The 57,671-nt window shown below is 35.9% G+C and carries 47 protein-coding genes (1 of these 47 running past the window's edge); 33 read left to right on the forward strand and 14 right to left on the reverse strand.

Annotated elements, in window-relative coordinates; all coding sequences use genetic code 11:
* Together H4K33_RS13295 and H4K33_RS13300 are read right to left on the reverse strand one after the other, a co-directional pair.
* Nucleotides 1-207, reverse strand: a 207-nt coding sequence (locus H4K33_RS13295; protein WP_182649777.1) for a hypothetical protein, incomplete at its 3' end; no start/stop codon positions are given.
* Between the two features lie 24 nt (nt 208-231).
* Nucleotides 232-669 (reverse strand): helix-turn-helix transcriptional regulator, encoded by a 438-nt coding sequence (locus tag H4K33_RS13300; protein WP_182649779.1) that lies wholly within the window; start codon nt 667-669, stop codon nt 232-234.
* 303 nt (nt 670-972) lie between these two features.
* Here H4K33_RS13300 and H4K33_RS13305 point away from each other — a divergent pair, with 303 nt between their 5' ends.
* The 12 genes from H4K33_RS13305 to sucD all read left to right on the forward strand — a co-directional run bounded on the left by H4K33_RS13305 (nt 973) and on the right by sucD (nt 13,307).
* Nucleotides 973-2,124, forward strand: coding sequence for a M14 metallopeptidase family protein (locus H4K33_RS13305; protein WP_182649781.1), 1,152 nt, complete (start codon nt 973-975; stop codon nt 2,122-2,124).
* A gap of 90 nt (nt 2,125-2,214) precedes the next feature.
* The gene (locus tag H4K33_RS13310; protein ID WP_002985664.1) at nt 2,215-2,694 is read left to right on the forward strand and encodes an Lrp/AsnC family transcriptional regulator; all 480 of its coding nucleotides are present in this window, start codon (nt 2,215-2,217) and stop codon (nt 2,692-2,694) included.
* Nucleotides 2,695-2,778: 84 nt separating this feature from the next.
* Nucleotides 2,779-3,792 (forward strand): metal-dependent hydrolase, encoded by a 1,014-nt coding sequence (locus H4K33_RS13315; RefSeq protein ID WP_182649783.1) that lies wholly within the window; start codon nt 2,779-2,781, stop codon nt 3,790-3,792.
* Nucleotides 3,793-3,825: 33 nt separating this feature from the next.
* The gene (gene yaaA / locus H4K33_RS13320; RefSeq protein WP_182649785.1) at nt 3,826-4,593 is read left to right on the forward strand and encodes a peroxide stress protein YaaA; all 768 of its coding nucleotides are present in this window, start codon (nt 3,826-3,828) and stop codon (nt 4,591-4,593) included.
* A gap of 28 nt (nt 4,594-4,621) precedes the next feature.
* Complete coding sequence (gene hutH / locus H4K33_RS13325; protein ID WP_182649787.1) at nt 4,622-6,124, forward strand: histidine ammonia-lyase; 1,503 nt, start codon at nt 4,622-4,624, stop codon at nt 6,122-6,124.
* A 114-nt stretch (nt 6,125-6,238) separates the two neighbouring features.
* Complete coding sequence (locus H4K33_RS13330; protein WP_182649789.1) at nt 6,239-7,477, forward strand: HD domain-containing protein; 1,239 nt, start codon at nt 6,239-6,241, stop codon at nt 7,475-7,477.
* A gap of 30 nt (nt 7,478-7,507) precedes the next feature.
* Nucleotides 7,508-8,524: a UDP-3-O-(3-hydroxymyristoyl)glucosamine N-acyltransferase gene (gene lpxD / locus H4K33_RS13335; protein ID WP_182649791.1), complete on the forward strand. Its 1,017-nt coding sequence runs from the start codon at nt 7,508-7,510 to the stop codon at nt 8,522-8,524.
* 31 nt (nt 8,525-8,555) lie between these two features.
* On the forward strand, nt 8,556-9,947 hold the full coding sequence (locus tag H4K33_RS13340; RefSeq protein WP_182649798.1) for a bifunctional UDP-3-O-[3-hydroxymyristoyl] N-acetylglucosamine deacetylase/3-hydroxyacyl-ACP dehydratase: 1,392 nt from the start codon (nt 8,556-8,558) through the stop codon (nt 9,945-9,947).
* A gap of 10 nt (nt 9,948-9,957) precedes the next feature.
* Nucleotides 9,958-10,743, forward strand: a complete 786-nt coding sequence (gene lpxA / locus H4K33_RS13345) for an acyl-ACP--UDP-N-acetylglucosamine O-acyltransferase (protein WP_182649800.1) — start codon at nt 9,958-9,960, stop codon at nt 10,741-10,743.
* Between the two features lie 23 nt (nt 10,744-10,766).
* Nucleotides 10,767-11,333, forward strand: a complete 567-nt coding sequence (gene efp / locus H4K33_RS13350) for an elongation factor P (RefSeq protein WP_182649802.1) — start codon at nt 10,767-10,769, stop codon at nt 11,331-11,333.
* A 14-nt stretch (nt 11,334-11,347) separates the two neighbouring features.
* Complete coding sequence (locus H4K33_RS13355; RefSeq protein WP_182649804.1) at nt 11,348-12,292, forward strand: UDP-3-O-(3-hydroxymyristoyl)glucosamine N-acyltransferase; 945 nt, start codon at nt 11,348-11,350, stop codon at nt 12,290-12,292.
* A 142-nt stretch (nt 12,293-12,434) separates the two neighbouring features.
* Nucleotides 12,435-13,307, forward strand: a complete 873-nt coding sequence (sucD, locus tag H4K33_RS13360; protein ID WP_182649807.1) for a succinate--CoA ligase subunit alpha — start codon at nt 12,435-12,437, stop codon at nt 13,305-13,307.
* A 192-nt stretch (nt 13,308-13,499) separates the two neighbouring features.
* On the opposite strand, the gene pheT is transcribed toward sucD, so the two are convergent.
* The 3 genes from pheT to H4K33_RS13375 form a co-directional block, all read right to left on the reverse strand.
* On the reverse strand, nt 13,500-15,935 hold the full coding sequence (gene pheT, locus H4K33_RS13365; RefSeq protein WP_182649809.1) for a phenylalanine--tRNA ligase subunit beta: 2,436 nt from the start codon (nt 15,933-15,935) through the stop codon (nt 13,500-13,502).
* A 94-nt stretch (nt 15,936-16,029) separates the two neighbouring features.
* A complete protein-coding gene (locus H4K33_RS13370; RefSeq protein WP_182649811.1) occupies nt 16,030-16,446 on the reverse strand; it encodes a thiol-disulfide oxidoreductase DCC family protein in 417 nt (138 codons plus the stop codon).
* On the reverse strand, nt 16,443-18,617 hold the full coding sequence (locus tag H4K33_RS13375; RefSeq protein WP_182649813.1) for a DNA mismatch repair protein MutS: 2,175 nt from the start codon (nt 18,615-18,617) through the stop codon (nt 16,443-16,445). Before H4K33_RS13375 ends, H4K33_RS13370 begins: the two co-directional genes overlap by 4 nt.
* 151 nt (nt 18,618-18,768) lie before the next feature.
* On the opposite strand from H4K33_RS13375, the gene H4K33_RS13380 reads away from it, so the two are divergent.
* The 10 genes from H4K33_RS13380 to nagB all read left to right on the forward strand — a co-directional run bounded on the left by H4K33_RS13380 (nt 18,769) and on the right by nagB (nt 34,650).
* The gene (locus tag H4K33_RS13380; protein WP_182649814.1) at nt 18,769-19,164 is read left to right on the forward strand and encodes a DUF3995 domain-containing protein; all 396 of its coding nucleotides are present in this window, start codon (nt 18,769-18,771) and stop codon (nt 19,162-19,164) included.
* A gap of 115 nt (nt 19,165-19,279) precedes the next feature.
* Nucleotides 19,280-20,548, forward strand: coding sequence for an acetyl-CoA hydrolase/transferase family protein (locus H4K33_RS13385; protein ID WP_182649816.1), 1,269 nt, complete (start codon nt 19,280-19,282; stop codon nt 20,546-20,548).
* A gap of 347 nt (nt 20,549-20,895) precedes the next feature.
* Entirely contained in the window at nt 20,896-21,405 is a 510-nt protein-coding gene (locus H4K33_RS13390) for a hypothetical protein (protein WP_182649818.1), read from the forward strand.
* 192 nt (nt 21,406-21,597) lie between these two features.
* Nucleotides 21,598-24,621, forward strand: coding sequence for a tetratricopeptide repeat protein (locus H4K33_RS13395; RefSeq protein ID WP_182649820.1), 3,024 nt, complete (start codon nt 21,598-21,600; stop codon nt 24,619-24,621).
* A 25-nt stretch (nt 24,622-24,646) separates the two neighbouring features.
* Complete coding sequence (locus H4K33_RS13400) at nt 24,647-26,449, forward strand: TonB-dependent receptor (protein WP_182649822.1); 1,803 nt, start codon at nt 24,647-24,649, stop codon at nt 26,447-26,449.
* Nucleotides 26,450-26,602: 153 nt separating this feature from the next.
* Nucleotides 26,603-27,052, forward strand: coding sequence for a hypothetical protein (locus H4K33_RS13405; protein ID WP_182649824.1), 450 nt, complete (start codon nt 26,603-26,605; stop codon nt 27,050-27,052).
* 255 nt (nt 27,053-27,307) lie between these two features.
* On the forward strand, nt 27,308-29,248 hold the full coding sequence (gene gyrB, locus H4K33_RS13410) for a DNA topoisomerase (ATP-hydrolyzing) subunit B (protein WP_182649826.1): 1,941 nt from the start codon (nt 27,308-27,310) through the stop codon (nt 29,246-29,248).
* 79 nt (nt 29,249-29,327) lie between these two features.
* Nucleotides 29,328-30,263: a malate dehydrogenase gene (locus tag H4K33_RS13415; protein WP_182649828.1), complete on the forward strand. Its 936-nt coding sequence runs from the start codon at nt 29,328-29,330 to the stop codon at nt 30,261-30,263.
* A 140-nt stretch (nt 30,264-30,403) separates the two neighbouring features.
* Nucleotides 30,404-33,397 (forward strand): protein translocase subunit SecDF, encoded by a 2,994-nt coding sequence (gene secDF, locus H4K33_RS13420; protein ID WP_182649830.1) that lies wholly within the window; start codon nt 30,404-30,406, stop codon nt 33,395-33,397.
* Between the two features lie 473 nt (nt 33,398-33,870).
* Nucleotides 33,871-34,650 (forward strand): glucosamine-6-phosphate deaminase, encoded by a 780-nt coding sequence (gene nagB / locus H4K33_RS13425; RefSeq protein ID WP_182649832.1) that lies wholly within the window; start codon nt 33,871-33,873, stop codon nt 34,648-34,650.
* A gap of 427 nt (nt 34,651-35,077) precedes the next feature.
* On the opposite strand, the gene H4K33_RS13430 is transcribed toward nagB, so the two are convergent.
* Nucleotides 35,078-35,803: a hypothetical protein gene (locus tag H4K33_RS13430; protein WP_182649834.1), complete on the reverse strand. Its 726-nt coding sequence runs from the start codon at nt 35,801-35,803 to the stop codon at nt 35,078-35,080.
* 252 nt (nt 35,804-36,055) lie between these two features.
* Between H4K33_RS13430 and H4K33_RS13435 the strand changes: the two genes are divergently transcribed.
* A complete protein-coding gene (locus H4K33_RS13435) occupies nt 36,056-37,060 on the forward strand; it encodes an OmpA family protein (protein ID WP_182649836.1) in 1,005 nt (334 codons plus the stop codon).
* A gap of 40 nt (nt 37,061-37,100) precedes the next feature.
* Here the strand turns inward: H4K33_RS13435 and H4K33_RS13440 are convergent, their stop codons facing one another.
* A complete protein-coding gene (locus tag H4K33_RS13440) occupies nt 37,101-37,910 on the reverse strand; it encodes a tetratricopeptide repeat protein (protein ID WP_182649838.1) in 810 nt (269 codons plus the stop codon).
* Between the two features lie 231 nt (nt 37,911-38,141).
* Here H4K33_RS13440 and H4K33_RS13445 point away from each other — a divergent pair, with 231 nt between their 5' ends.
* From H4K33_RS13445 to H4K33_RS13460, 4 genes are all read left to right on the forward strand, one after another.
* A complete protein-coding gene (locus H4K33_RS13445) occupies nt 38,142-39,320 on the forward strand; it encodes a calcium:proton antiporter (RefSeq protein WP_182649840.1) in 1,179 nt (392 codons plus the stop codon).
* 14 nt (nt 39,321-39,334) lie between these two features.
* Entirely contained in the window at nt 39,335-40,315 is a 981-nt protein-coding gene (locus H4K33_RS13450; RefSeq protein WP_182649842.1) for a deoxyhypusine synthase family protein, read from the forward strand.
* Nucleotides 40,316-40,457: 142 nt separating this feature from the next.
* Complete coding sequence (locus H4K33_RS13455) at nt 40,458-42,203, forward strand: nuclease-related domain-containing DEAD/DEAH box helicase (protein WP_182649844.1); 1,746 nt, start codon at nt 40,458-40,460, stop codon at nt 42,201-42,203.
* 49 nt (nt 42,204-42,252) lie between these two features.
* The gene (locus tag H4K33_RS13460) at nt 42,253-42,690 is read left to right on the forward strand and encodes an FKBP-type peptidyl-prolyl cis-trans isomerase (RefSeq protein ID WP_182649846.1); all 438 of its coding nucleotides are present in this window, start codon (nt 42,253-42,255) and stop codon (nt 42,688-42,690) included.
* Nucleotides 42,691-42,729: 39 nt separating this feature from the next.
* Here H4K33_RS13460 and H4K33_RS13465 read toward each other — a convergent pair whose 3' ends face one another.
* Nucleotides 42,730-42,966, reverse strand: coding sequence for a VF530 family DNA-binding protein (locus H4K33_RS13465; RefSeq protein WP_182649848.1), 237 nt, complete (start codon nt 42,964-42,966; stop codon nt 42,730-42,732).
* A 212-nt stretch (nt 42,967-43,178) separates the two neighbouring features.
* On the opposite strand from H4K33_RS13465, the gene H4K33_RS13470 reads away from it, so the two are divergent.
* The 5 genes from H4K33_RS13470 (at nt 43,179) to H4K33_RS13490 (ending at nt 47,036) form a co-directional block, all read left to right on the forward strand.
* Nucleotides 43,179-44,294: an MBL fold metallo-hydrolase gene (locus H4K33_RS13470; protein WP_182649850.1), complete on the forward strand. Its 1,116-nt coding sequence runs from the start codon at nt 43,179-43,181 to the stop codon at nt 44,292-44,294.
* A 5-nt stretch (nt 44,295-44,299) separates the two neighbouring features.
* A complete protein-coding gene (locus H4K33_RS13475; protein ID WP_182649852.1) occupies nt 44,300-45,097 on the forward strand; it encodes an AraC family transcriptional regulator in 798 nt (265 codons plus the stop codon).
* A gap of 133 nt (nt 45,098-45,230) precedes the next feature.
* Nucleotides 45,231-45,647, forward strand: coding sequence for a CBS domain-containing protein (locus H4K33_RS13480; RefSeq protein ID WP_182649854.1), 417 nt, complete (start codon nt 45,231-45,233; stop codon nt 45,645-45,647).
* Nucleotides 45,648-45,846: 199 nt separating this feature from the next.
* A complete protein-coding gene (locus H4K33_RS13485; RefSeq protein ID WP_182649856.1) occupies nt 45,847-46,344 on the forward strand; it encodes a 3'-5' exonuclease in 498 nt (165 codons plus the stop codon).
* A gap of 8 nt (nt 46,345-46,352) precedes the next feature.
* Entirely contained in the window at nt 46,353-47,036 is a 684-nt protein-coding gene (locus H4K33_RS13490; protein WP_255493731.1) for a metallophosphoesterase family protein, read from the forward strand.
* Here H4K33_RS13490 and H4K33_RS13495 read toward each other — a convergent pair.
* The 5 genes from H4K33_RS13495 to H4K33_RS13515 all read right to left on the reverse strand — a co-directional run bounded on the left by H4K33_RS13495 (nt 47,022) and on the right by H4K33_RS13515 (nt 53,228).
* Entirely contained in the window at nt 47,022-49,052 is a 2,031-nt protein-coding gene (locus H4K33_RS13495; protein WP_182649861.1) for a sensor histidine kinase, read from the reverse strand. The two genes, H4K33_RS13490 and H4K33_RS13495, sit on opposite strands and share 15 nt — an antisense overlap.
* A 66-nt stretch (nt 49,053-49,118) precedes the next feature.
* Nucleotides 49,119-50,474 (reverse strand): cell wall metabolism sensor histidine kinase WalK, encoded by a 1,356-nt coding sequence (locus H4K33_RS13500; RefSeq protein ID WP_182649863.1) that lies wholly within the window; start codon nt 50,472-50,474, stop codon nt 49,119-49,121.
* Between the two features lie 219 nt (nt 50,475-50,693).
* Entirely contained in the window at nt 50,694-51,173 is a 480-nt protein-coding gene (locus H4K33_RS13505) for an ecotin (RefSeq protein ID WP_182649865.1), read from the reverse strand.
* 85 nt (nt 51,174-51,258) lie between these two features.
* Nucleotides 51,259-52,557, reverse strand: coding sequence for a HAMP domain-containing sensor histidine kinase (locus H4K33_RS13510; RefSeq protein WP_182649867.1), 1,299 nt, complete (start codon nt 52,555-52,557; stop codon nt 51,259-51,261).
* A complete protein-coding gene (locus tag H4K33_RS13515) occupies nt 52,554-53,228 on the reverse strand; it encodes a response regulator transcription factor (protein ID WP_182649869.1) in 675 nt (224 codons plus the stop codon). Before H4K33_RS13515 ends, H4K33_RS13510 begins: the two co-directional genes overlap by 4 nt.
* 196 nt (nt 53,229-53,424) lie before the next feature.
* Between H4K33_RS13515 and H4K33_RS13520 the strand changes: the two genes are divergently transcribed.
* A complete protein-coding gene (locus H4K33_RS13520; protein WP_182649871.1) occupies nt 53,425-55,506 on the forward strand; it encodes an LTA synthase family protein in 2,082 nt (693 codons plus the stop codon).
* Nucleotides 55,507-55,944: 438 nt separating this feature from the next.
* Here the strand turns inward: H4K33_RS13520 and recG are convergent, their stop codons facing one another.
* Nucleotides 55,945-57,671 carry the 3' portion of an ATP-dependent DNA helicase RecG gene (gene recG / locus H4K33_RS13525; RefSeq protein WP_182649873.1) on the reverse strand. 376 nt of this gene lie beyond the right edge of the window, so only the last 1,727 of its 2,103 coding nucleotides appear in the window; the start codon falls outside the window, past its right edge — the gene reads right to left on this strand; its stop codon occupies nt 55,945-55,947.

Consider the following 57,671-nt stretch of genomic DNA (forward strand, 5'->3'; position numbering starts at 1 on the left):
GTCATCACCTAAAAAGTCATCACCTAAAAAGTCATCACCTAAAAAGTCATCACCTAAAAAGTCATCACCTAAAAAGTCATCACCTAAAAAGTCATCACCTAAAAAGTCATCACCTAAAAAGTCATCACCTAAAAAGTCATCACCTAAAAAGTCATCACCTAAAAAGTCATCACCTAAAAAGTCATCACCTAAAAAGTCATCAGACAAAAAAGCAAAAAAAAAAAACGCTCCTTAAGAACGTGGTTTGTATGTCATAAAAGTTCCGTCTTTATAAAAAACAACAATTTGTTCCATGTCAGAAGAAGTAAAAAAATCGGGAATATTTTTAGTTGGAGTTATGTCCTTTTTTACTTCTTCATGGAAGGAAGGAGCAGAGGTGATTTGAACTTCTTTTTGTGGTTCTTCAGAAAATAGATCCCTGGATTTTGATGTGTTTTTTTCCTGATTTTGAGTCCCAGAATAGGTGCCAATTCCCTTGATTAACCACTCGATATTTAGCTCCGGAAAAGTGTCGTTTATTTTCAAAATAAAGTCTAAACTCGCTTTGTTTCTCCCTGATAAAATATGGGATAAACTAGAGCGTTGTACCCCAATTTTATCTGCAAAAGCAGAAGCAGATAGTTCAAAATGTCCAAGTAAAAATTCCAATCGGTTTACAAAATCTTCCATGACTACAAATGTATATTTTTTGCTCTAATAATTTACAAATGTAACTAAATTATTGAATTAACAAATGTATACAAGAATAAAAAGATAAAAATAATATAGAGTATTACTTTAATTAGAGGTGAGTAATATATTGAATATTAGTGTTTAATAAGTTTAAAAAATTATTTGTTAATTCTTACACTAACCGTTTGAACATAGGACAAGCACTTTGTTGACAAATGTAAAAACAAAAAAAGAATTGCATGTTTACATTTGTAAAAAACTAATTGTTTACATTTGTAATATTGTAAACAGGCTTAGGAAATGAAAGAAAAACAAAAGGCAGAAGCCTATCAAGTAGAGGCGATAAAAGGAAGATACATCACCAATGAAAAAATAGCTAATTTTATCAACAACTTAAAGTATTACTTTAATGTTCGAGAAATTGGGAAATCGGTTGAAGATCGGTCTATTTACGCTGTTGAATATGGACGTGGAAAAACGAAAATTTTGATGTGGTCTCAGATGCATGGAAATGAATCGACAACCACAAAAGCGGTATTAGATTTACTTCATTATTTGAATGAAACGACAGATGAAAATAGCACTAAATGGCAAGAACAATTCACCCTTACTATTGTGCCTATTTTAAATCCTGATGGTGCTTTTTACTACACAAGAGTTAATGCGAATCAAATTGATTTAAATCGTGATTCGATCGATTTGAGTCAACCCGAAAGTAAAATCTTGCGTCAACTCTTAGAAGAAATTCAACCCGATTTTGCATTTAATTTACACGATCAACGTAGTATATTTGGAGTGGGTGAAACTGGAAAGTCAGCGGCTATTTCTTTTTTAGCTCCTGCTTATAATGAAGAAAGAGCGATCAACGAGAATCGAAAAAGAGCAATTCAAGTCATCGAAGCGATGAATGAGGTAGTACAAAAAGTAACGCCAGGGCATGTTGGTCGATTCGACGATTCCTTTAATATTAATTGTATAGGCGACTATGCGCAGTCAAAAGGTATTCCTACTATATTAATAGAAGCGGGGCATTTAGGTGTGGATTATCAACGAGAAAACACTCGAACCTTAGTTTGCATGAGCCTTCTACGTGCATTAGAGGTAATTGCTACAAACAGTTATTTAAAGTATGATATGGAATCGTACTTCTCACTTCCTGAGAATACTAAATGCTTTAATGACGTCGAATTGAGAAGTGTGAAATTAGCTCATGAGAACAAAAAAATTATAGCGAAAATTCAATATAAAGAGGTTTTAGTAGAGGGAAGTGTTAAATTTTGTCCTATTATTGTGGATATTGATGAAAAAGAGAGTAAATTTGTACATACTTTAATAGAAAAGGAGTGTGAATTAAGATCTTTTATTGAGAAACCAAGCGATATTTTGGAACGAAATTTTGAGGATGTTGTATCGTTATCAGTTCAAGAGGTTAATTATTTATTAAAAAAATAGGTAAAATTGCTATTTTTTGAATAAATAAGATTTTTTTTTATTATTATTGTACTGAAATATAGATTTAGAATTAACATAAATAATTGATTTATGAGTAAGTTTCGTTTAGATGAAATCGACCACCAGATCTTAGATATGCTGATCGATAATACGAGAGTGCCTTTTACAGATATCGCTAAGAAATTATTAATTTCAGCAGGTACGGTTCACGTACGTGTGAAAAAAATGGAAGACGCAGGAATTATCCAAGGTTCTTCATTAACGTTAGATTATGAAAAATTAGGATATGCATTTATTGCATATATCGGAATATTTTTACATAATACTTCGCAAACTAAGTTTGTTTTGGAGAGAATTAATGAAATTCCATATGTGACAGTGGCTCACGTAACTACTGGTAAATTTAATGTGTTCTGTAAGATTAGAGCTAAAAACACGCGTCACGCCAAAGAAGTTATCTACATGATTGATGATATCGATGGAGTGTACAGAACAGAGTCGATGATCTCTTTAGAGGAAAGTATCAACGATAAAAAACGATTAATGCATACAATTTTCAAAGAATTGTAATCAATTTTTTTTAAAATGTAAATGAATAAAAAACTGCCTTTGTGCAGTTTTTTTTTATATTCGTTGCAGATATATTTAAAAAAAATGGATTCGTTAACTCAAATTGTCTTAGGGGGCGCAATTGGGAACGCTTTATTGGGACGGAAGCTTAAAAACAAAGCCGTATTATATGGCGCTATAGCTGGGACCGTACCTGATTTAGATGTCTTAGCAACATTCTTTACTGATCCAATTACTGCATTGGAATTCCATCGTGGAATAACACACTCAATTTTATTTGCTATTTTCGGTGCTTTCTTTTTTGGTTACCTGTTACATTGGTTTGAAAGGAAAAAGGGAGTTACCTATGAGGAAGGTTGTTGGTTCTTTTTTTGGGGACTTTTTACGCATGCCTTGCTTGATGTGTTCACCACTTGGGGAACGCGCGTATTATGGCCAATGGATTATCCTTTTGCTTTTAAATCGATCTTCGTTATCGATCCGCTATATACGATACCTTTTTTATTTTTCTTGATTCGCTCCATGATGGAGCAAACGAATATTGAAAAAAGGCTATACTTTAATAAGGTAGGGCTTTATGTGAGTACAGTGTATTTGTTGCTTACGCTACTGCTTAAAGCAATGGCATTCTATAGCTTTACAGCTGTGTTAGATCAAAAACACATCGCTTATAAATCCATGTCTGTAAAGCCTACAGCTATGAATACAATCTTGTGGACAGCAATTGTTGAAACGCAAGATGCTTTTCTCATTGGTGAATATTCATTCTTTAGCGATGAACCCGTTACTTTTCAATCGTATCCCAAAAATCACGCCTTAATCGGTGGATTGGAAAATCATCAGCTTATTACTCGACTCGTAAAACTCTCTGAAGGGTGTTATACATTTACAGAAAAAAATAACGAAATCTATTTTAACGATCTGCGCTTTGGTGTATTGCGTGAGCAAGGAGGTGAGGTGCAATTTGCTTTTAGCTATAAATTTGATTTAGATGACAAAGGGGAGTTAAGAGCAAAAGAAGTAAAAAAAGATAGGGGTGATGGCGTGAAATTGTTGAAATCTATTTGGCGAAAGATTTGGGGATTGAAAGAAGATTAAGGGAAGAATGGTTATATTTGAAAAAAAAAGAAGATGAAGATTGTGGTGTCTCCGGCTAAGAGCTTGGATTATAAAACTAAAGTACCTTTTACGGCTGTCTCAACACCTTTGTTTGTGAAAGAAAGTAAGAGGATTAACGAGGTGTTAAAAGAGAAAACACCCGTTGAATTAATGGAGTTGATGAAGGTTTCTGCTAATCTTGCAGATTTGAACTGGCAAAGAAATCAAGAGAGAAGCTATAAGAAAAATAAAAAAAACGAAGCGGATTTTAAACAGGCTGTATTCGCTTTTAGCGGTGATGTTTATGTTGGCTTAGATGCTTATACGTTAGAAGAAAGTAAAATGGAGCGCCTGCAAGATACTTTGCGTATTTTGTCAGGTCTATATGGGATCTTGAGACCTTTTGATGAGATTGAGCCTTATAGACTTGAAATGGGAACTAAAATGAAGGTAGGTGAGCAAGCGAATTTATACGCTTTTTGGAAGCCTATTCTTGTGGAATATTTAAACAAAGAAATGAAAGAAGGGGAGTTGTTGGTTAATTTAGCCAGTAACGAATACTTTAGTGCTATTGATTACAAGAAATTAAAAGCCTCTTTGGTTGTGCCTGAGTTTAAAGAATTGAGAGACGGAAAGCTTAAGACGATTAGTTTTTTTGCAAAAAAAGCCAGAGGAATGATGGTGCGTTATATTATAGATAACGATATTAAGGACATTGAAGGCTTGAGAAAGTTTAACTTAGATGGTTATGCTTGGAGTGAAGCAGAGTCAACAGCAACTAATTTGATATTTACCCGATAATAAATAAAAGTATATAGCCAATAAAATTATGGAAACAGTACATTATATAAGTTCAGATGTATTTACAATTGAGAAATTAAACGAGATTATTACCCAAAATCAAAAGTTAGATATCTCAGAAGAAGCGCGTGCAAATATTGTAAACTGTCGTGCTTATCTGGACAATAAAATGGAAATACATAAGGATCCTATTTACGGAATTAATACAGGATTTGGATCTTTGTGTAATGTAAAAATTAACGACAGTGATTTAACGAAATTACAAGAAAATTTAATGAAGTCTCATGCTTGTGGTACAGGAGAAATTGTTCCAAATGAGATCGTTAAAATTATGTTGTTGTTGAAAGTAAAATCGTTGAGTTATGGGAATTCAGGGGTTCAATTGGAAACAGTGGAGCGTTTGGTTGATTTCTTTAATCACGATATTCTTCCTGTGGTATACACACAAGGATCACTTGGTGCTTCTGGAGATTTAGCTCCTTTGGCACATTTAACATTGCCTTTGATTGGAGAAGGAGAGGTGGTGTATGAAGGATATAGACAACCAGCAAGTAAAGTACTTGAGAAGATGGGGTGGAAGCCTATTCAATTAAAATCTAAAGAAGGATTAGCGTTGTTGAATGGTACGCAGTTTATGAGTGCTTATGGGTGTTATGTTCTCATCAAATCGAAAAAAATGTCGTATTTGGCTGACTTGATTGGAGCGGTGTCTTTAGAGGGATTTGATGGAAGAATTGAGCCGTTTAACGAATTGATTCACCACGTAAGACCACACCGCGGACAAATTGAAACAGCTTCTTTCTTTAATGAGGTTTTAGAGGGATCGGAATTGATCGCTCGTCATAAAGAACACGTACAAGATCCGTATTCGTTTAGATGTATTCCACAAGTTCACGGAGCGTCAAAAGATGCAATCGAATATGTGAGTAAAGTGTTTAAAACAGAAATTAACTCTGTAACAGATAATCCAAATGTATTTTATAAAGATGATTTAGTTGTTTCTGGAGGAAATTTCCACGGACAGCCTTTGGCATTGGCATTTGACTTCTTAGGAATAGCGTTGGCTGAATTAGGGAATATCTCAGAAAGACGTACGTATCAATTGATTTCAGGATTAAGAGGATTACCTGCGTTCTTGGTTTCAAATCCAGGATTAAACTCAGGTTTCATGATTCCACAATATACTGCAGCAAGTATTGTTAGTCAAAATAAACACTTGGCAAACCCAACAAGTACAGATAGTATCGTGTCGAGTAATGGACAAGAGGATCACGTGAGTATGGGGGCAAATGGAGCAACAAAAACACTGCGTATTATCGATAATTTAGAGCGCATTTTAGCAATTGAATTATTAAATGCAGCACAGGCGTTGGAATTTAGACGTCCGGCAAAATCAAGTGACTTTATCGAGTCTTTTGTTAAGTCTTATCGCGAAGAAGTGCCTTTTGTTTCTCAAGATCGTATTTTACATTATGATATTGAAAAAACAATTGCGTTTTTAGGAAGTTTTCAAATTGAATTAGAAGAATAATCGCGTTTTTTTAAAACCGTTTATACAAAAGCTACATCTTTTTGTAAAAAAGAGATGTAGCTTTTTATTATATTGTTATCTTTGTTTCGTATAGTACAAAATAATTTATCATCGTTGATTACAAGCAATAAATTAAAAATACTGAATGATCCGATTTACGGATTTATATCTATTCCCAATTCATTCGTTTATGATTTGATTGAGCATCCTTTTTTTCAAAGATTGAGAAGGATCTCTCAGATGGGGGTGTCTTATTTGGTCTATCCTGGGGCACATCATACCCGTTTTCACCACGCGCTAGGCTGTATGCACTTGATGCAAAAAGCAGTTCAGGTACTTCGATTTAAAAATATCGCTATTTCAGATGAGGAAGAAACTGCGCTTTATGTAGCAATTTTATTGCATGACATAGGGCATGGGCCTTTTTCGCATGCAATGGAAGAAAGTATTGTGGAAGGAGTGCACCATGAGGCTATTTCGCTTTATTTTATGCATCAACTCAACAAAGAATTCGCAGGTAAACTAGATTTAGCTATTCAAATTTTTAAAGGTGAATACCATCGCCAATTTATGTTGCAATTGATCTCAAGTCAATTGGATATGGATCGAATGGATTATCTAAAACGCGATAGCTTTTACAGCGGAGTAGCTGAAGGAGATATCAATTCGGAACGATTGATTCAGATGTTGAATGTAGTCGATGATAAATTAGTCGTAGAAGAAAAGGGAATTTATTCAGTAGAAATGTTCTTGGTAGGTCGTCGCTTAATGTATTGGCAGGCGTATTTACACAAAACAAGTGTTTGTGCAGAGTTGATTTTAGTGCGTATATTGAAACGAGCAAAAGAATTAGTACACAAAGGCGAAAAACTTTGGGGTAGTAGTGCGCTGTTGTTTTTCTTAGAACATCAAGGTGTTTTTGAAGATTTTGAGCAAACTGCCTTGGAACAATTTGCCTTGTTGGATGATTCTGATATTGTTAGTGCTTTAAAAGCGTGGCAGTTTCACAGTGATTTTGTCTTGTCTCAGTTGAGCAAGATGATTGTCAATCGAAAATTGTTGCGCATAGAAATAATAGAAGACAAGAAATTAGTTAAAGAAAAACTGAAAAAACGATTAGAAGACGTGCAAACCAAAAATAAGCTTTCTGCTGAATTAGCGAGCTATTTTGTTTTTAAAGGAAAGGTTAAGAATCAAGCGTATAGCAAGGATAAAGAACCGATCATGATTGTGCGAAAAGATGGTCAGGTTGCAGATGTTTTGTCTGTTTCGGATCAATTAAATCTTAAAGCATTAACCAAGCCGGTAACCAAGCATTTTGTTTGTTACCCAAAAAGCGTTTTTGAAAGTTAATTTTCAATTATATTTTATATTTTTGCGGTGATGAAAATAACAGCAGAACAAATAGCGTCAGTATTAGAAGGAGAAGTAGTTGGGAATCCTCAAGAAGAGGTGTCTACGTTGGCCAAAATTGAAGAAGGAGCAAAAGGCTCAATCTCCTTTTTAGCTAACCCAAAGTACGTTCACCATATCTATACTACTAAGGCATCGGTTGTCATTGTGAATAAAACATTTGAACCGGAGTATGAAGTGGGAGCAACATTGATTAAAGTTGATGATGCCTATAAAGCGTTTTCCAAACTTTTGGAATACTACAATCAAGTGAAATTAATGAAGTCCGGGATCGAACAACCAAGTGTGATCTCAGAAGGAGCTACTTATGGTACAGATTTGTACTTAGGGAGCTTTTGCTATGTAGGAAAAAACACCAAGATCGGAAATAATGTAAAAATTTATCCCAATACTTTCATTGGAGACAATGTGGTTATTGGAGATAACACAGTGCTATTTGCAGGTGTGCGCGTTTATTCGGAATCTGTTATTGGTTCAGGATGTACTTTACATGCTGGAACAATCATTGGTTCAGATGGATTCGGATTCGCTCCAAATGGAGATGGAACCTACAGTAAAGTGCCGCAAATTGGAAATGTAATTATCGAAGATAACGTTGAAATTGGTGCCGCTACAACAATTGATCGCGCAACATTAGGATCAACTGTGATTAGAAAAGGAGTTAAATTAGATAACCAAATTCAAATCGCACATAATGTCGAAATCGGTGAAAATACAGTTATTGCTTCTCAAACAGGAGTAGCAGGGTCAACAAAAATTGGCAAAAACTGTATGATCGGTGGACAAGTAGGAATCGTCGGACACTTGACTATTGGTGACAATGTTAAGATTCAAGCGCAATCAGGTGTGACCAAGAATTTGGAATCAAATATTGCAGTTCAAGGATCACCAGCCATTGGACATACGGATTTCTTGAAATCGTATAGCCATTTTAGAAATCTACCTAAAATTGTAGATGACTTAGAAGAACTAAAGAACGGAAAATAGTAACCTTATCGAAATACAAAAAGATTTTATTATGGTTAAGCAAAAAACCATCCAAAGTGAAGTTACCCTTGAAGGAGTAGGTCTACACACAGGACAGAATGTTGTAATGACATTGAAACCTGCACCGATTAACAATGGGTTTACTTTTGTTAGAGTGGATTTAGAAGGGCATCCTGTTATCGAAGCAGATGCAAATTATGTTGTTAATACACAACGCGGTACAAACTTAGAGAAAAAAGGAGTTCGTGTTCAAACGACAGAACATGTTCTGGCAGCTTTTGTCGGATGCGATCTTGATAACGTGATTGTTGAGTTAAATGCATCTGAACCACCAATCATGGATGGATCATCCAAGTATTTTGTTGAAGCTGTTGAAAAAGCAGGGATTGTAGAGCAAGATGCCGAAAGAGAAGAGTACATCGTGAAAGAAGTAATCTCTTATGTGGATGAAGCAACAGGAAGTGAGATTATTGTTATGCCAGCAGATAGCTACCAAGTAACAACAATGGTCGACTTTGGTACGAAAGTTTTAGGAACACAAAATGCTACATTAAAGGATATGAATGACTTTAAGGTGGAAATTTCTGAAGCGCGTACGTTTAGTTTCCTACACGAATTAGAAGCGTTGTTAGCTAATGGATTAATCAAAGGAGGCGATTTAAATAATGCTATTGTTTATGTGGATAAAGAAATATCACCGGAAACAATGGGGCATTTGAAAAAAGCATTCGGTAAAGAAGAAATCAGTGTAAAACCAAATGGAGTTTTAGACAATCTTACTTTACACTATCCAAACGAAGCAGCAAGACATAAATTATTAGATGTTATTGGTGATTTGGCGTTAATTGGAACTCGTATCCGAGGAAAAGTAATCGCAAATAAACCAGGACATTCCGTAAATACGAATTTCGCTAAGAAAATGTCGAAAATTATTCGCAACGATAAGCGTAATCAAGTACCTACGTATGATTTAAATCAAGAACCTTTAATGGATGTGAATAAAATCATGTCCCTACTACCACATAGACCTCCTTTCTTATTAGTAGATAAGATTTTAGAGATGACTGATAAACAAGTGGTAGGATTGAAAAATGTTACGATGAACGAACCGTTTTTCGTAGGACATTTTCCAGGAGCTCCAGTTATGCCAGGTGTACTTATTGTTGAAGCAATGGCTCAAACAGGGGGGATCTTGATTTTAAGTTCAGTACCAGATCCAGAAAATTATATTACGTTGTTTATGAAAATAGATAACGTTCGATTTAGAAATCAAGTGCTTCCAGGAGATACTTTAGTTTTTAAATTAGAGCTTTTAACGCCAATTAGAAGAGGCATCTGTCATATGCAAGCTACAGCTTATGCAAATGGTAAAATTACCACTGAGGCTGAGTTAATGGCACAAATAGTAAAAAAACCAAATTAAAAGAACAAGTATGAATCAGCCTTTAGCATATGTACATCCAGGTGCGAAAATTGCACGTAATGTTGTAATTGAACCTTTTACTACGATTCACAATAATGTAGAAATTGGTGAGGGAACTTGGATTGGATCTAACGTAACGATCATGGAAGGGGCTCGTATTGGGAAAAATTGTAAGATTTTTCCTGGTGCTGTAATCTCTGCTGAACCACAAGATTTAAAATTTGAAGGTGAAGTGACTACTGTTGAAATAGGGGATAACACTACAATTCGTGAGTGTGTAACAATCAACAGAGGAACAAAAGATAGATATAAAACAGTAATTGGAAAAAATTGCTTGATTCAAGCATATAGCCATATTGCACACGATTGTATTATTGGAGATAACTGTATCTTCTCTAACTCAAGTACTTTAGCAGGACACGTAACCGTAGGTGACTTCGTTGTCTTAGCTGGTTTAGTGGCTGTACATCAATTCTGTACAATCGGATCGCACTCTTTTGTAACCGGAGGTACTTTAGTTCGTAAAGATGTACCACCATACATCAAGGCGGCGAGAGAACCTATCTCTTATGCAGGTATCAACTCTGTTGGTTTACGTAGAAGAGGGTATGAACCTGAGAAAATCAGAGAAATACAAGAAATTTACAGAATTTTATTTCAAAAGAACTATAATACAAGTCAAGCACTGGAAATTATAGAAACAGAAATGGAAGCAACTCCAGAAAGAGATGAAATTTTGATGTTTGTTCGCAATAGTTCAAGAGGAATTATGCGTGGATATTCAGGAATGTATTAATAATAAAATAAAGATTTATAAAAATGGCAACAACTTCAGATATCAGAAATGGTTTGTGTATTCGTCATAACAACGATATTTACAAAATCACAGAATTTTTACACGTTAAACCAGGAAAAGGACCTGCATTTGTTAGAACAAAAATGAAAAGTTTGACGAATGGAAAAGTATTAGAAAACACATTTTCTGCTGGTCATAAAATTGATCCTGTTCGCGTTGAAACACATAAATTCCAATACTTATACCCAGAAGGAGATCAATTCCACTTCATGAACGTTGAATCATACGAGCAAATTACTTTATTGAAAGATATTTTAGATGCTCCAGATTTATTAAAAGAGGGAGAAATGGTAATGGTGCAAATTAATACTGAAACAGATATGCCATTGGCTGTAGATATGCCTGCATCTGTGATTTTAGAAGTAACTTACGCTGAACCAGGTGTGAAAGGAAACACGGCAACAAATGCTACTAAACCTGCAACAGTTGAAACAGGAGCTTCAGTTAACGTGCCTTTATTTATCAACGAAGGAGATAAAATTAAAATCGATACAGCTACAGGTTCTTACATTGAGCGTATCAAAGAATAGTCTAAATAGAGAAGATGCGTTTTTCAAAAGTTCAAGATTTACAAACAATAGCTGAAATTATTGGTTGTAAATTCGTCGGATCAGCTGATTTTCCTGTGTATGGGATGAACGAAATTCACGTGGTACAAGAAGGAGAAATTGTATTCGTAGATCACCCTAAATACTATGATAAAGCTTTAAATTCAAACGCTACCATCGTTCTAATTAACAAGGATGTGGAATGCCCAGAAGGAAAAGCTTTGCTAATTTCAGATGATCCATTTAGAGATTTTAATAAGTTGTCAACTTATTTTAATCCATTTAAACCTGCTACGCAATTGCAAGCAAAAGATGCTGTGATCGGAGAGGGAACAATTATACAACCAGGAACTTTTATTGGAAACAATGTAGTAATCGGTAAAAATTGTTTGATCCATCCCAATGTAGTTATCTATGATGGAACTGTAATCGGAGACAATGTTGTGATCCATGCAGGTACAATTCTAGGTGCAGATGCTTTCTATTACAAGAAAAGACCCGAAGGATTTGATCCTTTAGTTTCATGTGGTCGAGTAGTGATCGAAGACAATGTCGGAATTGGAGCTGCTTGTACAATTGATCGTGGAGTTACAGGAGATACAACCATCAAAGAAGGAGCTAAGATTGACAATCAAGTGCATATTGGACACGATACTGTAATTGGAGTTCGTTGTTTAATTGCCGCACAAGTAGGTATTGCCGGTTGTGTTGTGATTGAAGATGAAGTAACACTTTGGGGGCAAGTAGGTACAACAAGTGGAATTACCATCGGAACAAAAGCGGTTGTATTAGCGCAATCAGGTGTTTCTAAGAGCTTAGAAGCAGGGAAGGTTTACTTTGGTTACCCTGCGGAAGAGTCACGAGAGAAACTCAAACAAATGGCTAATACAAAGAAAATACCTGCTATTCTAGAAGATCTTAAGAAATTACAGAACAACTAGACCTAAATCAGGTAAAAGAATAGATAATTAATCGTTAATTGTTAAGCTTATTTAACTAAGATTGCAACTAAAAAGTTTTAAAGCTAATTAGAATTGTTTATTTTTGTGTAAGTAAGTTTTAAAAATAAATAAAAACAAGATCATGAGTGTTTTAGTAAATAAAGATTCAAAAATAATCGTTCAAGGATTTACTGGAAGCGAAGGTACTTTTCATGCTTCTCAGATGATTGAATATGGTACAAACGTTGTAGGTGGAGTAACGCCAGGAAAAGGAGGAACTAGCCATTTAGATCGTCCAGTATTCAACACTGTTTCAGAAGCAGTTGAAAAAGCTGGTGCAGATACGTCAATCATTTTTGTACCGCCTGCATTTGCTGCAGACGCTATTATGGAAGCTGCAGACGCTGGAATCAAAGTAATTATTTGTATTACTGAAGGTATTCCAGTTGCTGATATGATTAAAGCTTATGACTACATTAAAACAAGAGATTGTAGATTAGTAGGACCAAACTGTCCAGGTGTTATCACTCCAGGTGAAGCTAAAGTTGGTATTATGCCAGGATTCGTATTTAAAAAAGGTACTGTAGGTATCGTTTCTAAATCAGGTACTTTAACTTACGAAGCTGCAGACCAAGTTGTAAAACAAGGTTTAGGAATCACTACAGCAATCGGTATTGGTGGAGATCCAATCATTGGAACAACAACAAAAGAAGCTGTACAATTGTTAATGGCTGACCCTGAAACAGAAGCAATCATTATGATTGGAGAAATCGGAGGACAGTTAGAAGCTGATGCTGCTAGATGGATCAAAGAAAACGGAAACAAAAAACCAGTTATCGGATTTATCGCTGGAGAAACTGCACCTAAAGGAAGAACAATGGGACACGCTGGTGCTATTGTAGGTGGAGCTGATGATACAGCTGCTGCTAAGAAAAGAATCATGAGTGAGTGCGGAATTCACGTAGTTGATTCTCCTGCAGAAATCGGTAAAAAAGTAAAAGAAGTTTTAGGATAATCCTAAGCTCCAAATATAAAAAAAGCCACATCATCTGATGTGGCTTTTTTTATTAGGTATGCGGTCGTTATTTTGCTGCGATAAGCAAGTGAGCTCTAAAGTGAATATGCTTTTTAAAAAGACATCCAATAAAAAGCAACAACCAACTAATAGCGTTTTCAAATAAAAAAAGCGGTCATTTGACCGCTTTTTTTATCTCAATTGAGCTCCGATATTATTTTCTAATTGGTACTGAATTTTGCCCATGATCTTCTCAATTTGGCTTTCAGTTAGTGTCTTAGTATTATCTTCCATTAGGATTGAAATAGCATAAGATTTTTTACCTTCTTCGATTTTATCTCCTTGGTATACGTCAAATAACGTAACATCTTTAATGATGCTTTTGTCTACTTGTTTAACGATATTGAATATTTCATCAAACGTTACTTTCTCATCCAAAAGCAATGCATAATCTCTCTTTACAGTAGGGAACTTGTTTAAATCGGTAAATTTAATTTTACCACTTACTAATTTTAAAATAGCATCCCATTTGAAATCAGCATAACAAACTTCTTGTTTGATGTCAAAATGCTTAGTTATAGCCTTTTTAAGAACACCGAAATCAACGATAGTCTCTTTACCTACACAATACGTAATTCCTTCTGAAAATGCGTCATTTTCCGTTGGTTGGGTTGTGAATTTAGCAATTCCTAAACGGCTTAAGATGCTTAGGATATATCCTTTAAATTCAAAGAAGTCACTCGATTTTTGTTTAGAGTTCCAAGAAGCAGTTGTGCTGTTTCCTGTAGTAAATAAAGCAAAGTGCTTGTCTTCTTCAAAATTGTTCAACATTTTGTGGTATGTTTTTCCGAATTCGAATAAACGTAAATCACTATTTTTTCTGTTGATATTGTATGAAATCGACTCTAATCCTCCAAATAACAAAGACTGTCTCATCACAGCAAGATCTGTACTTAACGGGTTAACAATATCTACTTGGTAGCTCTTGTTGATACTCTCCGTTAGGTTACTATACGTTGGCGTTGTCAAAGAGTTGTTCATGATTTCATGGAAACCCTGTGCAACTAATTGATTGGCAATGATGTTTTGAACGCGGTGATCTTCTGTTCTTGAACTGTTTGAGATAGTCGCATTTAATTTGGAAGAGAAGCTAATGTTATTATAGCCATATACGCGTAAAATTTCTTCAATAACGTCAATTTCTCTAGTTACATCTGCGCGATAAGCAGGAACAGTAATTCCCAATCCCACATCAGACATACTGTGTACTTTAATATCCAAAGAAACAAGAATTGTTTTGATTGTTTCTTTAGAGATGTCTTCACCCAAGATGCGGTTGATGTTATTAAAGTTTAAGAAAACAGAGTGATCTTCAACTTTTTTCGGATACAAATCAACAATATCTGAAGTGATCTCACCCCCAGCAACACTTTGAATCAATAACGCTGCGTGCTTTAATGCATATTCTGTGATAGATGGGTCGATTCCTCTTTCAAAGCGGAAAGATGAATCTGTATTTAAACTGTGTCTTTTTGCTGTTTTTCTAACGCTTACTGGGTTGAAATATGCACTTTCTAAGAAGATCGTGGTCGTGTTTTCTGATACGGAAGATTTTAATCCTCCAAATACCCCAGCAATACACATAGGTCCATTTTCGTCGCAAATCATTAAATCGTCCTGATGTAAAGTGCGTTCTACACCGTCTAATGTAACGAATTTAGTACCTTCTGCTACTGTTTTTACGATTACCTTGTTCCCTTTGATTTTTGCTGCGTCAAAAGCGTGTAAAGGCTGACCTAAATCGTGTAAAACGTAATTAGTTACGTCGACGATGTTGTTTTTAGGTGAAATACCGATGGCTTTTAATCGATTTTGTAACCATTCAGGAGAAGGTTTAACTTCAATACCTGAAATTGTTACTCCACAATAACGCGGTGCTTTTTTGTAGTCTTCAACGCTTACATCAATTTTAAGCGTTCTTCTTTCCACTTTGAATTTACTTACAGCAGGTGTAATAAGTTCTTTATGTGGAGTTTCTATATTTGGGTTTTGCAAAAGACCCGCACGCAAGTCACGAGCAACGCCCCAGTGGCTCATTGCATCTGAACGGTTTGGTGTCAGTCCAATCTCAAAAACCTGATCTGTTGTAATATTAAAAATGGTTGCAGCTGGTGTTCCAGGTGCAATAGATTCATCTAAAACTAAAATGCCACTTCCATCTGTTCCAATGCCTAATTCGACAGCAGAACAAATCATACCAAAGCTATCTTCTCCTCTGATTTTTCCTTTTTTAATTTGAAAGGCATTTCCTTCTGCATCGTACAACTCTGTGCCAATAGTAGCAACAGGAACTTTTTGTCCAGCAGCCACGTTAGGAGCACCACAAACGATTTGTACAGGTTCCCCCGTTCCTAAATCAACTTTTGTAACATTTAATTTATCTGCATTGGGGTGTTTAGTGCAAGATAACACATGTCCTACAACAACTCCTCTTAAGCCACCTTTTAAGCTTTCAAATTGAGTAATTCCCTCAACTTCAAGACCTAAATCCGTAAGAATCTCTGATGTTTCTTCTGGCGTGATATCTAACTTAATGAATTGTTTTAACCAATTGTATGAAATATGCATTCGAAAATAATTTTGTTGTAGGCAAATATACGGATTGCCTTAGTTTAAGTAAAATAATTTTGTTGTTAATATTAAAAATTCAAAGTTTGTATGATTATAAGAATTTTTTGCGAATGGACTCATCAGGAATCATACATTGATCCTTTTTTCCGTACCATTTGTAGCGATTTTTTGCGATAAAATCATACAGAGAATCGGCGAGGCCTGTTGGCAAAATAAGAAAGATAGTTAGTAGAGAATACCAACCACCAAGGTATTTGGCAATCATCAAGGCTGCTTGTGATTTGATATAGTACGCTTCGCCAGGTATGTACAAAACGATGCTATCTGTTTTGGCGCGATCTACCCCAATTTGGTGTAAAATCTCTTGACCTAATTCAGAATCAAGCGAAGTAAATCGAAATTGATCTCGATTATCCGCGGCAATAACCTTCTTAACAACATTGTCACACAAGTTGCAAACACCGTCAAAAAGGACTATTTTTTTGTTTTTAGGGAGTTTTTCTATCATTTTTTACGCTCTACCATTTCAAGTTGATCTATATTTACTTTTGAGGTAAAGAAACCGTAATTCACCGTTGCTGTTTGTTTCTCAATACTGTCAATGGTTCCAACAGCTCGACCATCTTGCATACGGACGCGATCGCCCACTTTTAGTGGGAATTTAGTCTTGTTGCTTTGTTCTTGCAGTTTTTGGGTTTCTTTTTTCTCTTTCTTTTCTTTGCGAATAACTTCAACTTTTTTCTCTACTTCTTGTAATAAAGCTTTTTGCTCTGCTTCTTTTTTCTTTTTCTCCTGAAGCGTTACTTTTTTGCGCTTCGAGTTTTCGATCTCAACAACTTTGAGTACCTCGCTGAATAGGGTTTTCTTACTCTTGTTGTTGAAGTATTTATCGGATAAGTCATCTAATTTTTGACCCAAGTAAACCAAACGCTGATTGGAATCAAATAGCTCTTGATAGCGTTCTAATTTATCCTGAACTTTAGCATTGATGCCCTCTAGTTTTTTGCTTTCTTCTCTAGCTTTTGTCTCTTCTTCTTTTAAGTTTTGAGAGGTGCGCTCTAGTTTGTGTCTTTCCTTTTGAAGATTGGCAATCGTTTTGTCAAAGCGAACTTTTTCAGTTTCTACTTTTTTCTTCGCACGATTAATCAAACTAAAAGGAATTCCATTTTTTTGCGCTACTTCAAATGTAAATGAACTTCCCGCTTGACCAATATTTAACTTGTATAAAGGTTCTAGCGATTTTTCGTCAAATAACATATTAGCATTGGTTGCCGAAGGTAGTTGATCTGCTAAAATCTTGAGGTTTGTATAGTGCGTGGTGATTATTCCATAAGCTTCTCTATCGTAGAACTCCTCTAAGAAAACCTCTGCCAAAGCCCCTCCTAATTCAGGATCCGAACCGGTCCCGAATTCATCTATTAAAAATAAGGTATTTGAATTACATTTCTTCAAAAAATAATTCATATTTTTTAATCGATAGCTATAGGTACTTAAATGGTTTTCAATAGATTGATTATCACCAATATCGGTTAAAATTCGATCAAACAAAAAGGTGTGACTGCGCTCGTGGACGGGAATTAATAACCCCGATTGTAGCATGAGCTGCAGTAAACCAACTGTTTTTAAAGTGATACTTTTTCCTCCAGCATTCGGACCAGAAATAACAATAATGCGACTGTCTTGTTCGAGTTGAATTGTCTGTGGATAGGTTGTTTTTCGCTTTTCTTTGTTGTTTAACCACAAAATTGGGTGATAAGCCTCTCTAAAATACAGCGTTTTCTCTTCTCGAATTTCAGGCAGTAATCCGTTGATTTTTAAAGCGTATTTTGCCTTTCCTGCGGTAATGTCGAGCAAGCTTAAATACTGGGTATATTCTAGTAATAGTTCTTTAAACGGGCGAATACAATTGGTTAATGCCTTTAAAATGCGAACGATTTCTTCGCGTTCTTCATATTCTAAGTTGTTGAGCTCTCTTGAAAAATGCAAGGTCGCCTCCGGTTCAATATAAATAATACTTCCTGTTTTAGACTGTCCTAAAACACTTCCCTTTACTTTGCGACGGTGCATGGCAATTACAGCTAACACACGTCGATTGTCTACGATTGTTTCTCGAATATCGTCAAGGTATCCCGCACTGTTATATTGGGATAAAGCATAACCGAAACTTTGGTTAATCTTACCGCGTACTAAATTAATGCTCTTGCGGATATTCAATAAGTCAACCGATGCATTGTCTTTGATTTCTCCATACTTATCCAATACATTTTCAATTTCTTTTGCAATGCTTTTTTCTAAGGTCAGGGTGGCTGTATCTGCCGAGAGATGAGGATAATAATCGCTAAATTTTTTAAAATAAGTGATTAAATTACTCGTTGTCTCAGTGAGGTTGTATATTTTTTTAAAACTGCTGATTTCTAGGAAGCTATCTTCGATGCCTAAGAATTTTAATTCATAGTCAATACCGTCAAAATAATGATTGGGAATGACGTTATTATTAGTAAAAGAAGCTAAGTATTCTGAGGTTTGTTGTAGGGCATGTAGGGTTTGTTCCTTTGTTTTATAAGGAACAATCTCCATCGCCATTTCTTTTCCACTTTCTGTTACACACAGGTTGGAAACGAAGGATAAAACGGTGTGGAATTCTAAATCTTGTAAAGTCTTGTTGTTAATCGATGTCATGTGTTACAATGAGATTATCTAGCAAAAATACTACTTATTTATGGAAAAAAAAGGAGAGTAGAGGAAAGATATATTGCGCTTTATACAGAAAAGAAGCACAGGAAAAGATTTGTTTTATCTTTGAACAACGAACACAAAAACGGTTTTAGCAATGACAGAAGTACTACAGCTAATTAATGTAGTGATTTTTTTCTTTTTGGGAGGAATCCATGTATATTGGGTATTGGGAGGAAGTTGGGGAATAAAATTCGCGATTCCTAGTACAGAAGAAGGACGGCCTGTTCTTAAACCGAGAAAAGTAGGAACATTAGTTGTTGCTATCGGTTTAGTTGTTGCTGCTTTGCTGAACTTGAACGTTCTTGTATTTGGGCATGGGGTTTATTTTGTTATAGGTTTGCTATTTGGTTTGCGCGTTATAGGCGATTTTAAGTATGTTGGACTTGGGAAAAAAGTAAAAAATACGATTTTTGCTCAGAAAGATGCAACTGTTTTTATTCCCTTGTGTCTTTATTTGAGTTTAAGTCATCTTTTTTTGTTTTTTTGGTAAAAGTTACTTGTTTTTGTAGTGGTATGATGAATATCAGTTCTTTTCTTTGTTAAAATTCAGTAATTTGTATGCGAAATAAAAGTAACAATACTTAATTTTAAAGAAAAAAGAACCTATGAAATATGTAACTGCTCAAGAAGCCGCAAAAGTTGTCCAATCAGGTGATCGAATCTACGTACATGCAGCAGCTGCAACACCGAATGTTTTAACCAAAGCTATTAGTGATAGAGCGAGCGAATTGCGCAATGTCGAATTTTGCCATATCCACACAGAAGGGGAGGCGCCTTATGCTGATCCTGCTTTAGCAGATAGCTTTCACGTTAACTCCTTTTTTATTGGAAAAAATGTACGCCATACCTTGGCGGCCGGAAATGGTTCCTATACTCCTGTTTTTTTAAGTGAAGTGCCTTTACTCTTTAGAAAAGGAGTGTTAAAGGTTGATGTTGTTTTGATTCAAGTTTCTCCACCTGATGAACATGGTTTTTGTTCTTTAGGAGTATCGGTAGAGGCTTGTGTGGCGGCGATGGAAAGAGCGCGTGTTGTCATTGCTCAAATTAATCCGCAAATGCCACGTACATTTGGAGATAGTGTGTTACACAGTTCGAAAATTGATTTAGCCGTGGATCACAACTGCCCAATTTACGCTTCCAAAGAGACTCTTATTACAGATAAAGAAGCTACTATAGGTCAATATGTTGCCAACTTAATTGAAGATGAAAGTACACTTCAAATGGGAATTGGCTCGATTCCAAATGCTGTTTTAGCACAATTAAATAACCACAAAAATCTGGGGTTGCACACAGAGATGTTTTCCGATGGTGTTATTGACTTGATTAAGAATGGTGTTATTGATTGTTCTAAAAAACGCATTGCAAAAGGAAGGGCTTTGGCTACCTTTTTAATTGGAACAAAGAAGTTATATGACTTCGTTGATAATAATCCATTTATTGTCTTGAAGGAATCAAGCTATGTAAACGATACCGCTATTATTAGAAAGAATCCAAAAGTAGTTGCCATTAATTCCGCTATTGAGGTAGATTTGACAGGGCAAATCTGTGCAGATTCAATTGGTCATAAGATGTATTCGGGTGTTGGTGGACAGATGGATTTCGTTCGTGGGGCATCATTAAGTGAGGGTGGAAAAGCAATTATAGCGTTAGCCTCCACAAGTAATCAAGGACATAATCGCATTGTGCCCTACTTACGTCAAGGAGCAGGTGTAGTTACAACACGTGCACATGCACAATATATTGTAACGGAGTATGGAGTGGCTGATTTGTATGGAAAAACACTGAAACAACGTGTGGCTGCCATGGCTGAAATTGCTCATCCTGATTTTAGAGAAGAAATTTTAAAAGCGTATTTCGATAACTTGAAAGGGTAGTGTAGTTAATAGTTGACGGTTAACAGTTAACAGAAGATAATCAGAGATAAGAAAAACCATTCCTTTGTAGGGAGTGGTTTTTTTTGTGTTGGGGGTGAGGTGTTGAGATGTTGAGGTGTTGAGATGTTGAGGTGTTGAGATGTTGAGGTGTTGAGATGGTGAAATCGGAACGCAGTGAAAATCGAAACGCAGTGAAGATTCATCGAACACAAAAACCAATATAAAATAGGTGAGATAGATGTTGAGGTGGTGAGGTGTTGAAGTGATAAGAGGATGCTATTTTTTGTATTGTATTGAAAAGGGAGAACAAGAAGCGTTTGTTTATCTTTGCTCATTCAATGATGTGTATGGAATATGAGATTTTATATAGTGTTCTGAAAGATAGCATAGGGCTGATTGGTTTCATTCCTACTTTCATAGGGATTGGAGCTCTAGCTGTTTTGTGTTATCACAAAGAACAAACGAAAGGCCGTACAGTCTTGTTTAAAATTTTTCGCGCAATTGGGTTAGGGGGAGTGGCTGTAATAGCTTTTATGGTTGCTTTTTCTGTTTTTACTGCTGACTATAAGGCGTATCGAGAGATAAAACTGATTTTTAATACAGGAGCTTATGGAATAGCCGAAGGCGATATCGAGGAGTTTACTTCTGAATTAGGTGGTCGAAAGGAGTCTTTTTTTGTTCAGGGTGTTTACTTCGAATATCACCCTTATGATTTGAGATATCACGGGTATAATGAGCGAGCAAAAAGCAATGGAATTATTCATGAAAAAAGCGGGGTTTTGCGCATTGACTATATTGAAAAAGAAGAAGGTAAGCGGATTTTGCGTATTTGGCGACCCAAGAAGAAAGACAAGTAAAAAAAGGAAGAATCACGTTGAATCGTGCATTTTTGTTTGTAGAATAACGATCTTGTACTCTAAAAAATCTATCGCTAACTTGATAATGCGTCTTTGAGAACTTTTTCGTCTTTTGGTACAATAAATATGGCGCGATGCTGTTTAAAAAGGGTATAAATCGTTATATTTGACACTAAAATAAATAGAAAATCAATGCGTAGAATTAATAGGTTGGCTTGTGTAGCTGCACTAGTGGGTAGTATGAGCCTTTATGCGCAGCAAACTGCTGTATATACAGGACCTTATGCGACGTTTAATCATGCCGTAGCCCTGTATAATGAACAAGAGTATTTGGCTGCCCAATTGTTGTTTGATAAAATTAAGAAAGAAAATAACGCTCAAAACAAAGAGATTGAATCAGATTGTGCGTATTATATCGCTAATTGTGCAATTCGTTTAGATCAAAGTGGAGCAGAGAATAAAATTGACGAGTTTGTTGCAAATTATCCGACGAGTTCTAAACAGAACATCGCTTATATAGAGGCTACAGATTATTATTTTACTAGAGGGCAATTTGCGAAAGCCGCACATTATGCCGCAAAAGTAAAAGAAAACGTAATTGAAACAGAAAAGGTTGCGGATCGTTTCTTTTTTGAGAAAGGATATAGTGCCTTTTATATGAAGAATAAAAAAGACGCCAAGAAGTATCTTGAAAAGGTTAATCAAAAAGGAGAATGGGGAGAGCAAGCTACCTATTACCTGGGGTATATTGCCTACGATACGGATAATTTCGACGACGCTAAAAAACTTTTTGAAAAGGTAGAAACCAAAGAGAAGTACAAAGAAAAAATGGGGTACTTCCAGGCGGATATGAATTTCAAAACAGGAAATTTTGAACAAGCTATTGCTGATGGTTTGGCTCAAATTAACAAATCAAATCCTCAAGAAACATCAGAATTATCTAAAATTATTGGAGAGAGTTATTTTAACTTGAAACAATATGATAAAGCACTTCCTTACTTATTAGCCTATAAAGGTAAAAATGGTAAATGGAATAATACCGATTACTATCAATTAGGGTATGCGTATTATCAATCTAAAGACTATGAAAGAGCAATTGAACAATTCAATAAGATCATCGATGGTGATAATTCTATTGCACAAAATGCATACTATCATTTAGGGGAAAGTTATCTTCACACACATAAAAAGACACAAGCATTAAATGCGTTTAAAAATGCGTCTGAAATGCGTTTTGATTCAAGTATTCAGGAAGATGCATATTTGAATTATGGTAAATTGAGTTACGATATTGGGAACGCCTACCAAAGTACACCTAAAGTTATTAGCGGATTTATTGAGAAATATCCAAGTTCACCTAATCGCGAGGAAATGGAAGGCTTGCTGATTGATTCTTACATTACGTCTAAAAACTTCAAAGAAGCATTGGCTTTGTTAGAGAAAAACAAAGCAACAGCGAATAAAGAAGCTTATCAGAAGGTAACGTTCTACCGCGGTCAGGAGTTATTTGCGGAAGGCAATTACGAACAAGCGGCAGGAATGTTTGCTAAGTCATTAGTGGAGCGTCAAGATGGAGTATTTACAGCTCGTGCGTATTATTGGCAAGCGGAGTCGAATTACGCGATGAATAAGTTTTCTGAAGCTATATCCTCTTATGTAAGTTTCTTGGGAAGTCCGCAAGCGAAAAATACCAATGAATACAAGCATGTGAATTACGGATTGGGATATACGTATTTCAAACAAAAAGATTATGCTAATGCAGTTAAACAATTTCAAAGCTTTATTGCTACATCTCCCAAAGATGAAGCAAGACGCATTGATGCTTATTTGCGTTTAGGAGATAGCCAATTCGTAGAAGGAAGCTATTGGCCAGCAATGGAGGCGTATAACAAGGTAATCGAAGCAAATAAAGTTGATGTAGAGTATGCGCGTTTTCAAAAAGCATTAGCCTATGGATTTGTGGATCGCTTGCAGAAAAAAGCAGATGACCTGATTGCCTTTACAAAAGATTATCCTAAATCGGGATTAGTAGACAATGCACTCTATGAACTGGGAATGACATACGTGGTAATGCAACAACCACAAAAAGCAACTCCTGTTTTTGATCAATTGTTAAAGAATTATCCAAAGAGTTCATATGCTTCAAAAGCACTATTGCGTCAAGGATTGATCCTCTATAATAGCAACCGCTCAGATGAAGCTTTAGCAAAATTTAAAGCTGTAGTAGCTACTTATCCAAGTAGTGCAGAAGCAATTGAGGCTGTGCAAAACGCAAGGTTAATTTATGTAGATCAAGGAAAAGTTGATGAGTATGGAACATGGGTTAAAGGGCTTTCTTTTGTTAGTGTGAGTGATTTGGAATTGGATAAAGACAGTTATGAATCAGCAGAAAAACAATATATCCAAAACAATACTCAAACGGCGATTCTAGGTTTTGAAAAGTATTTGGCTACTTATCCGAAAGGATTAAAAGCATTACAGGCACATTTCTATTTAGGACAGATGTATTTTGCTGAAAATAATTTCAAAAAAGCACAGTCACATTACTTGGCTGTTGTAGACGGAAATAAAAATGAATACACTGAAGTGGGAATGTCGCGTTTGGCAGAAATGTATCTGAAGGAAAAGAATACAGATCAAGCGTTGTTGATGTTAAGCCGACTTGAAAATGAAGCGACGCAAGAACAAAATAAAGTTTTTGCTAAATCGAATTTAATGAAGTTGTACTACCAAGAAGAGGATTATACCAATGCGTTGGAGTATGCAGAACAAGTATTGAAACTGACAAAAATCGATGATAAGGTTAAAAGTGATGCGCAAATTATTATTGCAAGAACTGCTTTTGCCAATAAACAGTATGACAAAGCGAAAAAAGGATATGCCGATGTAGCGAAAATTGCCAAAGGAGAATTAGCTGCAGAAGCGTTGTACTATGAAGCCTTTTTTAAACGCATGGACAATAAATTTGAAGCGTCAAATGAAAGTGTTCAAAAATTAGCTAAAGATTATTCAGCTTATAAATATTATGGTGCAAAAGGATTGGTGTTGATGGCTAAAAACTTCTATAGCCTAAAAGATGCTTATCAAGCAACATATATATTGGATAGTGTAATTAAAAACTTTGGTGATTTTTCAGATGTAGTAGCGGAAGCACAACAGGAGCTAAATACAATTAAAGCGCAAGAAGCGAAAAGCAATTCATCTGTCGTACAATAAGGTTTAATCGAATTAGAAAGTAATTATGAAGCAGATCAAAATATTAACCTTAGTATCAAGTGTTTTATTTGTTGGTACAGCGGTTGCTCAAGATAAAAATAAAGGTGATTTAGGAACGGAAGTTGTTGATGTTGTAAGACGTTATGACGCTACAGTTTCTGAGGCATTTAAAGTAAGAGAAATCCCCAATTTAGAGGAAGAGGTAAAAGGCAAGAAAAAAGAGGTGGTGTATACAATTACATCTTTTCCTGTGGCTTCTACTTTTGTGCCAGCTAAAGGTGAAGCGGCAAAAGTGGAGACAAAACGCAATTTAGCTCGCTTTGACAACTATGCGTTGTTTGCTATTGGAAATTATACCAATATCAATGGAGAGCTATTCTTGAGTAGTCAACTAGATCAAGATAGTTATATTGCAGGATTTGTCAATCACTTTTCTTCACAAGGAGGAATAAAGAACTTACTGCTAGACGACGATTTTTCTAAAACTAAAGCTGGAATTAACTTCTCCGGTCAAAAGAAAAATATAGGTTGGAATACAGAAATTGGAGGATCATACCAAACGTTGAATTGGTATGGATTACCGCAAAAAGAATTAGACTATTTCATTCCGGAAACCACAATCGCTAGTATCAATTCAAAACAAAAATACAAGTCATTTTACTTCGATGGAAGTGTGTCTTTTGAAGATTTGCCAATCAAAGGAGTAGATGTATATTACAATAATTTTAGCGACGATTTTGACCGTGCTGAAAATCACTTCGTTTTCAAACCGAAGGTAGAAACAGCTTTTGCTGATAATTTTACAGGTAAGATGAATCTTGTAGTGGATTATGTTAGTTCTGAATACAAGAGACAGAATTTCTTTGATGGAAATGGAAATGAAGATTTCGCAAACCACAGCATTCAAACAATTAAGCTGAAAGATCAGCATTTTACGTTTGGCGCAGAACCTAGTGTAGTAATTAAAGGAGATGAATTCTTCGTTCAATTAGGAGTTGGGTTGTATTATAACAATGGTAAAATTGGCGGTAATTCAGACAATAACTTTTACTTCTATCCACAAATTCAAGCTTCGTATAACTTAGTGCCAAATTTAGTAGTGGCTTATGCGGGAATTGATGGGCGTTTAACACAGAATACATTCAAAGATTTTGTAGATCAAAATCCGTTTGTTTCTCCTGAAGCGGGATTATTGCCAACAGATAAAACGTATGACTTTTATGCGGGGATGAAAGGGAAGTTAGATCATACGGTTTCTTATAATGTAAAGGCGTCTTACCGCAAAGAAAATGATAAAGCGCTATTTATTTCTACTCCGTATTCTCCTAATGTTAATCGATTGAGTTACTTGTATGGTAATGCTATGGATGTGGAGTATGCTGAAGTAGAAACGTTTAATCTGTTTGGAGAGTTGCGTTTTGATTTGGATAATACCGTGATTATGGGAATTAGAGGAGAGTACAATCACTACAAATCAACCGCAGGAGAAGCGTGGGGATTACCTGATTTTAAAGTAGGAGCCGATGCTTTGATTAATTTTACAGATCAGTGGTTCGCTGGTGTTGATTTACAATATGTAGGACAGCGAAAAGATTGGTTTGTAAATCAAGCCTATGGATGGGATGGTGCAGTTATCCCTACAAGCGTGGAGAAAAAAGTTGATAGCTACGCAGACTTGAGTTTAAACGTAGGATATAGACCAACAAAGAATTGGACTGTATTCTTGAAAGGGAATAATTTACTCGATCAGACTTATAATCAATGGGGTAGTTTTAAATCGCAAGGAGTGCAGATTATGGGCGGTGCTATTTATAAATTCGATTTTTGAGAATAATTACAACTTAATTATTGTTAAAATTCACTTTTTTTGAGGTTAAAGCAGTTTTATTCATGCGTTTTAATTTTTTTTGATACTTTATTGCCCTATTTTTGTCACACAAACAACAAAAACGGATCCTATAAGGTACTTAAGAATTTAAAAATGACACTAAAACAAGAACTAAAGGCTACATTTTTACAACGCTTAGATGATAAGATAGATGCCCTTCGTGGTATTGTAGAAGATTTGGCAGTTGATGCTCAGACAGACGCGAAAAGTTCTGCTGGAGATAAACATGAGACTGCTTTGTCAATGATGCATCTAGAGCAAGAGAATATAGCAAAGAAAATTAAAGAAAGCCTTGAATTAAGAGAGGTGGTAAAGCGAATTGACGAAAACAAAAATTCTGATACTGTTGAATTTGGAAGTATAGTGAAAGTCAATACCGTTTATTTGTTTTTAGCTGCTGCCTTGCCCAAGGTAACGGTGGATGAAATGTCTGTACTTGGTGTGTCTATGGAGGCACCAATTGCAAAAGCACTTTTAGGACGTAAGTTACACGATTCTTTCTCGTTTAATAATTGTGATTTTACAGTGAACTTCTTAGAGTAGATACAAGATAAAAAACATAGCAAAACAGGTGTAAGCAAAAGCTTACACCTGTTTTTTTTTGGACGTCTTAAAAAAGAAAAATAAATGACTCTCTTTTTTGTGAAATGACAGATTAATATTGTAATTTGAAATTCTTCTGCGTTATCTTAAAAATGTTTCGTTTAAATGGGAAAAACGCCGAGATAAGAAGTATAGAAGTTGATAAATTGTTTTAAAAAAGCTATATTTGTACGTTACTTATTTTAGAAAATTATTATGAGCCAAGAAGTAAATAAGGGAAATTATTCAGCCGATAGTATTCAGGCACTAGAAGGAATGGAGCACGTAAGAATGCGTCCTTCCATGTATATTGGAGATGTTGGAGTGCGCGGATTACACCACCTTGTATATGAAGTAGTGGATAACTCTATTGACGAAGCGTTAGCTGGTCATTGTGATACAATCAATGTAATTATTAATGAGGATAATTCTGTTTCTGTTGAAGATAATGGACGTGGTATTCCTGTTGATATGCACAAAAAAGAAGGGGTATCTGCATTAGAGGTAGTAATGACCAAAATTGGTGCTGGAGGAAAGTTCGATAAAGACTCATATAAGGTTTCAGGAGGATTACACGGGGTTGGAGTATCGTGTGTAAACGCCTTATCTGATTTATTGAGAGCTACTGTTTATCGCGATGGAAAAGTCTATGAACAAGAGTATTCAAAAGGTAAAGCTTTATATCCGGTAAAGGTAATTGGTGAAACAGATAAGCGTGGTACAACGGTTATGTTTAAACCCGATCCTACTATTTTTACTCAAACCTTAGAGTATTCTTATGATACGTTAGCCTCTCGTTTACGTGAATTAGCCTTTTTGAACAAAGGGTTAACAATCACCTTAACAGATGCACGTGAAGTGAATGAAAAAGGGGAAGTGAAAAGAGAAGAGTTCTTCTCTAAAGAAGGATTAAAAGAGTTTATCAAATTCCTAGACGGCAATCGTACGCCAATTATCAATGAAGTTATTTGGATGGAATCGGATAAAGGCGATGTACCTGTAGAAGTAGCTTTGATTTACAACGATACGTATTCTGAGAATATCTATTCGTATGTTAACAACATTAATACACACGAAGGTGGTACGCATTTACAAGGTTTCCGTATGGGATTAACACGTACGTTGAAAAAGTATGCTGATGCTTCTGGGTTGTTAGATAAATTAAAATTCGAAATTAGTGGGGATGATTTCCGTGAAGGATTGACTGCAATTATCTCTGTTAAGGTAATGGAACCACAGTTCGAAGGACAGACAAAAACAAAATTGGGGAATAGAGAAGTTGTTTCTCCTGTGAGCCAAGCTGTGTCTGAAATGTTAGAAAACTATTTGGAAGAAAATCCAAACGACGCTAAGATCATCGTTCAAAAAGTAATTTTAGCAGCACAAGCTAGACATGCTGCTAAGAAAGCACGTGAGATGGTACAGCGTAAAACGGTAATGACTGGTGGAGGTCTGCCAGGTAAATTATCGGATTGTTCTGAACAAGATCCTACAAAATGTGAGGTATTCCTTGTGGAGGGTGACTCGGCAGGTGGTACTGCCAAACAAGGAAGAGATCGTAATTTTCAAGCAATCTTACCTTTGAGAGGTAAAATCTTGAATGTTGAGAAAGCAATGGGACACAAAGTGTTCGAAAGTGAGGAAATTAAAAATATCTTTACAGCTTTAGGTGTTACTATCGGAACAGAAGAAGATAGTAAAGCGTTAAACCTAGAAAAATTACGTTACCATAAAGTAGTGATTATGTGTGATGCCGACGTGGACGGTAGCCACATTGCAACGCTTATTTTGACTTTCTTCTTCCGTTACATGAGAGGATTGATTGAAAATGGACACGTATTTATTGCAACTCCTCCATTGTATATGGTTAAAAAAGGACAACGCAAAGTTTATGCTTGGAGTGACGAAGAACGCATCGATTTGTTAGAAGAGATGGGTACAGGATCAAGCGTACAACGATATAAAGGTCTTGGAGAGATGAACGCAGAACAATTGTGGGAAACTACAATGAACCCTGAACACCGTATTTTAAGACAAGTAAAAATTGACGATTTAAAAGAAGCAGATTTAGTTTTCTCTATGCTAATGGGGGATGAGGTTCCACCACGCAGAGAATTTATCGAGAAAAACGCAACATATGCGAAAATCGACGCTTAAAGAATAATATCAAAAAGAAAAGGTCAAGCCTATTGCATTGACCTTTTTTTGTTTAACGTAAACTTTAAAGCCATTAATTATGAAAGTATCTGTAATTGGAGCAGGTAACGTAGGTGCTACTTGTGCCGAAGTTATTGCATTTAGGCAAATCGCTAGTGAAGTAGTCCTTGTGGATATTACTGAAGGATTAGCAGAAGGTAAAGCAATGGATATCATGCAATGTGCAGCAAATTCTGGTTTTGACACCGTTGTAAAAGGGGTGACAAAACAATATGCTCGTACTGTAAATAGCGATGTTGTTGTTATTACTTCTGGTATTCCCAGAAAACCGGGTATGACTCGTGAAGAGTTAATTGGAACGAATACTGCTATTGTAAAAAGTGTAATGGAGAATGCTTTGACTGTTTCTCCAAATGCTATTTTCGTAATTGTAACCAATCCAATGGATACCATGGCTCTGGCTGCACTGAAAATTTCAGGATTGCCTAAGAATAGAATTATTGGAATGGGTGGGGCGCTTGACTCAGCTCGTTTTAAATACTTCTTAAGTCAAAAGTTAGACAAACCTGTAGCTGATATTGAAGGAATGGTAATCGGTGGTCACGGAGATACAACTATGATTCCGCTAATTCGTTTAGCTACATATAAGGGAATTCCAGTTACACAATTATTGTCTGTGGAAGATCAACAAGAAGTTGTGAAACAAACCATGGTGGGGGGAGCAACCTTAACGAAATTGTTGGGTACTTCTGCTTGGTATGCACCAGGAGCTGCAGTAGCACAATTGGTTGATAGTATTTTAAACGATCGCAAAAAGATGATTCCTTGTTCTACTTTAGTAGAAGGAGAATATGGAGAACACAGTATCTTTATCGGAGTTCCTTGTATTATTGGGAAAAACGGAATCGAACAGATTGTCGATATCGGCTTAAATAAAGAAGAAAAAGAAGAATTTAGTAAGAGTGCGGAAGCTATTAAAGAGGTGAATAAAGAACTTCATAACATACTTTCATAAAATTATTATAACATGTCGAGCAAATAGATGTAAAAATCATCGTTTTTTTAGCGATAAACTTGCCAAAAGAATTGGTTAATCTGCCATCATATTTTATATTTGCTCGTTTTAAAAAAATAATTAATTAATTTTTAGTAATAATGCAAAACAAGGGACTTGTTAAATTTTTTGCAATAATTTTTGCTCTGGTAAGTATTTACCAGTTGTCTTTCACCTTTGTTACAGGCCATTATGAGGACAAAGCGAAAGCTTTTGCTAAAGGGGATTCTGAGAAAGAATTACACTATTTAGACTCTATTGGTAACCAAACAGTTTTTTTAGGACAGACATTTAATGAAGTAAGAGCTAAACAAATCAACAAAGGATTGGATTTAGAGGGAGGTATTAACGTAACGTTACAAATCTCTATCAAAGACATTCTTAAAGGTTTAGCAAATAATTCTAAAAATGCTGTGTTTAATAAAGCATTGGCAGAGGCGGAAACAATGAGACAAGGTAATCAAAGTTACCTTGATGCGTTTTATGCTGCATTTGAAAAAGAATCAAAAGGTAGTGTGAAATTAGCTTCTGGAGATATTTTTGCAAACAGAAACTTAAGTGAGATTACAGTAGGAATGTCAGATAACCAAGTAAAGGCTATCTTAGACAAAAAAGTAAAAGAATCTATTGAGAGTGCGTACCGCGTATTCAGAGAGCGTATTGACAAATTTGGTGTTGCACAACCCAATATTCAAATGCTTGGTGATACTGGTCGTATCTTAGTTGAATTGCCTGGTGCAAAAGACGTAGATCGTATTAAAAATCTTTTACAAAGTACTGCTCAATTAGAGTTTTGGGAAACGTATAAAGTTGAAGAAATTGGTAACTACTTAGCATCTGCGAATGAGTACCTAAAATCAACAGAAAAAGCGGCTAAACCTGAAACTACAACTGAACAAGTTCAAGATTCTACAAAAACAGATGTAGATGCATTATTAGGTGGAATCAAAGCTGATTCTACAGATACAGAACAGTTACAAGAATTAGGACCTTTATTCAGCTTATTCGTAGCGGGTGGGCAACAAGGAAGTCCTATTTTAGGATATGTACAAACAAAAGATACGGTTAAGGTAAATGGTTTATTAAAACGTCAAGACGTTAGAAACTTATTACCGGCGGATCAAAAATATGCGCGTTTTGTTTGGGGTAAACCAAGTAAAAAGGCTCCAGATGTTGTTGAGCTTTATGCTTTAAAAACAAACCGCGAAGGGGTTCCTCCTTTAAGTGGAAGTGTAGTAACTGGTGCTCAGGATGAGTATGACAACTTCGGTCGTCCAGTTGTTGGTATGACCATGAGCCCGAAAGGTGCTAAAATCTGGGAAGAATTAACAGGAAAAGCATTTAACGAACGTTCAAATATTGCGATCGTTTTAGATAACGTTGTATATTCTGCACCAGGTGTTACCAATGGACCAATTTCTGGTGGTAGATCTTCTATCTCTGGTGATTTTACAGTTGCTGATGCAAAAGACTTAGCAAATATCTTACGTGCAGGTAAATTACCAGCAGGGGCAGATATCGTACAGTCTGAAATCGTAGGACCATCATTAGGGCAACAAGCAATTGATGCAGGTATGTTATCTGCAATCGCTGGTTTAATTGTTGTTTGGTTATGGATGGCATTCTACTACGGTAGAGCTGGTTGGTATGCAAACGTTGCGTTATTAGCGAACTTGTTATTCATGTTTGGTATCTTAGCTAGCTTAGGTGCGGTATTAACCTTACCAGGTATTGCGGGTATCGTATTGACAATGGGTACGGCGGTAGATGCGAACATTATTATCTCTGAACGAGCGAAAGAATGTCTGCGAAAGGGCATGAACTTAGCCGATACAATTAAGGAATCTTATAGCTGGCACGGTGCAATGCGACCAATTGTAGATGCAAACGTAACGCATATCTTAACAGGGGTTATCTTATTCGCTTTCGGATCAGGACCAATCAAAGGTTTCGCAACTACGTTATTGATCGGTATCGCAACTTCGTTGTTTACTTCTATCTTCATTGCTCGTATCTTTATGGATAGAGACGTGAAAGCAGGAAGATCATTAATGTTTGCTACTAACATCACGAAAAACTGGTTCACTAACTTTAACTTTGACTTCTTGAAAATGAAGAAAGCAACGTACGGCCTTTCTGCTGTAATTGTTGTTGTTTCTTTTGCTTCATTCTTTATCAACGGATTTGATGAAGGAACAGATTTTGTCGGAGGTAGAACGTTCCAAGTGAAATTTGATAAAGAAATTTCTGCAAATGATGTAAGTGAAAAATTAGGCGAGGTATTCGGAGTTAACGTTGAAGCTAAAGTTTTTGGTAATAAAGAGCAACTAAAAATTACTACAAAGTATAAAGTAGAAGAAGAAGGGGCTACGGTTGACCAAGAAGTAAATGAATTGTTGTATAAAGGATTAAAACCTTACTATACCAAAGATATTACGTATGAAGAATTCGTTAACGCTACTGAAGGAAAGGTTTACGGAGTTATCCAAGCTTCTAAAATCGGACCAAGTGTTGCGAAAGACGTAAAACAAAATGCATACTGGGCTGTTTTAGGTTCAATGGCTGCCATCTTTGTATACTTGGTGATTTCATTCCGCAAATGGCAGTACTCTTTAGGAGCTATTGTTTCTGTTGCCCACGATGTTATTTTTGTACTTGGAGTTTACTCTTTAACTTACAAATTTATGCCTTGGCACATGGAAATCGATCAACACTTTATTGCTGCTATTCTTACAGTAATTGGTTACTCGATGAATGATACCGTAATTGTATTTGACCGTGTACGTGAGTTTATCGCTGGTAAAACAAAAGGTGATTTCAATAAAATCGTTAATGATTCAGTAAATACTACATTATCGAGAACAATTAATACATCATTGACTTTGATCTTTGTATTGTTAATCATGTTCATCTTCGGTGGAGATTCAATTCGCGGATTTATCTTCGCTATGTTGATCGGTATTATTGTAGGTACTTATTCATCGTTATTCTTAGCTACGCCTGTATTAGTTGATACAATGCCTAGAAAAGATAAAGAAGAAATTGAAAGATTACACCAAGAAGCTCAAGAAGAGTTTGAAGTGGAAAAAGCATAAGCTGATAAATCTTAAAATAATAAAAACCACGCTCCCAACAGGAGCGTGGTTTTTTTATCTGTGTACTTTGTTTTCTTCACTAAGGTATTGCTTAGTATAAGCGATTTAAGCACTTTTGAACGAGCATAAAGTGAAATTATGTCTACTTTTATTTTGATTCGCAAGAAGATAAACTACTAGATAAACTACAGATTGTTATCGAATTAGGTAGATTATGCTGGTTTAAGATTAACTTAAAATTCAGACTTTAACCAATTATTTATAAGGGTTTGGTAAAAAAATGCGTTAAGTATTTTTTAATTTTGTATTTTTGATACATGGAAAAGAAAAGCAAGGATCAGGGAAGGAAATTTCCTAGATAGTCTGCGAATGAAAAGTTTAATAAATCGTGTAAATTCAGCCAAGAAAAGAACGTAAAAGTATAGAGGAACCCCTTCTACTTGTTTATTATTTGTAAGAGTTTTACGAGATAAATGATCAAAAATAAAGTGCTAGAACATTCTTTACAACAAACTATTAAAGTATATGAGCATGCTGATGAAGCATCCCTTTACGTTGCTGATAAAATTGCGCAAATAATCAGAAAGAAGCAAGACCTTGGTGAACTTGCTGTTTTGGGGTTGGCTACTGGGTCTACTCCAAAAGGAGTGTATAGAGAACTCGTGCGTTTACATCAAAACGACGGCTTGAGTTTTCAAAATGTGGTAACATTCAACTTGGACGAATATTATCCCATGTATCCCGTAGAAGATCAGAGTTATGTTGCTTTTATGAAACACAATCTGTTTAACCATATTGATATTCCAGTACATCAAATCCATATCCCAGATGGTACACTTTCTCTCGAGGGAATTCAAGCATACTGTGATTTATACGAACAAAAGATTGTAGATTTCGGTGGACTTGACGTACAGTTGTTGGGAATTGGTAGAAGTGGGCATATCGGTTTTAATGAACCTGGATCACTTCAAAACTCGATAACACGTCTGGTTTCCTTAGATGATATTACGCGAGCCGATGCTTCTGATGACTTTGGAGGTAAAGACAACGTACCTACACAAGCAATCACTATGGGCATTCAAACGATTATTCAAGCAAAACAAATCTTTTTGTTAGCGTTAAGTCAACGTAAGGCAGAGATTATAAAAAAAGCGTTAAAAGGTGAGATCTCTGCATCTGTTCCAGCTTCTTTCTTACAACAGCTCGAACATGTTGAATATATCTTAGATCAAGAGGCTGCTGCGTTTTTATAGTCAAATAGCTTAGATTTGCTAAAAAAATATTTAATCATACAGAAAACCATTCCTAAATAGGGATGGTTTTTTTTTTGTAATTGGTTGTTAAGGAGGTGAGTTGTTGAGGGGTTGAGATGGTGAGTTGTTGAGGAGGTGAGTTGTTGAGGGGTTGAGATGGTGAGTTGTTGAGATGGTGAGTTGTTGAGGGGTTGAGTGGGTGAGAGGTTGAGGGGTTGAGGGGTTGAGTGGGTGAGGGGTTGAGTTGTTGAGATGGTGAGTTGTTGAGATGTTGAGATGTTGAGATGTTGAGGGGTTGAGGGGTTGAGTCGTTGTTTGAAACGAAAATATCATCGTCTCATCGTCTCAACGAACGACAAACAACAAACAAACAAACAAACAAACAAACAAACAAACAAACAAACAAACAAACAACAAACAAAAAAACCTATTCCAACCGATAAGTATCCATAATAGAACGAAAGAGCTCTGCATTGGTAGGTGGGGTTAAAACTACGGCGTTAATCTTTTTGTTTACCATATTTTGTAGCGATGCAAAGGTTTTTCCTCCCGTAGAAATTAAAGGAAAATTAGGATGTTTTTTCTGTAGATAATCTACAATCTCTTGCGTATTGGTTCCGCCAGTTATATTAAAACACGATACTCCAGCGCGAATGCGTTCTTCAAAATCAAAATTTAAAGTAGATATACTCGATATGATGGGAATAGTTAGATGCTCCTTTAGTTTTACAATATCTTCATTTTTAAAAGGTTGATTTACAATAACGGCTGCTGCTCCAGCATTTTGCGCTTCAAGGGCAATTGAAATCGCAAAGTCTCCTTGCGTCATTCCTCCACCAATACCACAAATCACAGGTTTATTAGAGAAAGCAATTAGCGTTCTGATAATGCGTAGGGAAGGAGTAAATGGATATACCGCTAGCAAAGCATCTGCGTCGTTATTTTCAATTAACGCTAGATCTGTGGAGTAAAGTATCGTTTTTATTTTTTTGCCTTGTAGCTCTATTCCTTTACAAGCTTTTGTAATGTGAGCTGGAGTTGGAATTTTAGCTTTTTCTGTTCCCGTTGATTTCCAAAAGATCAAAATATCCCAAAACCGCCTTTTACGTGGGATGACTGTCCAGATAGAGGTATTGTTTGTTGGTATAGACATGAGATATATCGTTTAAATGTGTACAACAAAGATTAGATTTTCTAGCGCTGTTACGAACTTGGTGTTGTTAATCCAAGCAAAACTGTAATGAACCTTTAATTTTGTGTAATATTTTACAAGAGGACTTGTCTTTTTCTATAGCTTGTTGGTTTCACAGGATCACACAAAAAATAGTAACAATTTTATTGCATTTAAATGCTTTGTTTTTTATAGATTTATCGGACAAATTAACCAATACTTATAATAAATTAAATGAAAAGAATATTTGTAGTATGTGCCCTAGCTGGTTTTCTAGTTTCGTGTACGAAAAAAACAACAGATTCTAGTGCTATTGAATCCAATACACCAGTGGTTGAACAAAAACAAGAAGAGGTTGTTGAAAATCAAAAAGGACAAAAGTTTGACATCGAAAGTATTGCAGTATCGGATGCAGATATTGGCGATTTTCCTTATTTTACTTTACCAAGTGGATTAAGACATTTAAACAAACCCTTGCAAAGAAATTTTGACGTTTGCTTTTTTCCTGTTGATGGTGTTATGACGCCTTTTGAAGGTAAATTGTACAAGGTTAATATCGATTCAGAGCAAGGAGAGCAATTTTCTCAACGTTACTTTGAAAAGAGTATGGAGGACTATTTGGAAAGTATCGGTGCGGTAAAAGTCTTTGATGGAGAAATTACAAGAGAAGAATACGAGCGTTATAATAAACAAGATCCAAATAAAGGAGATGAAGGTGATATTGGTTATGCAGGTCAGCTTATTCGCTTTTATGTTGTTCGTTCAGCTGAGCAAGGCAATGTTTATGTTCAATATACCGCAAATAATGCTGGAGCAACTTTGAACATATTACAAGAAGCGGGTTTTAAACAAACGATAACTAAAGTAAAAGCAGAAGATATTGCTAAGGATTTAACTACAAAAGGAAAATCAGTACTTTACATTAATTTTGATGTAGACAAAGCAACCATAAACAAGGAAGCTTTAGCTGTTGTTAGTGAAATTACAAAGGCACTCAATGCGGAATCGTCTTTACATATCAGTATTGAAGGTCACACAGATAATACGGGAGATAGTCAACACAATAAACAACTCTCTGCAAAACGTGCTGATGCGGTTAAGGAAACGCTAATTAAACAAGGAATAACTTCAAGCCGTTTAACTTCTACAGGTTATGGTGCGGATAAACCTTTAGTGGATAATAATTCAGAAGAAAACAAAGCAAAAAATAGACGTGTAGAATTAATTCGCGTTAAATAGCAAAAGCTCTTTTTTACAGTACTGTAAAAAAGAGCTTTTTTTATTCTGTATAATTGGGAATCGTCCATTTTGCCATATACCAATTGACTTGATACGGATAAGTTTCATAAGGAGAATCTCCTTCGTTGAAGGTATACCCCTGTTCAAAATTGATTTTTGCTTCCTGCATAAGGTTCTCCGCCTGTGCGGTATCGCCCTCTACCAAATAACACAATCCTTTGTAATATTTAGCATCCGAAAACTGAGGATATTCCAATAAAGCTTTATCAAAGTATAGGCGTGCTTTAGTATAATCTCGTAATTCATAGTATATAATACCCATATAAAAGAGATCTAAGTAGTGTATCCACGATTCTCCCTGCTTTTGAATCGTGCGATTAAAATCTGCTTGTAAAATTTCATGTGCTTTTGTAAATGCATTGAGTTGCAAATAACTAAGTGCGATATAAAAAGAATAGGAATGATCACTTTGGTAGTTGTAGCCAAATTCTTTTTGCGCTAATTGCATATCCTCAATAGCACCTTGATAATCCTTCTTGAAAATACATTTGAGGTATCCTCGTCGACCTAAATACGTTTCTCGATCATACAAAACGGCTTTGTCATAACACGCTAAAGCAAGGTCGTATTTTTTTGTTTTCCAATAAGGTAAGGCTTTGTTTTGCCACAAAATAGCAAGGGTTGAGTCTTGTGCAAGACCTAAGTCGATCTGATCTTGCCAACCTTGTAAGGTATAGTGATATCGGTATGCACCTTGGGTTAAGTATTTTTCAATAATTGCATCTTGTTTTGATTGACTCAAACAAGGTAAACACATTGCGAAGATGAATAGAACAAGTAAAATTTTCATAAATAAGGTGTTGAACGACAACTAAAGTAGCAAAAAAGAAGGGAAGACTTGGTGTGTTTTTTTCTAGATTGTTGAAAGAAAGGGGAAATGAATTAGAAATTGAAAAAAACACATAGAACCCCCAAGTTGTCTCATTTCACAAAAGATAAATTATTTATCCTATGATAAATTTAATGTGGGGGAGGCACCGTAATTTTGCCTCGTTATTCTAACCTAAAAGATTGAAAAACAATGACTACTAAAAGATTAGTATTAGCTGAAATTTTTCCAACCAAAACGAGACTTCGACTAGTAGCGGTGTGGTTGATTGTGATTTTATTCCTAGTTTTTGGACAATGTATCTTGGGTGATTCGTTCACGGGTACAATTGCATTAGGAGTATTTTTAGTTTTACTCTTTACTATTATTGGAGCAGCATTTGGCGTGGTTAAAGAAGCGGATGAATTGGCACATAAACTAGGTGAGCCTTATGGCACTTTGATTCTGACATTATCTATAGTTTCTATCGAGGTAATTTTAATTGCGGCTGTAATGTTAGGCCCAGGAGAGAATCCAACCATCGGAAAAGATTCAATATTTTCAGTGATGATGATTATTATGAACTTAGTTATCGGTTTGTGTATTCTACTCGGGGGATTAAAGTTTGGGGAGCAAGAATACAATGCTCAAGGTACTTTATCCTATATGGGAATGATTATCATGCTCGGTGGAATAGGTTTGTTATTGCCTAATTTCATTCAAGGAGCCGGTGGAGGACAATTTACAACAACGCAGGCGGTTGTGCTAGCTGGATTAGTGATTTTGCTCTATGGTTTTTTCTTACTGTTGCAAATGAAGAGATACAAGCATTTGTATATTCAACCGAAGATAGGAAGTATGGAAATCTTATATGCACAACGCGATGATGTAAAAGGAAAAGAAGAGACAGATGTAACGAAATCAGAACCAGTAGATAAAAAGGAAATTTGGGTACGTACGTTGATTTTATTAGGGATGATTTTACCCATTGTCTTGCTTTCTCACAATATGGCTGTAGTAGTAGATTACGGAATTAAAGCGGCAAATTTGCCTCCTTTGTTGGGCGGGGTTTTGATTGCTATTATTGTATTTACCCCAGAATCAATGACAGCGGTGAAAGCAGCTTTGAATAATGAATTTCAACGCGCAATTAACCTTTGTCACGGTGCATTTGTATCTACGGTGGGATTAACGATCCCTGCAGTATTAATCATGGGACTTATTACGGGAAAAACTGTCTTATTTGGAATGAACCCTACAGAGATTATTCTCTTCGTAATCACTTTGCTATTGAGCTTGATGACTTTTATCGGCAAGCGAACTACGCCAATCATGGGAATGATGCATTTAGTACTTTTTGCTGTATTCATGCTTTTAATTTTTAATCCTTAATATAAAAACGTAAAATGGAACAAAACAAAGGACCCGTTTCACAATTTTTAGCAAGCAATTTTTTACATTTTAATGCTGCATCAACTATCGATGCCGCAAAGGGATACGAGGCGCATTTAGCAGCAGGAGGGAAGATGTTGATCTCTTTAGCAGGTGCAATGAGTACGGCCGAGTTAGGTATCTCTTTAGCAGAAATGATCCGCCAAGGGAAAGTGGATATCATTAGCTGTACTGGAGCTAATCTAGAGGAGGATATTATGAACTTAGTTGCTCATTCACAGTACAAGAGAATTCCCAATTACCGAGATTTAACTCCACAAGATGAATTGGACTTATTGGAAAATAAATACAATCGCGTAACAGATACTTGCATTCCTGAAGAGGAGGCTTTCCGCAAGATCCAACATCACATTGAAAAAATATGGAAAGATGCTCAAGCGCAAGGTAAACGCTATTTTCCACATGAATATATGTATCAATTATTGCTTAGTGGAGTTTTGGAACAAGATTATGAAATTGATCCCAAAAACTCGTGGATGTTAGCCGCCGCAGAACGCAATTTACCTATTGTTGTTCCAGGATGGGAAGATTCAACGATGGGTAATATTTTCGCCTCGTATATCATCAAAGGAGAACTGCAAGCATCTACCGTAAAAAGCGGTATTGAATACATGGTTTGGTTAGCTGATTTTTACGAAAAAAATGCAGTAGATCAAGGCATTGGTTTCTTCCAAATAGGAGGAGGAATAGCAGGCGATTTTTCTATGTGTGTAGCTCCAATGCTTGTGCAAGATTTAGAGAAAGATCAGGTGCTAAAATGGAGATACTACTGTCAAATCACTGATTCTACAACATCATATGGATCGTATTCAGGTTGTATTCCCAATGAAAAAATTACGTGGGGTAAGCTCGATGTCGATACACCAAGTTTTGTGATCGAATCAGATGCTACTATTGTAGCTCCACTAATATTTGCTTGGATCTTAGGTAAATAGTTTAATTCTTTACCAGTAGTTTGCCTGTGTTGTCAAGCTACTGGTTTTTTTACATATCGCTTGCTTTTTTTATATCTCCACACTGTTATATGAATGAAAAAAAAGGGTACATTAGATCTCCACGTAATAGGAGATAGAAATCATGGCTTTAAAGATTTATCCCGAATACCCGCTTGACGAACTAGAGCAACTCATAATTAATGGCAGTAAGGTGCCGTATGGAGAATTTTTAATTTACGGCGATTTGGTTCAATCACTAGCAGAGAGTGAACACGATTGGTATGTATGGTATAGTTTGCGACTACCTTTTCACGATAATACGCGAATTCAACGAGCTAAAGCTGATGCTGAACTCGATTTTATTATCGTTTCTCGCTTTGGTATTATCGTTCTAGAAGTTAAGGGAGGAAATGTTTTTGTTGATCAGGGCCGTTTTTGTTTTAAAGATGGTGAACACACCAAATGGTTGCCTCAAAATCCATTTGAACAAGTTAAAGGATACAAATACACGTTGATGAATAAGGTTTTTCCAAATTTTAAACACGTGCAATTCTGTGAAGCTGTTGCTTTTCCAACAACAAAAATAGCAATTGAAAACACGATTTATGACAAGAACTTGATTTATAGTGATTTCACTCGTAAAAATGAGTATCACAATATTGAGAATTTTCTACTTCATATCTACAAGTATACGCGTGAAAAACTAGAAAGCGTCCATCCAATTACGTTTAAAAAATTGAAGAAAAACGATTTAAATTATATCGTTAATACCTTTAGTCCCAAAGTACAAGACACGAATGTATTCGCTTCAAGAAACTCATTTCAATGGTTAAAAGAAAGGAACTTAGACTATCTATATTCCCTAGCAGAGAACCCAAGATTAATGATTGAAGGTTCGCCTGGAACAGGAAAAACAACCATGGCAATGGCCTATGCCGAAATGCAGGTTGAACGTCAGGGGATCTATTTGTGTTGGAATTCACTTTTATGCGTGTACAATCAGCAGCGTTTCAATGAAAAAAATGTTCGAATTGACTGTATTACTTTTAAGCAGTTTATAGCCAAGTATCACCCCAGTGTCCAAGAAAAGGAAGTATATTACCTCAAGCCTTTAAGTTGTGCCAAGTTAGTACAAGAAACCTTACAGTATTTAGAAGAACAAGAGCAATTGCCTGATTATGACTACATGATTATCGATGAAGCACAAGATCTCTTTGATCGAAATTTGGCACTCTTGATTGATAAACTCTGTGGTGATGGGCAAGGATTGTCGCAAGGGAATGTGATGTTACTATATGATTTGGATCAAAGTTTTTCTCTTTTTGGTCGAGATGTAACAGAATACGCCTATTTCTTAAAAGATTATTTTACCCATTTCAAGCTGCATAAAATAAGAAGAAGTGCTCAAAAATCACAAATTCGTCAAATTGCAGAACACATTCAGGAATCTCCTGAGGAATGGGAAGAAATAACAGATCATCAAACAGAATACGACGAAATTGAATTGCGTTCGTTTGAGGACGTTGAAACGTTGAAAGAAGCGATGAAGATTATCATCGACAATATCAATGATCCTAGCTCTTCCTTACTCGCAGAAGATGTGATTGTATTAGTACAAAGTAAGGTTTGGCAGCGTCGAAACAATGTAGCGGATTTGATTGTTGCATTGGATATGGAAGAATTAACCCCAGAGAATTTGACGTTAAAACCCACGCACTTACAGTTTACAACAGCTTTGAAATACAAGGGGTTAGAACGTAAAAATGTTATTCTTATTGTCGACAAACCCGATCAGTTTACTCCCTTTGAATGGTATGTTGGTTGCACAAGAGCAATTGATAATTTGAGTATTTGGCAATTACATACCTATCAAGAGCACGAAGAATAGTTTAGTAAAGAAAATAAAGTATTTTTGTTGTTCCATTAAATACAAACGCATGAGTGTAGCTGAACTATTAAAAAAGAAAAGAGAACTGTTGGAAAATACCAATAAAGAAGAAGGAGCTGCTTTTTTAGCCCAGTTTATTCAAAGAGACGGAGTTGTCGTATTACCTTGTGGGATTGCTTATGAGATCATAGTACAAGGACAAGGGGAGACAGCAACGATAGAAGATACAGTACTTTGCCACTATACGGGAACTAACGTAAAAGGAGAGATATTTGATAGCTCAGTACAACGGGGTACTCCAAGTGCATTTAAGTTAAAAAAGCTAATCAAAGCCTATCAAGAAGTAGTGCCTCTAATGCCCATGGGAACCAAGTTTACAATGGTTACACCTCCAGAATTTGCTTATCGAGAAGAACATATTAGCAAAGAAATTGGCCCATATAGCACGTTGATGTTTGAGATAGAACTCTTTGAAATAGTAAAATAAAATCTGTCAATGATAAAATAACCACGGTAAGTGGTTTTTTTATTGTGATTTTTTAGCTTTTTGACGGAGAACATACAGATATAAAAGCTCCGTTTTTTCTCTCGCCCAAGGTGTTTTTCTCAAAAATTTCAAAGAAGAATTAATACTGGGATCATGTGTAAAACAACGAATGTTAATCTGTTTCCCCAACCCTTCAAAGCCTTGGTAATAATCAACCAATTCTTCTAGTATTTCTGCTAATTTTTTGCCGTGTAAAGGATCTTTGGACGTCTGCATGGAATTTGTTTTGAACAAAGATATGTTTTTTTATGCGATTGATGGTTGTGAGAGGGTGAGAGGATTGTTTAAAAGAATGAAACCTCTTTCTATGGAAATCACCCGATCATTGATATCTAACACACGAATGAGCTTTACAAGCAAACAATATTGAGCTTTTTAAGCAAATCTAAAAAAGATCTATTCTTTAGATTTGTTGAAAATTAATTCAAATGAAAATTAGTAAAAGCAGAAGGAAGTACAGCATAGTACTAGGTTGTTTTTTCTTGGGTTTACTTTCAATGACAAGTCTATATATGATGCATCCTAAATTTGGTAAACGTCCGTCTGGAGAGCGTTTAGAACGAATAAAAGAATCGAAAAACTATCGCAACGGCAAGTTTTATAACCTTAGTGATACTCCTCAACTAACACAACCATTAACGACCGCTTTATACGATTACCTATTTGGCAAGTCAAAACAGCGTAAACCTGACAAAAAAGTTGCTTCTATAGCTGTTGATTGGCAGGTTTTTGATGTAGAGCAACCACAATTAATTTGGTTTGGACACTCTTCTTACTTATTAACCCTGGAGGGAAAAGTAATACTCGTCGATCCTGTATTGAGTGGTAGTGCATCTCCAATTCCAGGAGGAACGAAGTCTTTTGATGGAACTGATATTGTTAAAGTTGAAGATCTTCCTCCAATTGATTTTTTGTTTATCACCCACGATCACTATGATCATATGGATTATAAAACGCTAAAAGCATTGCAACCCAAGGTGAAAACTGTTGTTTGTGGTTTAGGGGTAGGTGAGCATTTAGAATATTGGGGGTATACCCAACAACAACTCATCGAAAGAGATTGGTGGGATGCGATTGACTTGAATCATGGGTTTGAAGTGATTTTAACTCCTGCACGCCATTTTTCTGGACGAAGTGTTTTTTCAGCAAATACACTGTGGACTTCCTTTGTTCTCAAAAGTCCGAGTAAAACAATTTTTATTGGTGGAGATAGTGGGTATGATTCTCATTTTAAGGAAATTGGAGATAAATTTGGTCCTTTTGATCTCGCTATATTAGAAAATGGGCAGTATGACAAAAGTTGGAAATATATTCACATGATGCCTGAAGAAGTGATACAGGCAACTAAAGACTTACGTGCTCAAGTGCTGTTCCCTGTGCATTCTGCTAAATTTGTTTTAGCCAATCACGCTTGGGATGAGCCTTTAAATGCAATTTCTACTTGGAGCTTGCAAGAAAATATTTCCTTGATTACCCCGATGATAGGAGAAAAGATTAACTTAGATTCCATGCATACACAACCCACTTTTTGGTGGAAAAAGTAAGAGTTATGGAAGAATCTGTCGATTTGTTTGGAATACATCTTGCCTGTTATACAAAGAGTAAGAAATCAGGTGAACAACTAATAAAAGAACATGGAGTTTCTTATATCATTTCTGGTGAATTAGAAGCTTTTGACGGTAAAACTAAGTATTTTTATCGCAAAGGAGACCTGATTGTTTTTCGTAAAAACTCGCTCATTCGATTTGTAAAGTATCCCCATAAAGAAGAAGCTTTTCAGGCCATTTCTGTAGTGTTAGATGAATCTACTTTACAGGATTTCGCTGTTCAGACTGACTTGAAGCCAATCCGAAAGATAAATTCAAACCTCTTGCGTTTAGAACCTGATGTTCTGTTGACCTCTTATTTTGAAACACTTAGGAATTGGTTTACGTATAAAGTTAACAACGAGGCTTTAATTGAACTGAAAAAGAAAGAACTGCTATATTTATTGCTTCAGCACAATGAAAATATAGGTTCGATTTTGTTTCACTTTAGTCAACCTGGTAAAATAGAGTTAGCCAGTTTTATGAATACACATTTTCGATTTAATATTCCCTTAGCAGAGTTTGCTTTTTTGACGGGAAGAAGTCTTGCAACTTTTAAGCGAGATTTTGAGAAAGTTTTTGCTAGTTCTCCAAGCAAATGGTTACTTACAAAGCGCTTAGATGAAGCTTATTATTTATTGAGTCAAAAAAAAATGAAGGTAAAAGAGGTCTATTTGGAGGTGGGGTTTGAAACGCTTTCTCACTTTTCTCATGCGTTTAAACAAAAGTTTGGAGTAAATCCCTCGACAATCCAAAAATAACATGCTCCTGTTATAGCAGAAGGTTTAGGAGCAAATCATAGTAAGGTACGAAAAAAAAATACACAAATACCTGTTAATAATCAGCTTTTTATACTTTTAATTAAGGGAACTTTATACTAGAAAATAAAACGCTATGAAACAAAGAGTGCCCATTTCACAAATTATGACTAAGGTATTAATTGCTGTACCAACCACAAAAAAAATCAGTGAAGTCAATCAACTATTTAATGATTATAAAATAAGGCATATTCCCGTGGTTGAAGGAGAACAATTAGTTGGAATTATCTCTAGTAATGATATTTTGAAAATTGGATATAGTACAGCAGAAATGGATGCAGAGGCAATTAATGCGATCTATGATGCCTATAAGTTGGAAGATATTATGACTGCTAATCCCGTTGTAGTGAACGACGATATAACAATTAAAGAAGTAGCCGAATTATTAGTTGAACAACAATTTCACTCTTTGCCAGTGGTTGACAAAAACAACAGCTTGGTGGGAATTGTTACAACAACAGATCTCATTAATTACTTAATTGCTCAGTATTAATGATACATGAGATTTGCTTTTTAACCTTCTATTTTCTAAAAATAGAAGGTTTTTTGTTTATTGTAAGACTTTTATCATCGCTGATTTTAATTCATGGCTACATGAATATCGGAAAAAAGGAAGGCGAATATTTTCACTGCATTACAAAAAATCGAAAAAACAAAGCCTTATCTTTGCAGTTAACCCAAGTTAATTGAGAATGGATTCTTTTGTAGCCTTAGATTTTGAGACCGCCAATCAGCATAGAAGTAGTGTTTGCAGCGTAGGATTAGTTTTTGTAGAGAATAGACAAATTGTAGATAAATACTATGAATTAATTAAACCTACACCTAATTTTTACAGCTATTGGAATACAAAAGTACACGGGTTGACACAAAGTGATACAGCCCAAGCAGAGGAATTTCCGACGATATGGGACTATCTGGTTGATCGCATCAAAGATTTGCCTTTGGTAGCGCATAATAGTGCGTTTGATCAAAGCTGTTTGAAAGCGGTTTTGGCTAGTTATAATTTGCCTCTTCATCAAAATCCGTTTTACTGTACATTTCGCAAATCAAAAAGTGTATTTCCAACGTTACCCAACCACAAGTTAGATACCGTATCTTCTTATTTGGGATTTCAACTCGATAATCACCATCATGCTTTAGCTGATGCAGAGGCCTGTGCACATATTGCCTTACACGTATTTCAAGACTAATTTATCCAATGAAAATGAGCAATAGGCAGAAAACAGGCTATTTTATTGTTGGAGATATACATGGCTGTTACTATACGTTTTGTCAATTATTAGAGCAATGGGATAGGGAAAAAGAGATTTTAATTCTAGTGGGAGATCTGATTGACCGCGGAAATTACAGTGCTCGTGTTTTGCGCCTGTGTATGGAATTAACAGAGGCAAACGAATGCGTCGTGGTTTTAAAGGGAAATCACGAAGCAGAACTTATTCAATACGTTGTTGAAGGAAGCAATGATAATTGGACAAGCCAAGGAGGCAATTTAACGCTCGTTGATTTTGAAGCTCATCAGTTGCACCCACAAATGTATATTTCATGGTTACAAGCCTTGCCTTTAAAGTATGAAACTTCTAAGATCATCGTTACCCACGGCGGAGTAACCGCTACTGCTGATCCCTTCTTAGAAGAGCACGAGGATAGTGTGCTGTGGAATAGAAAACCAGTGGTAAATATTGGCAAACTTCAGGTTCACGGTCATACACCCTTACACCAAATGCAAGCGCAGTATACCCCTTGTTCAAATTCATGGAATATTGATACGGGGGCATACTATGGCTATGGTTTAACAGCATTGCGTATCGATAGTGAAACGTTTACTCAAACGCCCATTACAGTAGAAACGAATCCAAAAGATCGTCGCTTAGAGGTTAGGTAGGTAGAGTAAAACGGTTGTACCTTTTCCTATATCCGATTTGATTTTTAATTGTGCACCAATAAGTTGTGCTCTTTCTTTCATATTTTCTAAACCTATTCCCCGATGAGCACTGTATTTGATTCCTTTACCATTGTCTTCAATGCTCAGTACAATCGTATCGTCTTCTAAAGCAATTTTTAATTGACATAGCGATGCCTGTGCGTGCTTGTTTACATTTTGAAAAGCCTCTTGAATGATTTGATAAATATTGACTTTTTGCACGGTACTTAAATGTTCTAGGCACAAATTAGGTGTTTGAACAAGAGTAAACTTCGTTTTGTTTTTGTTGGATTGTTTCTGAACTAATTCCGTCACTAAATTTTCAAACGACTTGTTTTGGAAGATACTTTGTTGCGAAAAGGCGTGCGAGATATCGCGAACTTTATTTTCCAACTGTACTAATTCATCTACAAGCATGCTTTTGAGGTTATTATCGGCAATTTGCAAGAGCTGTGTATTGAAACGCAAGGTAAAAATACTGTTGATGATTCCATCGTGTAAATCTTTTGCAATTCGATTTCGCTCCTTTAAAATTGTTACGTTTTCTATGGTATTATTTTCAATTAACAGATTCATAATCTGTTCATTTTTTGATTTTTCACTGTTGCTGTGTTCCAGGTCTTTGTTTTTATTTCTCAATCGAATAAAAACCAAAAGAAAAATCAAAGTACCAATGACGATGAATGCTCCAATATAGACAAAGTAAATGCGCTGTTTTAGCGTATCGTTTTCCTGTTCAAGAACTAGGGTGTTGTATTCAATTTTAGCAAAACTCTCTAAGGTTTCTTTTTGGACGGTTTCAAGAAATCGATTTACCGTAATGAGTTCTTGCACAAGTTGTGCCGTGTGTGCATCTTTGTGATCAGTCAGTAGTCGTTCTAGAATTTCTCTTTTGTAGCTGTAAAAATTGTGTTTTTCCGCAAGATCGTAGGCATTTTCTAACCATTCCAAGGCTAATTGCTTATGTCCTTGCTCAAGATAGACGGTTGATATAACCATCGAAATATCAATGGCGTAAAAGTAGTGATTGAGCTCTGTATAGATGTGATAAGATTCGACCAAGCGCTCAATGGTTTTGTTATCTTTTTTTTGTTCGTATAGAGCTAGGTAGTATGTACGGTTTAAATGGGCATATACTTGAACAAAATGGGGAGATTTGGCATAATATTCTAATCCAATTAAAGCATATCTTTCTGCTTCTTCATAATTTTCTAAATCGTGGTAATTCATCCCTATATTTCCCAATAAGTTAGCCATAGCTATGTTGTAGGTATCGTAGGGTAAAACTTTGTATTTTCCCTCGTCTTTTTTAAGGGATTGATAGATTTCGAGTAGTATATTTAAAGCAGCTGTATGTTCATCGTAATGGGTTAAATAAAACGCTTTAAGTTGATTAGCTTCAATAAAAATAGGATTGTCGAGGTTGTTGGAAAGTAATTTTAGCGCTTGATACAATTTTACTTCAGATTCTTTATCCAAACCCGCCTCATAGAGTAAGCGAGCTTGGTAATATCTGTTTTCAGCTAACGCTAAACTGTCATTTGCTTTTTTATACAGTTGTTCTGCCTTTAAATAGTAATGATAGACACTATCTAGTTGTTGATTGTCGTGATAAAAAACGGCCTTTTTTTCAAAAATCTGCGCCAATCGGCTTTGGTCGTGTTGCTTTTTTGCATCTCGTGTAGCGATGTCTGTTAAGGCAAAAAACTCTTTTTCGCGACCTGTGTAACGCAAATAGTTGAGAATACTATCGATATAGACCTGATTTGATTCTGTATTTGAGAGCTGCTGAATCTTGATGACATCTGCTTCATACTTCTTAAAAAGAATGTCTTTTTCTTCTGGTGTTCGTTTGATGGCATATAAATTTCCAAGATCTGTTTGATGTGGGCTCTGCTTGTATTGGCAACTAGTCAAACAAAGAGGAAGAAGAAGTAAAAAAAATACGTTAAAAAAGGGGGTTTGGGTTAAACGCATGTATGTGTGTGTTAGTTGTTGTTGTTGTTGTTGTTGTTGTTGTTGTTGTTGTTGTTGTTTTAGGAGTTAAGCTTTAGGTAGTTGGATCATAACCGCTGTATATTCACCTAGTTTGGAAGCAATTGTTAAATGTCCCTGGTGGATATTGATGATTTTAAAAGCGAGAGATAATCCTAAGCCTGTCCCTTGAATTGGGAAAGCATTCGATGAACGATAGAAGGGAAGTGTTAACTTCTCAATATCTTCTGCTTTGATTCCAATACCGTAATCTTTAACCTCAATGTCAATAGTTGTTGGCGTACTGGTTAACGTCAAATCAATGGTCTGATTAAATGAAAATTTATCAGCATTTAAAATAATATTGGATACCGCAAGACTAAGGAGTTGTTGATTGCCTTTGAGGTGTAATTTGTGCAGCTCTTCTGTTGTTTGAACGACAAAGTTTAGCTTTAAATTTGGGTGATGTAACATTAAATTGTCAATAGTTTGCCACCAAAAAGTTTCAAAATCTAATGGAGATAAATCATAGTTTACTTGATCTAATTTGGCTAGTGTCAGTAGATTGTTGATGATTTGATCCGTGTAAATTGTATCCTGAATAATAGCTTGAAGGGCTTGTTGATAGGCTTCTGCTGTTCGCTCTTGAGTTAAGGTAATTTCTGCTGTTCCCAACACGGCAGCAATTGGTGTTTTCAACTCATGAGAGGCATGAGCTACAAAGGCTTTTTGACTTTCAAAAGATTCGTGTAAGCGTTCAAACAAAACGTTGATAGCCTCACTTAGCGATCGAATTTCATCTCTAGACATTTCAGCTGTAGAAAAGGGTTCGGCTAAAGTGTCTACATTTCGCGTTTGTACGTGTTGAATGATTTTTTTAATAGGATGTAGAAAAGATTCTGCAAACAAACGAGATAAGATAAAAGTAATTAACAACGCAATCAATAAGCTAATCAACATAATAGATCGCAATTGTTTCAGTGCGTCTAATCCTGTTTGATCTATCGCCTTTGCCATAACAATATAATCTCCAGAATTGTCTTTATACAAAATTCCAAAAATGTATTCATCTCCATGCTTAAACCATACGCTATTTTGATCAACAACGGCCTGAAGAATATCTTTATCCCATTTCAAATCACCTTCAGCAATAAAGATGGGGTTGAAATTTAGGGTGTAAATACGGATTTGCTCCTTGGGTAGGGTACGAGGAAACTTACGTAGAACTTCTTGAAACTCAGCATATGTAAAGTTGTCTTCTGCCAAGTAATTATGCCCAACAATATAGGCGCGATCTTCTAATTGCTTGAAAAAATTCTTTTGCCAATGATCGGCAACTACAAAATAAATCGCAACTAATACAATAGATAGCAAGATGGTAAATAAACCTAAAAATTGGAGGGATAGTCGAGTTCTAATTTTCATTAAAAAGTCTTTTGAGCGTCTATCTCTTTGTTGAATAAACAGGTCTAAAGTAAGGATTAATCCTTAAAAAACAACTGTTTTGTAGTTGTTTCTCCTAATTTGCTCTGTCAGACATAGAATGCTTTTTAAATTTTATACTCGCTAAAGGCTCACATGGGAAAATAAAAAAAGCCAAAGAAAATTGCTTTTCCTTGGCTTTTGTATGAAGTGAATTATTTCTTATTTTTTGATGCGTACTTCTTGTGCTTCGTATTCATCTTGACCAGCAGTATAGATTTTGAATTTTACTTCAAATTCTTCTGGAACGTAAATTACAATTGGCATTCTACCATTGTAACGTGTAGTTTCAGGTTGACTAGATACGAATAAGTTTCTCTTTGGAGCATCTGGACATGCCATTTGTGTTGAGAAAACATCTCCTTTTGATTGGAATACGTAGTAGTCATATCCCCAACCTTGTAAATCTTTTTTCTCTAGTTTCCCCATCAAACCGAAACTGTTACAACCATCAACTTCCATCATTTTACCAATTGTAAACTCGATTTTTTTGTTGTCATCTTGTTTGGAGTGAGGAACCTCAATTACCATTTGTTTGTATCCTTTTTCTGGTTTAGGGAAAATAGATACGTCTACTTTTTGTGCCATACTAGCTGTAGTTAAACTTAAAAAAACACCTAAAAATCCGATTAATTTGTTCATATATTTTTTTTATTAAGAATTAGTGTGACAAAGTTAGAAATAAAATCGCGTATGGTTAAGTATTTAATAAAACATTATCGTTTGGTTAAAGGGTTTTAACGAAGGAGTCTGATGGCTTATCCGAAAAGTAGACCGTAAAATAATGGCGATCAATTTCATGATGGTAAACAATCATCCAATGATGTAATTTACAAATTTCTTTTACAATAGACAAGCCCAATCCTGTACCATTTTTTTCTTCAGTAGCTCGGTTAAATCGCAAGAATACATTTTCTCCGTCAAGGGCAATTGTTCCTGAATTTGACAGTTGAAAACCAGTATTGTTTAGTTCCAAGTGAATAGAACCTCCTGGTTGACAGTATTTAATTGCATTGGAAAACAAATTGCTAAATAGCGATTCAATAAGCGTATAACTGCCGTTTACATGAATGATATCCTCTATTTGTTGAGACATGTGAAGGTTATTTTCTAGGGCTAATTCTTCGAAAAAGTGCCATTGTGAGCGTACAATTTCTGATAAGTTGAGGTGTTCAACCTGTTGAAATTGGTTGTTTTCGATTTTGGCGAGTAAAAGCAAATTTTTGTTTAGCCTATTAAAACGTGAAGAAACATTGTAAAGTGATTGAACAATGTGCATCTGTTTTTGGGTTAAATCTGTATCCTGTAAAAGTAAATCCAATTGCGATCGAAATACCGCCAAAGGGGTTTGCAATTCATGAGATGCGTTATCAATAAAAACGCGTTGTTGCCTGTATACGTTGAGATTGTTTTCTATAAGGTGCTGAAGATTGTCGTTCAAACGTTGGAATTCAAGTGTTTTCGTTGGTTTAAAAACAGGTATGTTTCCCTTTTCTAAGTTGTAGTTTTCAATTTGATTTAAGGTGTGATAAAAAGGAGACCACAATTTTTTAGCTAGGAGTTTCTGAATTAAAACAAGAGATATAAAAAATATCAATACAAGTAAACCATACTCGTAAATTAGCGTATTGAGCAAGTCTCCTGGTTCAACCATAGCAATACGAGAGAGCAATAAAAACGGATGATCTTCAATGGAAATTGGCGTATAGAGTGTGCGATATCCGACTTCATATCCCTCCGCAGGATTAAAAAAAGAAATCAACTGAGGTTTATTTATCACCGTTGATTCATCGTAGGGCAAAATCATTAGATCATAGTTGTAAGCATTCCAAGTAGCTAAGTCAGTGATGCGGAGATGCGCTAAGTGGTTTTGTTTAAAATTCGTGGTACGATATTCAATCAACTCATCCAAATCTTCGGCATAGCAGTATTCCATGACCCAATAGAATAGGGGAGCACACCCAATTAATAAAAGTGCGGTGTACAAAACAAAATAACGTTGATAGGTAAAGAGTAAGCTTTTCATTCTTCGATCCATTGATAACCAGTTCCATAAATTGTTTTAATACTGCCTTTGCATTGATGATCCTGAAGTTTAGCTTTTAAATTTTTTATATGTGCATAGACAAAATTCTGATTGTCTAACATATCAGCCATATCTCCAGAAAGGTGTTCTGCGATTGCATTTTTTGAAATTACGCGTTTCTTATTACCAATGAGAAATAGAAGTAGGGCGTATTCAGATTTAGTTAATAGCACCGATTCGCCATTAACCGTAACTTGTTTACTCAACAGATTAATCGTTATGTTACTAGAGGTTAACTCATTGGTTGTTGTTGCCAATCGCCTTCTTAATTGGGCGTGAATACGAATGCTTAATTCTGGTAAAGCGAAAGGTTTGGCTAAATAGTCATCTGCACCTAATTCAAGGCCTAATATTTTGTCTTCTAGTGCATTACGTGCAGAGATAATTAGAATAGAACTATCTAAATGTAATTTTTTGATTTCTTCTAACAAAAGAAGCCCATCGCCACCCGGTAATCCCAAATCCAGCAAGATGCAATCATACGTGTACAATTTGAGTTTTTCTATTGCTTCTTGAAAAGTAAAAGCTTGTTCGCATAGGTAGTTGGATTCTAAAAATAGAACGATGTTTTGCGATAGTTCGCGCTCATCTTCAATCAGTAATAGCTTCATAAGTAATGAATTTGAACCAAAAGTAGTCGATAAATTTAAAGAAATTTTGAATTTGTGCCAGTTAGCATAAAATAATTTTTAGAGTAAAAATTTTATAAAATTCAAATTTTCTACAAAATGAATGTTTCCTTTTGTCTTTAAATTCTATCGAATAGAACGAATTAATTATACTGCTAATTTTAAAAGTACATCTCGTATGAATAGCGAAAAAGCCTTAGGAATTTCACCCATTATCTCTTGTTTTTCTGTATTGAGACACACCGTTAAACGTTTAGTTGGACTTGCCGTTATCTTCGGTTTTTTACTGCGCCTAGTTTTGGCTTTTCAAGTAAGAGAAGATCTCAATCTACTTTATTTTTTTAAACTAAGTCTATTAGGTGCAGTCAATGACAGTGCATTAACCCTAATTGCCTGTTTATTGCTTGTATTACAGTTGGTTGGGGTTTCACAAGCTAAGTATAAAAAACCTTGGGGATACCTTATTTTTGGTGTATATGTGGTGCTACTTCTTTATGTATTGTGCTTTAATACGATATTTCATGAATACGGTAACGTAGTACCCACTATAGCTCAAAGTTTTTTTCTATTTAAAACATTGAGTTTCGGCTTGCGTCTTTTTATTCCCAAGATTCGTTCTACATGGAGCTATATCGTGTATGTATCTATTCTTTTTATTTATATCGTTATACTCCTTCAATTTGTAGTACTAGGAGAGTATTTGTTTTGGGATGAGTTTGGTGTACGCTATAATTTTATTGCTGTTGATTATTTGATTTATACCAATGAAGTAGTTGGAAATATTGCCGAATCTTATCCCATTAAAACAATTCTTGTGAGTGTTTTCGTAGGCGCTTCGCTGTTAACCTATTGGATGCTGAGAGGTGTTCGACCTGCATTTGCACAACCGATGGAGTATAAACAAAAGATTGGAACCTTATTGGGATATGGAATAGTACTAGTGGTTTGCATGGGAATTTTAAACTATACAACGAAATTTCAAACGACTGATAATGTGTATTACAACGAATTACAAGCCAATGGAACGTATAAGTTTTATCAAGCATTTAAGAGCAGTCGTTTAGATTACAATGATTTTTATGCCAAGTTAGAAGAGAAAGAGGCTCAAGCTATTGTGAATGCAATGTACAAGAGCACAGGCTTAGATAATGTTCAACATATCGTTGATACGGTACCTGCTATTCAAAAGAATATTGTGTTGATTACAGTGGAGAGTTTAAGCGCCTCTTTTATGGAGCGCTATGGTAATACCGATCAAATTACGCCTCATCTAGATCAACTAGCGAAGGAAAGTTTGGTTTTTGACAATCTTTTTGCCGTAGGAAATCGCACGGTAAGAGGATTGGAGGCAGTGACTTTATCTCGTCCGCCGAGTGCAGGGGAAAGTTTGGTTAAACAAGAAAACAACGCTGACTTATTTTCGATGGGCAAAGTGTTGAAAAACAAAGGATATCAAGTACAATATCTGTATGGAGGAGATAGTTATTTCGACAATATGAAAACGTTTTTTGGTGGTAATCACTACGATATTATCGATAAAAGTACTTTGGATAAAAATGAAATCACCTTTAGTAATATTTGGGGGGTATGCGATGAAGATATGTTTGCGAAGGCTTTACGTGTTTTTGATGCAAATAGCCAAAAAGGACACCCTTTTTTTAGCCATATTATGACAGTTAGCAATCACAGACCTTATACGTATCCAGATGGCAAAATTAATATTAGTAGTCAAGAACAATCTAGAGATGGTGGAGTGAAATACACCGATTATGCTATCGGTAAATTCATCGAACAAGCGAAAACAAAACCGTGGTTTAAAAATACTGTTTTCGTAATTATTGCTGATCACTGTGCTTCCAGTGCAGGAAAAGCGAGCTTACCTTTAGAGCGCTACCACATTCCAGCGATGATTTACGCACCTGGATTTATCGCACCGAAGGAAGAAAAACGCCTGATTTCCCAAATTGATGTCATGCCAACTTTATTGGGATTATTGCACTTTACTTATGATTCTCATTTCTATGGCCAAGATATTTACAACAAACCATACAGCGAACGTGCCTTTGTTGCTACCTATCAGAATTTAGGATATTTGGAACAAGGTATATTGACTATATTATCACCAAACCAAAAGATAGAACAGTTTAAAGTAACACCTAAAAAAGATGGAGCGTATCGCATGGAAAAACAAACGAAACTCGATGATTATTTAGTGAAAAGAGCAATCGCCAATTATCAGGTCGCTAATTGTGATAAGTAGAAAGTAGAAAGTAGAGAGAAGAAAGAGGAAAGAGGAAATCGTAACGCAGTTAAGATTCATCGAACACAAAAACCAATATAGAATCCGTGAGATAAAGAGGAAAGAGGAAATCGTAACGCAGTTAAGATTCATCGAACACAAAAACCAATATAGAATCCGTGAGATAAAGAGGAAAGAGGAAAGAGGAAAGAGGAAAGAGGAAATCGTAACGCAGTTAAGATTCATCGAACACAAAAACCAATATAAACTCAGCGAGATAAAGAAGAAAGAAGAAATCGAAACGCAGTGGATTCAACACCAAACACCAAACACCAAACACCAAACAACGCACAACGCACAACGCACAACAAATATCTCACCATCTCACCACCTCACCATCTCACCATCTCATCGCCTCACCATCTCACCATCTCACCACCCACTTCTATCTTCTCTCTATTAACTAATATAATTCCATATACTCGTATTTTGATTCAAGCGATGTAGTTTTTCTTTAATCTTGCTGTTATTGGGGTTTTCTAGGGTTGGATCCTCTTTGAGCAGTTGGATTGCTTGATGTCTGGCGTAGTGTAAGATTTCTTGATCTTGTACGATATCTGCAATTTTAAGTGGAAGTGTACCACTTTGTTGTGTACCCATAATATTACCAGGACCGCGAAGTTTTAGGTCTACCTCTGATATTTCAAATCCATCATTGGTTCGACACATCGTTTCCATTCGGATTTTGCTGTCGTTACTCAATTTATCACCTGTCATGAGAATACAGAAGCTCTGTTCAGCGCCTCGTCCTACACGACCTCTCAACTGGTGTAATTGTGATAAACCAAAACGTTCAGCACTTTCAATAATCATCACAGAAGCATTGGGTACATTAACACCAACTTCGATGACCGTTGTAGCAACCATAATATTGGTTTCACCTTTGGCAAAGCGATCCATTTCTTTGTCTTTCTCGGCGGGAGTCATTTGTCCATGTACAATACTAACGCTGTATTGAGGTAGGGGGAAATCTCTTGAAATCCCTTCATAACCTTCCATTAAGTTTTTGTAATCGAGGGTTTCGCTTTCTTCAATGAGCGGATAAACAATATAGACCTGTCTGCCTTTGGCAATTTCTTGTTTAATGAAATGCCAAACCGCCAGGCGTTTACCTTCAAAGTAATGCATGGTTTGGATGGGCTTACGCCCGGGAGGTAATTCGTCAATAACCGAAATATCGAGATCGCCGTATAAGCTCATCGCTAGGGTACGGGGAATTGGCGTAGCCGTCATTACGAGGATGTGTGGCGGAATGGTATTTTTCTTCCATAGTTTAGCGCGTTGTTCCACACCAAAACGATGTTGCTCATCAATAATCGCTAACCCTAAGTTTTTGAATATTACCTTGTCTTCAAATAGCGCATGCGTTCCGATGAGAATCTGCAAACTACCTTCCTCCAAGGTTTGGTGAATAACCCTTCTTTCTGCTGTTTTAGTTGATCCCGTCAGTAATTTAACCTCAATACCTAAAGGAGCAGCTAACTCTGAAATACCAATAAAGTGTTGGGTAGCCAAGATTTCAGTAGGAGCAACAATACACGCCTGAAAACCATTGTCTAAAGCAAATAATGTACTGATAAACGCTACGATGGTTTTACCCGAACCCACATCTCCTTGTAACAGGCGGTTCATTTGAGCCGGAGCCCCCACATCATTGCGTATTTCTTTGATTACTCTTTTTTGCGCATTGGTTAGCGGAAAGGGAAGGTGATCGTTGTAAAAGCGATTGAAATAATCTCCTACCTGTGTAAAGGGAAAACCTTGAATTTTGCCTTTTCGCGCAATGTTTTTGATGAGCAGTTGCATCTGAATGTAAAACAACTCTTCAAACTTTAGTCGAAATTGCGCTTTGTTTAATTCCGTTGGATTTTTGGGAAAGTGAATGTTCACCATTGCCTGATTCATTGGCATGAGTCCCAATTTGGTACGCAATTCATCTGGAAGTGAATCACGGAACAACGGATAGGTTTCTTGTACCAGTTGATGCATGAGTTTATTCATGGCCTTATTGGTAATACGAGCGCCTAATTTTTCTGTAGATGGATAGACGGCTTGCATGGTTGACGCCAAGTTATTCTGGTGTTCTTCAACCGTTTCCATTTCAGGATGAGGCATAGAGTACACAT

This window comes from Myroides sp. WP-1, from assembly GCF_014145635.1.
Lineage (GTDB): Bacteria > Bacteroidota > Bacteroidia > Flavobacteriales > Flavobacteriaceae > Flavobacterium.

What these genes read in the sequence shown, in the direction of transcription:
- H4K33_RS13510 (WP_182649867.1), bottom strand. Translation starts at nt 52,557, where the DNA reads ATGAAAAGCTTACTCTTTACCTATCAACGTTATTTTGTTTTGTACACC.
- H4K33_RS13475 (WP_182649852.1), top strand. Translation starts at nt 44,300, where the DNA reads ATGGAAGAATCTGTCGATTTGTTTGGAATACATCTTGCCTGTTATACA.
- H4K33_RS13435 (WP_182649836.1), top strand. Translation starts at nt 36,056, where the DNA reads ATGAAAAGAATATTTGTAGTATGTGCCCTAGCTGGTTTTCTAGTTTCG.
- H4K33_RS13515 (WP_182649869.1), bottom strand. Translation starts at nt 53,228, where the DNA reads ATGAAGCTATTACTGATTGAAGATGAGCGCGAACTATCGCAAAACATC.
- H4K33_RS13385 (WP_182649816.1), top strand. Translation starts at nt 19,280, where the DNA reads ATGAAATATGTAACTGCTCAAGAAGCCGCAAAAGTTGTCCAATCAGGT.
- H4K33_RS13380 (WP_182649814.1), top strand. Translation starts at nt 18,769, where the DNA reads ATGACAGAAGTACTACAGCTAATTAATGTAGTGATTTTTTTCTTTTTG.
- H4K33_RS13520 (WP_182649871.1), top strand. Translation starts at nt 53,425, where the DNA reads ATGAATAGCGAAAAAGCCTTAGGAATTTCACCCATTATCTCTTGTTTT.
- H4K33_RS13395 (WP_182649820.1), top strand. Translation starts at nt 21,598, where the DNA reads ATGCGTAGAATTAATAGGTTGGCTTGTGTAGCTGCACTAGTGGGTAGT.
- gyrB (WP_182649826.1), top strand. Translation starts at nt 27,308, where the DNA reads ATGAGCCAAGAAGTAAATAAGGGAAATTATTCAGCCGATAGTATTCAG.
- H4K33_RS13400 (WP_182649822.1), top strand. Translation starts at nt 24,647, where the DNA reads ATGAAGCAGATCAAAATATTAACCTTAGTATCAAGTGTTTTATTTGTT.
- H4K33_RS13470 (WP_182649850.1), top strand. Translation starts at nt 43,179, where the DNA reads ATGAAAATTAGTAAAAGCAGAAGGAAGTACAGCATAGTACTAGGTTGT.
- H4K33_RS13450 (WP_182649842.1), top strand. Translation starts at nt 39,335, where the DNA reads ATGGAACAAAACAAAGGACCCGTTTCACAATTTTTAGCAAGCAATTTT.
- lpxD (WP_182649791.1), top strand. Translation starts at nt 7,508, where the DNA reads ATGAAAATAACAGCAGAACAAATAGCGTCAGTATTAGAAGGAGAAGTA.
- sucD (WP_182649807.1), top strand. Translation starts at nt 12,435, where the DNA reads ATGAGTGTTTTAGTAAATAAAGATTCAAAAATAATCGTTCAAGGATTT.
- H4K33_RS13370 (WP_182649811.1), bottom strand. Translation starts at nt 16,446, where the DNA reads ATGATAGAAAAACTCCCTAAAAACAAAAAAATAGTCCTTTTTGACGGT.
- nagB (WP_182649832.1), top strand. Translation starts at nt 33,871, where the DNA reads ATGATCAAAAATAAAGTGCTAGAACATTCTTTACAACAAACTATTAAA.
- hutH (WP_182649787.1), top strand. Translation starts at nt 4,622, where the DNA reads ATGGAAACAGTACATTATATAAGTTCAGATGTATTTACAATTGAGAAA.
- H4K33_RS13300 (WP_182649779.1), bottom strand. Translation starts at nt 669, where the DNA reads ATGGAAGATTTTGTAAACCGATTGGAATTTTTACTTGGACATTTTGAA.
- H4K33_RS13305 (WP_182649781.1), top strand. Translation starts at nt 973, where the DNA reads ATGAAAGAAAAACAAAAGGCAGAAGCCTATCAAGTAGAGGCGATAAAA.
- H4K33_RS13415 (WP_182649828.1), top strand. Translation starts at nt 29,328, where the DNA reads ATGAAAGTATCTGTAATTGGAGCAGGTAACGTAGGTGCTACTTGTGCC.
- H4K33_RS13445 (WP_182649840.1), top strand. Translation starts at nt 38,142, where the DNA reads ATGACTACTAAAAGATTAGTATTAGCTGAAATTTTTCCAACCAAAACG.
- yaaA (WP_182649785.1), top strand. Translation starts at nt 3,826, where the DNA reads ATGAAGATTGTGGTGTCTCCGGCTAAGAGCTTGGATTATAAAACTAAA.
- H4K33_RS13405 (WP_182649824.1), top strand. Translation starts at nt 26,603, where the DNA reads ATGACACTAAAACAAGAACTAAAGGCTACATTTTTACAACGCTTAGAT.
- H4K33_RS13340 (WP_182649798.1), top strand. Translation starts at nt 8,556, where the DNA reads ATGGTTAAGCAAAAAACCATCCAAAGTGAAGTTACCCTTGAAGGAGTA.
- efp (WP_182649802.1), top strand. Translation starts at nt 10,767, where the DNA reads ATGGCAACAACTTCAGATATCAGAAATGGTTTGTGTATTCGTCATAAC.
- H4K33_RS13460 (WP_182649846.1), top strand. Translation starts at nt 42,253, where the DNA reads ATGAGTGTAGCTGAACTATTAAAAAAGAAAAGAGAACTGTTGGAAAAT.
- lpxA (WP_182649800.1), top strand. Translation starts at nt 9,958, where the DNA reads ATGAATCAGCCTTTAGCATATGTACATCCAGGTGCGAAAATTGCACGT.
- H4K33_RS13490 (WP_255493731.1), top strand. Translation starts at nt 46,353, where the DNA reads ATGAAAATGAGCAATAGGCAGAAAACAGGCTATTTTATTGTTGGAGAT.
- H4K33_RS13465 (WP_182649848.1), bottom strand. Translation starts at nt 42,966, where the DNA reads ATGCAGACGTCCAAAGATCCTTTACACGGCAAAAAATTAGCAGAAATA.
- H4K33_RS13495 (WP_182649861.1), bottom strand. Translation starts at nt 49,052, where the DNA reads ATGCGTTTAACCCAAACCCCCTTTTTTAACGTATTTTTTTTACTTCTT.
- H4K33_RS13480 (WP_182649854.1), top strand. Translation starts at nt 45,231, where the DNA reads ATGAAACAAAGAGTGCCCATTTCACAAATTATGACTAAGGTATTAATT.
- H4K33_RS13440 (WP_182649838.1), bottom strand. Translation starts at nt 37,910, where the DNA reads ATGAAAATTTTACTTGTTCTATTCATCTTCGCAATGTGTTTACCTTGT.
- H4K33_RS13315 (WP_182649783.1), top strand. Translation starts at nt 2,779, where the DNA reads ATGGATTCGTTAACTCAAATTGTCTTAGGGGGCGCAATTGGGAACGCT.
- secDF (WP_182649830.1), top strand. Translation starts at nt 30,404, where the DNA reads ATGCAAAACAAGGGACTTGTTAAATTTTTTGCAATAATTTTTGCTCTG.
- H4K33_RS13390 (WP_182649818.1), top strand. Translation starts at nt 20,896, where the DNA reads ATGGAATATGAGATTTTATATAGTGTTCTGAAAGATAGCATAGGGCTG.
- H4K33_RS13500 (WP_182649863.1), bottom strand. Translation starts at nt 50,474, where the DNA reads ATGAAAATTAGAACTCGACTATCCCTCCAATTTTTAGGTTTATTTACC.
- H4K33_RS13375 (WP_182649813.1), bottom strand. Translation starts at nt 18,617, where the DNA reads ATGACATCGATTAACAACAAGACTTTACAAGATTTAGAATTCCACACC.
- H4K33_RS13485 (WP_182649856.1), top strand. Translation starts at nt 45,847, where the DNA reads ATGGATTCTTTTGTAGCCTTAGATTTTGAGACCGCCAATCAGCATAGA.
- H4K33_RS13355 (WP_182649804.1), top strand. Translation starts at nt 11,348, where the DNA reads ATGCGTTTTTCAAAAGTTCAAGATTTACAAACAATAGCTGAAATTATT.
- H4K33_RS13455 (WP_182649844.1), top strand. Translation starts at nt 40,458, where the DNA reads ATGGCTTTAAAGATTTATCCCGAATACCCGCTTGACGAACTAGAGCAA.
- H4K33_RS13430 (WP_182649834.1), bottom strand. Translation starts at nt 35,803, where the DNA reads ATGTCTATACCAACAAACAATACCTCTATCTGGACAGTCATCCCACGT.
- pheT (WP_182649809.1), bottom strand. Translation starts at nt 15,935, where the DNA reads ATGCATATTTCATACAATTGGTTAAAACAATTCATTAAGTTAGATATC.
- H4K33_RS13310 (WP_002985664.1), top strand. Translation starts at nt 2,215, where the DNA reads ATGAGTAAGTTTCGTTTAGATGAAATCGACCACCAGATCTTAGATATG.
- H4K33_RS13505 (WP_182649865.1), bottom strand. Translation starts at nt 51,173, where the DNA reads ATGAACAAATTAATCGGATTTTTAGGTGTTTTTTTAAGTTTAACTACA.